Annotated in this window: 48 protein-coding genes and 1 tRNA gene (2 of these 49 cut by a window edge); 31 read left to right on the forward strand and 18 right to left on the reverse strand. The window is 65.7% G+C overall.

Features of this window, described 5'->3' with window-relative positions:
- Nucleotides 1–680, forward strand: partial view of a TonB-dependent receptor gene (locus WJU17_RS14245; RefSeq protein ID WP_346328064.1) — the final stretch only. Its footprint begins 1,996 nt before the window's first position; the window shows 680 of its 2,676 coding nt (coding positions 1,997–2,676); the start codon falls outside the window, past its left edge; the stop codon is at nucleotides 678–680.
- Nucleotides 681–880: 200 nt separating this feature from the next.
- Nucleotides 881–2,260 (forward strand): MFS transporter, encoded by a 1,380-nt coding sequence (locus tag WJU17_RS14250; protein ID WP_346328065.1) that lies wholly within the window; start codon nucleotides 881–883, stop codon nucleotides 2,258–2,260.
- A 3-nt stretch (nucleotides 2,261–2,263) separates the two neighbouring features.
- Here WJU17_RS14250 and WJU17_RS14255 read toward each other — a convergent pair whose 3' ends face one another.
- Nucleotides 2,264–3,736 carry a wax ester/triacylglycerol synthase family O-acyltransferase gene (locus WJU17_RS14255; RefSeq protein ID WP_346328066.1) on the reverse strand — a complete coding sequence of 491 codons (1,473 nt, stop codon included), beginning with the start codon at nucleotides 3,734–3,736 and terminating at the stop codon, nucleotides 2,264–2,266.
- Between the two features lie 24 nt (nucleotides 3,737–3,760).
- Nucleotides 3,761–4,213 (reverse strand): TIGR01841 family phasin, encoded by a 453-nt coding sequence (gene phaP, locus WJU17_RS14260; protein WP_346328067.1) that lies wholly within the window; start codon nucleotides 4,211–4,213, stop codon nucleotides 3,761–3,763.
- Between the two features lie 241 nt (nucleotides 4,214–4,454).
- On the opposite strand from phaP, the gene WJU17_RS14265 reads away from it, so the two are divergent.
- The 5 genes from WJU17_RS14265 to shc all read left to right on the forward strand — a co-directional run bounded on the left by WJU17_RS14265 (nucleotide 4,455) and on the right by shc (nucleotide 10,306).
- Nucleotides 4,455–5,243, forward strand: a complete 789-nt coding sequence (locus WJU17_RS14265; protein WP_346328068.1) for an alpha/beta hydrolase — start codon at nucleotides 4,455–4,457, stop codon at nucleotides 5,241–5,243.
- A 71-nt stretch (nucleotides 5,244–5,314) separates the two neighbouring features.
- Nucleotides 5,315–6,334 carry an NADP-dependent oxidoreductase gene (locus WJU17_RS14270; RefSeq protein WP_346328069.1) on the forward strand — a complete coding sequence of 340 codons (1,020 nt, stop codon included), beginning with the start codon at nucleotides 5,315–5,317 and terminating at the stop codon, nucleotides 6,332–6,334.
- 32 nt (nucleotides 6,335–6,366) lie between these two features.
- Nucleotides 6,367–7,401 (forward strand): ferrochelatase, encoded by a 1,035-nt coding sequence (gene hemH, locus WJU17_RS14275; RefSeq protein ID WP_346328070.1) that lies wholly within the window; start codon nucleotides 6,367–6,369, stop codon nucleotides 7,399–7,401.
- Nucleotides 7,402–7,492: 91 nt separating this feature from the next.
- The gene (locus WJU17_RS14280; protein ID WP_346328071.1) at nucleotides 7,493–8,215 is read left to right on the forward strand and encodes a hypothetical protein; all 723 of its coding nucleotides are present in this window, start codon (nucleotides 7,493–7,495) and stop codon (nucleotides 8,213–8,215) included.
- Nucleotides 8,216–8,269: 54 nt separating this feature from the next.
- Entirely contained in the window at nucleotides 8,270–10,306 is a 2,037-nt protein-coding gene (shc, locus tag WJU17_RS14285) for a squalene--hopene cyclase (protein WP_346328072.1), read from the forward strand.
- Nucleotides 10,307–10,453: 147 nt separating this feature from the next.
- On the opposite strand, the gene WJU17_RS14290 is transcribed toward shc, so the two are convergent.
- Nucleotides 10,454–10,663: a cold-shock protein gene (locus WJU17_RS14290; RefSeq protein ID WP_346328073.1), complete on the reverse strand. Its 210-nt coding sequence runs from the start codon at nucleotides 10,661–10,663 to the stop codon at nucleotides 10,454–10,456.
- Between the two features lie 237 nt (nucleotides 10,664–10,900).
- Complete coding sequence (locus WJU17_RS14295; RefSeq protein ID WP_346328074.1) at nucleotides 10,901–12,241, reverse strand: DEAD/DEAH box helicase; 1,341 nt, start codon at nucleotides 12,239–12,241, stop codon at nucleotides 10,901–10,903.
- 498 nt (nucleotides 12,242–12,739) lie between these two features.
- Here WJU17_RS14295 and WJU17_RS14300 point away from each other — a divergent pair, with 498 nt between their 5' ends.
- Nucleotides 12,740–15,880 carry an autotransporter domain-containing protein gene (locus tag WJU17_RS14300; protein WP_346328075.1) on the forward strand — a complete coding sequence of 1,047 codons (3,141 nt, stop codon included), beginning with the start codon at nucleotides 12,740–12,742 and terminating at the stop codon, nucleotides 15,878–15,880.
- Nucleotides 15,881–15,944: 64 nt separating this feature from the next.
- Here the strand turns inward: WJU17_RS14300 and WJU17_RS14305 are convergent, their stop codons facing one another.
- From WJU17_RS14305 to ybaL, 3 genes are all read right to left on the reverse strand, one after another.
- Nucleotides 15,945–16,628: a PRC-barrel domain-containing protein gene (locus WJU17_RS14305; protein WP_346328076.1), complete on the reverse strand. Its 684-nt coding sequence runs from the start codon at nucleotides 16,626–16,628 to the stop codon at nucleotides 15,945–15,947.
- A gap of 94 nt (nucleotides 16,629–16,722) precedes the next feature.
- The gene (locus tag WJU17_RS14310) at nucleotides 16,723–17,772 is read right to left on the reverse strand and encodes a sensor domain-containing diguanylate cyclase (RefSeq protein WP_346328077.1); all 1,050 of its coding nucleotides are present in this window, start codon (nucleotides 17,770–17,772) and stop codon (nucleotides 16,723–16,725) included.
- Between the two features lie 78 nt (nucleotides 17,773–17,850).
- On the reverse strand, nucleotides 17,851–19,527 hold the full coding sequence (gene ybaL, locus WJU17_RS14315; protein WP_346328078.1) for a YbaL family putative K(+) efflux transporter: 1,677 nt from the start codon (nucleotides 19,525–19,527) through the stop codon (nucleotides 17,851–17,853).
- A gap of 118 nt (nucleotides 19,528–19,645) precedes the next feature.
- On the opposite strand from ybaL, the gene WJU17_RS14320 reads away from it, so the two are divergent.
- The 3 genes from WJU17_RS14320 (at nucleotide 19,646) to WJU17_RS14330 (ending at nucleotide 21,532) form a co-directional block, all read left to right on the forward strand.
- Nucleotides 19,646–19,885, forward strand: a complete 240-nt coding sequence (locus WJU17_RS14320; RefSeq protein ID WP_346328079.1) for a helix-turn-helix domain-containing protein — start codon at nucleotides 19,646–19,648, stop codon at nucleotides 19,883–19,885.
- A gap of 124 nt (nucleotides 19,886–20,009) precedes the next feature.
- The gene (locus WJU17_RS14325) at nucleotides 20,010–21,308 is read left to right on the forward strand and encodes an MFS transporter (protein ID WP_346328080.1); all 1,299 of its coding nucleotides are present in this window, start codon (nucleotides 20,010–20,012) and stop codon (nucleotides 21,306–21,308) included.
- Nucleotides 21,309–21,361: 53 nt separating this feature from the next.
- On the forward strand, nucleotides 21,362–21,532 hold the full coding sequence (locus WJU17_RS14330; RefSeq protein WP_346328081.1) for a hypothetical protein: 171 nt from the start codon (nucleotides 21,362–21,364) through the stop codon (nucleotides 21,530–21,532).
- Nucleotides 21,533–21,557: 25 nt separating this feature from the next.
- Here the strand turns inward: WJU17_RS14330 and WJU17_RS14335 are convergent, their stop codons facing one another.
- Entirely contained in the window at nucleotides 21,558–22,418 is an 861-nt protein-coding gene (locus WJU17_RS14335) for an LLM class F420-dependent oxidoreductase (RefSeq protein WP_346328082.1), read from the reverse strand.
- 15 nt (nucleotides 22,419–22,433) lie between these two features.
- Entirely contained in the window at nucleotides 22,434–23,654 is a 1,221-nt protein-coding gene (locus tag WJU17_RS14340) for an MFS transporter (protein WP_346328083.1), read from the reverse strand.
- A 223-nt stretch (nucleotides 23,655–23,877) separates the two neighbouring features.
- Between WJU17_RS14340 and mprF the strand changes: the two genes are divergently transcribed.
- A complete protein-coding gene (mprF, locus tag WJU17_RS14345; protein ID WP_346328084.1) occupies nucleotides 23,878–26,460 on the forward strand; it encodes a bifunctional lysylphosphatidylglycerol flippase/synthetase MprF in 2,583 nt (860 codons plus the stop codon).
- Nucleotides 26,457–27,680, forward strand: coding sequence for an AcvB/VirJ family lysyl-phosphatidylglycerol hydrolase (locus WJU17_RS14350; RefSeq protein ID WP_346328085.1), 1,224 nt, complete (start codon nucleotides 26,457–26,459; stop codon nucleotides 27,678–27,680). The genes mprF and WJU17_RS14350 overlap by 4 nt, the downstream gene beginning before the upstream one ends.
- A 2-nt stretch (nucleotides 27,681–27,682) precedes the next feature.
- Here the strand turns inward: WJU17_RS14350 and WJU17_RS14355 are convergent, their stop codons facing one another.
- Nucleotides 27,683–28,258, reverse strand: a complete 576-nt coding sequence (locus WJU17_RS14355) for a carboxymuconolactone decarboxylase family protein (RefSeq protein ID WP_346328086.1) — start codon at nucleotides 28,256–28,258, stop codon at nucleotides 27,683–27,685.
- A gap of 142 nt (nucleotides 28,259–28,400) precedes the next feature.
- A complete protein-coding gene (locus WJU17_RS14360) occupies nucleotides 28,401–29,657 on the reverse strand; it encodes a cytochrome P450 (protein WP_346328087.1) in 1,257 nt (418 codons plus the stop codon).
- Between the two features lie 128 nt (nucleotides 29,658–29,785).
- Here WJU17_RS14360 and WJU17_RS14365 point away from each other — a divergent pair, with 128 nt between their 5' ends.
- From WJU17_RS14365 to WJU17_RS14415, 11 genes are all read left to right on the forward strand, one after another.
- Nucleotides 29,786–30,424 (forward strand): nitroreductase family protein, encoded by a 639-nt coding sequence (locus WJU17_RS14365; protein ID WP_346328088.1) that lies wholly within the window; start codon nucleotides 29,786–29,788, stop codon nucleotides 30,422–30,424.
- A gap of 216 nt (nucleotides 30,425–30,640) precedes the next feature.
- Complete coding sequence (locus WJU17_RS14370) at nucleotides 30,641–31,717, forward strand: choice-of-anchor A family protein (protein WP_346328089.1); 1,077 nt, start codon at nucleotides 30,641–30,643, stop codon at nucleotides 31,715–31,717.
- 84 nt (nucleotides 31,718–31,801) lie between these two features.
- Nucleotides 31,802–31,877: transfer RNA gene (locus WJU17_RS14375), tRNA-Thr, on the forward strand.
- Nucleotides 31,878–32,137: 260 nt separating this feature from the next.
- Complete coding sequence (locus WJU17_RS14380; RefSeq protein WP_346328090.1) at nucleotides 32,138–33,061, forward strand: MBL fold metallo-hydrolase; 924 nt, start codon at nucleotides 32,138–32,140, stop codon at nucleotides 33,059–33,061.
- A 15-nt stretch (nucleotides 33,062–33,076) separates the two neighbouring features.
- The gene (locus tag WJU17_RS14385; protein WP_346328091.1) at nucleotides 33,077–33,418 is read left to right on the forward strand and encodes a TIGR01244 family sulfur transferase; all 342 of its coding nucleotides are present in this window, start codon (nucleotides 33,077–33,079) and stop codon (nucleotides 33,416–33,418) included.
- Entirely contained in the window at nucleotides 33,415–34,662 is a 1,248-nt protein-coding gene (locus tag WJU17_RS14390; protein WP_346328092.1) for an FAD/NAD(P)-binding oxidoreductase, read from the forward strand. Before WJU17_RS14385 ends, WJU17_RS14390 begins: the two co-directional genes overlap by 4 nt.
- Before the next feature lie 282 nt (nucleotides 34,663–34,944).
- On the forward strand, nucleotides 34,945–35,178 hold the full coding sequence (locus WJU17_RS14395) for a hypothetical protein (RefSeq protein ID WP_346328093.1): 234 nt from the start codon (nucleotides 34,945–34,947) through the stop codon (nucleotides 35,176–35,178).
- A gap of 84 nt (nucleotides 35,179–35,262) precedes the next feature.
- Nucleotides 35,263–35,946 carry an RNA polymerase sigma factor gene (locus WJU17_RS14400; RefSeq protein WP_346328094.1) on the forward strand — a complete coding sequence of 228 codons (684 nt, stop codon included), beginning with the start codon at nucleotides 35,263–35,265 and terminating at the stop codon, nucleotides 35,944–35,946.
- Complete coding sequence (locus WJU17_RS14405; RefSeq protein ID WP_346328095.1) at nucleotides 35,939–36,589, forward strand: NrsF family protein; 651 nt, start codon at nucleotides 35,939–35,941, stop codon at nucleotides 36,587–36,589. Before WJU17_RS14400 ends, WJU17_RS14405 begins: the two co-directional genes overlap by 8 nt.
- A gap of 141 nt (nucleotides 36,590–36,730) precedes the next feature.
- Nucleotides 36,731–37,267: a nuclear transport factor 2 family protein gene (locus tag WJU17_RS14410; RefSeq protein ID WP_346328096.1), complete on the forward strand. Its 537-nt coding sequence runs from the start codon at nucleotides 36,731–36,733 to the stop codon at nucleotides 37,265–37,267.
- 2 nt (nucleotides 37,268–37,269) lie between these two features.
- Nucleotides 37,270–38,151, forward strand: coding sequence for an LLM class F420-dependent oxidoreductase (locus WJU17_RS14415; RefSeq protein ID WP_346328097.1), 882 nt, complete (start codon nucleotides 37,270–37,272; stop codon nucleotides 38,149–38,151).
- Here WJU17_RS14415 and WJU17_RS14420 read toward each other — a convergent pair.
- On the reverse strand, nucleotides 38,138–39,403 hold the full coding sequence (locus WJU17_RS14420; RefSeq protein WP_346328098.1) for an arylsulfotransferase family protein: 1,266 nt from the start codon (nucleotides 39,401–39,403) through the stop codon (nucleotides 38,138–38,140). The two genes, WJU17_RS14415 and WJU17_RS14420, sit on opposite strands and share 14 nt — an antisense overlap.
- Nucleotides 39,404–39,691: 288 nt before the next feature.
- Here WJU17_RS14420 and WJU17_RS14425 point away from each other — a divergent pair, with 288 nt between their 5' ends.
- Nucleotides 39,692–39,973, forward strand: a complete 282-nt coding sequence (locus tag WJU17_RS14425; protein ID WP_346328099.1) for a hypothetical protein — start codon at nucleotides 39,692–39,694, stop codon at nucleotides 39,971–39,973.
- 54 nt (nucleotides 39,974–40,027) lie between these two features.
- Here WJU17_RS14425 and WJU17_RS14430 read toward each other — a convergent pair whose 3' ends face one another.
- A complete protein-coding gene (locus WJU17_RS14430) occupies nucleotides 40,028–43,039 on the reverse strand; it encodes an ATP-binding protein (RefSeq protein ID WP_346328100.1) in 3,012 nt (1,003 codons plus the stop codon).
- Between the two features lie 202 nt (nucleotides 43,040–43,241).
- Here WJU17_RS14430 and WJU17_RS14435 point away from each other — a divergent pair, with 202 nt between their 5' ends.
- The 6 genes from WJU17_RS14435 (at nucleotide 43,242) to WJU17_RS14460 (ending at nucleotide 51,897) form a co-directional block, all read left to right on the forward strand.
- A complete protein-coding gene (locus tag WJU17_RS14435; RefSeq protein WP_346328101.1) occupies nucleotides 43,242–45,917 on the forward strand; it encodes a tetratricopeptide repeat protein in 2,676 nt (891 codons plus the stop codon).
- Between the two features lie 118 nt (nucleotides 45,918–46,035).
- The gene (locus tag WJU17_RS14440) at nucleotides 46,036–46,512 is read left to right on the forward strand and encodes an NAD(P)H-dependent oxidoreductase subunit E (RefSeq protein WP_346328102.1); all 477 of its coding nucleotides are present in this window, start codon (nucleotides 46,036–46,038) and stop codon (nucleotides 46,510–46,512) included.
- Nucleotides 46,509–48,062, forward strand: a complete 1,554-nt coding sequence (locus tag WJU17_RS14445) for an NADH-ubiquinone oxidoreductase-F iron-sulfur binding region domain-containing protein (protein WP_346328103.1) — start codon at nucleotides 46,509–46,511, stop codon at nucleotides 48,060–48,062. Before WJU17_RS14440 ends, WJU17_RS14445 begins: the two co-directional genes overlap by 4 nt.
- A gap of 5 nt (nucleotides 48,063–48,067) precedes the next feature.
- Nucleotides 48,068–50,866 carry a formate dehydrogenase subunit alpha gene (gene fdhF / locus WJU17_RS14450; protein ID WP_346328104.1) on the forward strand — a complete coding sequence of 933 codons (2,799 nt, stop codon included), beginning with the start codon at nucleotides 48,068–48,070 and terminating at the stop codon, nucleotides 50,864–50,866.
- Between the two features lie 3 nt (nucleotides 50,867–50,869).
- Complete coding sequence (gene fdhD, locus WJU17_RS14455) at nucleotides 50,870–51,667, forward strand: formate dehydrogenase accessory sulfurtransferase FdhD (protein ID WP_346328105.1); 798 nt, start codon at nucleotides 50,870–50,872, stop codon at nucleotides 51,665–51,667.
- On the forward strand, nucleotides 51,667–51,897 hold the full coding sequence (locus tag WJU17_RS14460) for a formate dehydrogenase subunit delta (RefSeq protein WP_346328106.1): 231 nt from the start codon (nucleotides 51,667–51,669) through the stop codon (nucleotides 51,895–51,897). The genes fdhD and WJU17_RS14460 overlap by 1 nt, the downstream gene beginning before the upstream one ends.
- 22 nt (nucleotides 51,898–51,919) lie before the next feature.
- Here WJU17_RS14460 and WJU17_RS14465 read toward each other — a convergent pair whose 3' ends face one another.
- The 5 genes in view from WJU17_RS14465 to hemC are tightly spaced (at most 3 nt apart) and all read right to left on the reverse strand, a layout consistent with a single transcriptional unit that may run on beyond the window.
- The gene (locus WJU17_RS14465) at nucleotides 51,920–53,215 is read right to left on the reverse strand and encodes a heme biosynthesis HemY N-terminal domain-containing protein (RefSeq protein WP_346328107.1); all 1,296 of its coding nucleotides are present in this window, start codon (nucleotides 53,213–53,215) and stop codon (nucleotides 51,920–51,922) included.
- A complete protein-coding gene (locus WJU17_RS14470; RefSeq protein ID WP_346328108.1) occupies nucleotides 53,212–55,125 on the reverse strand; it encodes a propionyl-CoA synthetase in 1,914 nt (637 codons plus the stop codon). The genes WJU17_RS14465 and WJU17_RS14470 overlap by 4 nt, the downstream gene beginning before the upstream one ends.
- Entirely contained in the window at nucleotides 55,122–56,186 is a 1,065-nt protein-coding gene (locus WJU17_RS14475; RefSeq protein ID WP_346328109.1) for a mitofilin family membrane protein, read from the reverse strand. Before WJU17_RS14475 ends, WJU17_RS14470 begins: the two co-directional genes overlap by 4 nt.
- Nucleotides 56,183–56,884: a uroporphyrinogen-III synthase gene (locus WJU17_RS14480; RefSeq protein WP_346328110.1), complete on the reverse strand. Its 702-nt coding sequence runs from the start codon at nucleotides 56,882–56,884 to the stop codon at nucleotides 56,183–56,185. The genes WJU17_RS14475 and WJU17_RS14480 overlap by 4 nt, the downstream gene beginning before the upstream one ends.
- Before the next feature lie 3 nt (nucleotides 56,885–56,887).
- Nucleotides 56,888–57,671: the 3' portion of a hydroxymethylbilane synthase gene (gene hemC / locus WJU17_RS14485; RefSeq protein WP_346328111.1), read on the reverse strand. 155 nt of this gene lie beyond the right edge of the window; only the last 784 of its 939 coding nucleotides appear in the window; the start codon falls outside the window, past its right edge — the gene reads right to left on this strand; the stop codon is at nucleotides 56,888–56,890.

A 57,671-nucleotide genomic window follows, 5' to 3' on the forward strand; every position in this document is an offset into this window, starting at 1 on the left:
AAAACAACTGGAGCGCCGAACTGGGTCTGAAATCGCGTTGGTTCGACAACACGGTGCAGGCCAATTTGACCGCGTTCTACACCGTCTACTCCGACCTGATCCGTTCCCAGGTGGTGCCGTTCACCGACTTCGCCGGCAACACCACCCAGGAAACCATCAACGTCAACGCCGGCAAGTCGCGCAATCTGGGCGTCGAGGCGGAACTGCAGTTCCAGCCCACCGACCAGCTGCGCATCGATCTGTCCATCGCCTACCAGGACCATAAGTACAAGGAGTTCTTCCTGGACCGTAATGGCGATGGCGACACGCTCGACGGTAACGAGAACCTGACCGACTACACGGTGCCCTATTCGCCGAAGTGGAAGATCGGCGGCTCGGTCACCTATGACGTCGTTCTCGGCAATGCGGGCGTCCTGACCCTGAACACCACCGGCAACTATCAGTCGGAAGCCGAAATGGCGGTGTTCAACTCGCTGAACACCCAGATGACCGAACGCTTCCTGTGGGATGCCTCGGCCAGCTGGCAGGATGTGAACGAGCGCTACCGCGTCACCCTGTTCGCCAAGAACATCCTGAACGAAAAGTACCGGCTCGGCTCCAACTCGGTGGCCGGTCTCTGGAACATGACCATCTATGGCAAGCCGCGCACCTACGGTATCGAGCTCGGCTTCAACTTCTAGTCGACGGGTACAACCCAAGAACCTGGCGGGCGCTGCGGCGCCCGCTTTTTTTTGTGAAGATGCCGGGGCCGGAACAACATTCACGTACAACTTTTCAGCACGGGAAAAGTCGCGTACAAGGTGGGGCGGGTCGGTCCGGGGGCCGCCTGTTCCACTTTTTCGCCCTGTCCTTGGCAGGGCCGTGTTGTAGGCGGGGTTCCATGCAAGACTCTGAGAGCGTGCGGCCGGGAGAGCCGCCATGGCCGAATCCGGCCTATGCGTGGTACGTGGTCATCGTCCTGTTCATCGGTGCGATCGTGTCGTTCCTGGACCGGCAGATCATCGCGATCATGGTCAGCGACATCAAACTGGACCTCGGCCTGTCGGATTTTGAGATCGGCCTCTTGCAGGGTCCGCCCTTCGGCATCTTCTATGCCCTGATGTCCATCCCGATCGCCCTGGCGGCGGACCAGTTCAACCGGCGCAACATCATCGCGATCGGCGTGACCTTCTGGAGCCTGGCCACCGCCGCGTGCGGCTTCGCGGGCCATTTCTGGCATCTGTTCCTGGCCCGCATCAGCGTCGGCGTCGGCGAAGCGACCCTCAGCCCGTCGGCCTATTCCATCATCAGCGACTATTTTCCCAAGTCCAAGCTGGCCATGGCGATGAGCGTGTTCACCATGGGCAATCTGACCGGCGTCGGTCTTGCCATGGTGCTCGGCAGCGCGTTGCTCGCCGCGCTGAATGCCATCGGCCCGACCGACCTTCCGCTGCTGGGCACCATGCGTCCCTGGCAACTGGCGTTCGTCGCGGTCGGTCTGCCGGGACTGCTGCTGGCCCTTCTCGTGTTGACCATCCGCGAGCCTTATCGTCGTGGCCGGACGGTCAGTGATGAAACACAGGGCGGAAAAGCGCAACTCGCGGATTTCATCGCCTTCCTGCGAAGCCATTCGGCGACCTTCGGTCATCTGCTGGTCAGCTTCACCATCCTGGTGCTGATCGCCTACGCCAACTTCGCCTGGGTCGTGCAGTTCTTCGTGCGCTCCTTCGGGACGACCCAGACGGAAGCCGGCATGTGGTATGGCACCATCGTGCTGATCTTCGGCACCATGGGCGCCTTCTTCGGCGGCTGGCTGTCGAACCGGCTGATGCGCGCGGGCTATGTTGACGCGCCTTTCCGCGCCTCGCTCATCTGCACGCTGCCGCTCGCCGTATGTGCCTTCTTCGCGTTCGTGGTCGCGCCGGATTCCTGGTGGGCGCTGGTCGCGCTGGCGCCCTGCCAGTTTCTCGGCGCCGTGCCAGCCGGTCTGGCGGGCACCGCGATGATGTCGATCACGCCGAACCAGATGCGCGCCAAGGCGGCGTCGGTCTATCTGTTCTTCAGCAATATCGTCGGCATCAGCCTGGGATCGACCATGGTCGGCTTCCTGACGACGCATGTCTTCCGGGACGACAGCCGGCTGGGACACGCGCTCGCCATCATCAATTGCGGCGGCGCGCCCATCGCGGCGCTGATCATCTTCCTCGGGATGAAGCACTATCGCGCCAGCCTGCTGCATGTGGAGGAACTGACGGCCCGGCAGATGCAGGCGGCCGGCTGATGCCTACTCGGCGGCGGACGTGGCGGGCTTGCGGACGCGCGGCCTTGGCGGGGAAGGTGGGACCATGGCGGCCTTGAGCTCGTCGAAGGCATCGCGGAAGCAGCTCATGTAGAATTCCGGATCGGGCATCATGTCCCGGTCCGAGATGGCCGTGATGGTCAGCTTGCCGTCATAGCTCAGGATGGTGTGGAACAGGCCCAAGCCGTCCTGCACGATACCCAGCCCGTACTGATTCACCAGCCGCGCGCCGGCGAAGTATAGCGGATGCTGTGGGCCAGGGACGTTGGTCATGACGGTGTTGAACAGCGGCCGCCCGCCATTCGCCAGGCGCATCTGGGCGAGAAACTGGGCCGCGACGCCGTTGGTGGTGGCCGGCAGCAATTGCTGGAAATCGGTCAGCAGGCGCGCGCCGATCGCATTGGTCAGCGCCTTGGAATTGGACGTCGAGGCGCGGACAGCCTCCAGCCGTTGACGCGGATCGGCGATATGGGTGCCGAGCGACGCCAGCATCGCTGTGACTTCATTGCCGGTGGTCATCGCCGTGGCCGCCCGCGTCCGAACCGAAATGGGCGCCATGGTGATCAGCGGTTCGTCCGGGAGCTCGTTCTTGGCCAGCAGGTAACGGCGCAGCGCACCGCCGCCGAGCGCCAGAACCACGTCGTTGATGGTCGCGCCGGGAAGCGCATCCTTGATGGCGCGGAGATCCGCCAGGTCGAAGCTGATGCCATTGAAGACACGTCGACCGGAAATCTCCCGGTTGAACCGGGTCGATGGCACTTGGCCGGCGGGCAAATCCATCCGCAGGTTTTCCTCGCCAAGGGTGAGGAAGTAGCGCGCCGAGGCGGGCACGGACTCGGCCATCAGCTTGAGGAGGCGCATGGGCTGCGCCAGATTGTTCATATGCGCCCGGCCGAGCAATTCCATGGGCGTGGGCTCCGTCTCGGGAGTCCAAGGCTCGGGCGTGCCGAGGCGCAGGCCCGGCTCGGTCTCGTGGATCGCCGTATTCATGGAGACGGACGAGACGCCGTCGATCGCCGCATGATGCAGCTTGGTGACGATGGCGAAGCTGCCGGGCGGCAGTCCCTCCACATTGTCGAGTCCCTCGATCACGTCCATGGTCCAGAGCGGCCGGCTCAAATCGAGCGGGCGGTCATGCAAACGCGAGACGAGAATGCATAATTGCCGCCAGTCGCCCGGCTTTGGCAGGGCGAGATGACGGACGTGATATTCGATATCGAACCGGGAATCGTCGACCCAGTAAGGGTGGTCCAGATTCAGCGGTACGTTGGCCAGCTTCTGCCGATATCTGGGCCCCTTGTGAATATGGGATTCCAGATATCGCAGGATTTGCCGGAACCGCAGCATCCCGCCCGGCACGGTGGACTGATCGTAGATGTACAGTCCACCGATGTGGTTGGCGACGCGCTCGTTCTCGGTATACAGGAACGAGGCGTCGAGCGGGCTGAGCTGTTCCATGGCTGGAGGACAGTCGGCCGAAAGTTACTTCTTCGCGACGGCCTGCAGTTCGGACATGCTGTCCTGGAAGCGGCGGCCGATGACGCCCCAAGCTTCGGTCTGCGACTTGCCGGCCAGCTCGGCCAGTTCCTTCATATTGGACACCGACTTCTCGAACGCGCCGCGGGCCATTTCGACCGGCTTGGCGAACACATCGGCGCCGCCGCCGGCGGTGATGGTCTTGGCGGTTTCCTGGAAGTCGCTCATGGCTTCGGCGGCCAGCTCCTGCTGACGCTTGGCGACGGCCTGCATGCCTTCGAGCGCGATGCGGTTGGCTTCGGTGAGAGCCGCGAAGTTCGCCTGGCCCGTCTTCATGACACTATCCATGTCGAACTTGGGCATGGCGCCCATGTTGAACGACGGCATGCCACCCGCGAACTGGGTGAAGCTCTTGGTCATGTTCTCGAAGGCTTCGGTGAACGGGTTGGTCTGGGACATCAGTGCTCTCCTCGGGAAACGTGCTGGTCAGCGGCATTTTCGTAACGGGCCCGCTTTGTTGCAGTGCAATATAACGATGAAGGCGGATTTTGCAACCGCAAAAAGCATGCCTGTCCGCGGACACCAGCGGGGGCACTAATCGCGTGCTTGATTGTTAGTGACGTGACGACCCGTAAATACCGTCTATAGTGACTGACACAGGACAACCGTCCATTCGGCAAGGACGGGACGAGGACAACGAATGAACGCCAACGCGCACAAGATGCCTCATGCCGGCCACTACGATCCTCCGGCAGCGGTCTGGTCCATGCTCGAGCCGGCCCGGGCCCTCATGGAATTCGGAATGTTGCCGTTCGCCGCGGCCTGCCTGGGGCAGGCACCGCGCGGTGACGGCCATCCGGTCATGGTGATCCCCGGTTTCATGGGCACGGACAACTCGACGGCCGTGCTCCGGACCTATCTCTCGACGCTGGGTTACGAGGTCTATCCCTGGGCGCTGGGCCGGAACTTCGGCCCGCGAGGCGACACGGAACAGCGGATGGTGGAACGCGCCAATCATCTGGCCGCGACCCACGGCCGGAAGGTCAGCCTTGTCGGCTGGAGCCTGGGAGGCATCTTTGCCCGGCAGATCGCGCGGGACATTCCCGACGCGGTCCGTCAGGTCATCACCATGGGCAGCCCTTTCGGCAGCGCCGGAATGGGCGGCACCAACAAGGAAATCGCCGAGCTTTACGAGATGTTGTCGGGCGACATGGTCGCTCACGCGGACGAGCACGTGAAGCAGCGCCACAGCGCGCGTCCTCCCGTTCCGTGTACCGCGATCTACTCGAAGACGGACGGCGTCGCGGTGTGGCAGGTCTGTTCGGAGGAGGATGGTCCCGACACGGATAATATCGAGGTGTTCGGCAGCCATACCGGTCTCGGCTTCAATGCCTTCGTGCTCTATGCGGTGGCCGACCGCCTGGCCCAGGCGGAAGGTCACTGGGCGGCGTTCGACCGCAGCGGTCCCAAGGCGCTCTTCTACCGTTAGCCCAAGAACCGCTGTCTCCCGTTCCTCGCTCTGTTATGGTGCCTGCCGTAACGTCGAGGGGAGGGAAAGACATGAGCAATCCAGCGAACCGCCAATGGGTACTGGCACGGCGTCCTGAGGGGATGATCTCCGTTGATGATTTCGCGCCCGCGACGAGCGATATCGCCGAGCCGCTGGATGGCCAGCTCGTCGTAAAGGTCACCCATATCGCCTATGAGCCCGCCATGCGCGGCTGGGTGCGCGAAATTCCTGGGCACGGGGCCAACCTGCCGATCGGCGGGGTCATGAAGGCCTCGGGTGTGGGCGAGGTCGTCGCTTCCCGTCATCCCGAGTTTCAGCCCGGCGACAAGGTATCCGGCATGTTCGGCTGGCAGCAATATGCCGTGGTCGATGCGGTGGGCCAGTTGTTGCCCGTGCAGAAGATGCCTGCGGGGGTGACCGAGGAAATGGCGCTCAGCGTCCTAGGCATCACCGGCCTGACCGCCTATTTCGGCATGCTCGACGTCGGCAAGCCGCGCGCCGGCGACACGGTGGTGGTCTCCGGCGCGGCGGGCGCGACCGGCTCCATCGCCGGGCAGATCGCGCGGATCGCCGGGTGTCGGGTGATTGGCATCGCCGGCGGCGCCGAGAAATGCGCCTGGCTGACCGACGAGGCGGGCTTCGATGCCGCCATCGACTACAAGAACGAGGATGTCTCCGCTCGGCTGCAGGCACTGGCGCCCAAGGGCATCAACGTCTTCTACGACAATGTGGGCGGTGCGATTCTCGAAGCGGCGCTGGACAACATCGCGATCGGCAGCCGCATCGTCATCTGTGGCGGCATTTCGGGCTACAACGTCGCCGACGACGCCGCTGTCGGCCCGCGCAACTACATGCGCATCGTCAACAGCCCCTCGACCATGAGCGGCTTCCTACTGGGCCAGTTTTCGGCCCGCTTCGACGAGGCGCGCGAGCAGCTCGGCGCCTGGGCGCGCGAGGGCAAGATCCGCTTCTCGGTGGATGTGCAGGAAGGATTCGACAACGTGCCCGCCACCTTGCTGCGGCTGTTCCATGGCCAGAATCTCGGCAAGCAGCTCTGCCGCATCGCGTGAACCGCGCCAAACCCGCCGACGTATAGAGCGCCATGACCGATACCGCCCACAAACCATCCGGCCATCCGCCCGTCGCCTCCGGGCGCATCGGCGTTCTTCTCGTCAATCTGGGAACACCGGATGCACCCACGCCTTCGGCGGTGCGGCGCTATCTGCGGGAGTTTCTCAGCGACCGGCGCATCATCGAAACCCATCCGGCGATCTGGCAGCCGATCCTCAATCTCTTCATCCTGCCGTTCCGGCCGCAGAAAACCGCCAAGGCCTACCAGCTTGTCTGGCGTGACGATGATGATGGCTCGCCCCTGCGGCATTTCACGCGCACCCAGACCGAAGCCTTGGGCCACCTGATCGGCCAGCGTCGAGGCGACGTGATCGTCGATTGGGCCATGCGCTACGGCACGCCGTCGGTGGCGGACAGGCTCAAGGCCTTGCGTGACCAGGGCTGCGACCGCATTCTCGCGCTGGCGCTCTATCCGCAGTATAGCGGCACGACGACAGCCTCGGCCTATGATGCGGTGTTCTCGGCGCTGCAGGGCATGCGCTGGCAGCCGGCGCTGCGCACCGCGCCGCCCTTCCATGACGATCCGGCCTATATCGACGCGCTGGCGTGCGGCATCGAGGCCCATCTGACGGCGCTGCCCTGGACGCCCGATGCGGTGATCGCGTCCTATCACGGTATTCCGAAGAAGTATTTCGACGCGGGCGATCCCTATTACTGCCACTGCGCCAAGACCACGCGGCTTCTGCGCGAGCGGCTCGGCTGGAGCGAGGATCGGCTGCTCATGACGTTCCAGTCCCGCTTCGGCCCCATGGAATGGCTCCAGCCCTACACCGACGAAACCCTGGCCGCCCTGCCGGGCCAGGGCGTCAAGCGCATCGCCATCGTCTCGCCGGCCTTCCTCGCCGACTGTCTGGAAACGCTCGAGGAGATGGCCGAGCGCGGCCGCCACATCTTTCTCGAGGCCGGCGGCGAGGCGTTCAGCTACATCCCCTGCCTCAACGACACGCCGCCAGCCATCGACGTGCTGAATGGACTCGTCGAGCGCGAACTGGGCGGGTGGCTTTAGCGGCAGATACCGCCCCACTCTGATGCCGGATGCGCCCCTCCGCCACTTCCGCTAGGATCAGGGAACAAGGTAGCGCGTTTGAGGGGGCTCGATGGCGCAGGAGCAGGCCGGCGAAGGCCGGTGGTTCTATTTTTCCATGGCCGTTCTGTCGGCGGCGATCATCTTCGCCGGCTTCGCGCCGTCCTATTACCTCAAGAATGTCTTCCAGGCCCCGCCGCCGCTGTCACCGCTGACATCCCTGCATGGTATCGTGTTCACGGCGTGGACGCTGCTGTCCGTGCTCCAGACGGGGCTGATCGCCGTCAATCGCCCCGGTCTCCACCGAAATCTCGGCATTCTTGGCGCGGTCCTGTTCGGCGTGGTCATTGCCGTCGGGGTGACCACGGCCATCGTCGCCGGACAATTGGGGCACGTGCCGCCGGGCGCGCCGCCGCCGCTGGTCTTCATGGCCCTGCCGCTCGTGGCCATGACGGGCGTTACGATTCTGGTGCTCATCGCGCTCGCGAACCGGTCGCGGCCCGGCGTGCACAAGCGCCTGATGCTGGCCGGCTTCTTCCTGATGACCGCGCCGGCTCTGCACCGGCTCAGCCTCGGCGCGGGTTACGTGGAGGCCGGAACGTGGGTGTCGCTGATCGGGCCGGACCTGCTGCTGCTCGGCGCCGCTTTGTATGATCTCGTTTCCCGCCGCCGCATCCACCCAGCCTATCTGTGCAGTGCACTGATCTACGCGGCCCTGAACGTGGCGGTGATCTGGGCATTTTCGAGCCCGTCCTGGCTCGCGTTCGCGACGCGTCTGGTGGGCGGCTCCTCTTGACACACCCCGGCACCTGACCCAAAACCGTCGCAACGGAAACACGCCGGGGCGATCATGAACGTCGAAAATCCGCTCGCTGGCCAGACCATGGACGAGACGCTGCGCGCCGCCATCGAGAGCGGATTCGGCTGGTCCGTGGCGCGTCAGCACCCCGAGGGCTACTGGGTCGGCAAGCTGCAGACCAATTCCTGCATGGAAGCCGAGTGGATTCTGGCGCTGCATTTCCTCGGCCTGCACGATCATCCGCGCCGGGCCGGACTGGTGCGCTCGCTGCTGCGCGAGCAGCGGGCGGATGGGTCATGGGGCATCTATCACGGCGCATCCGCCGGCGACATCAATGCCACGGTGGAGAGTTACGCCGCGCTGCGATCCGTCGGCATGGCGGCGGACGATCCGGTTCTCGCCACGGCACGCGCGTGGATTTTCCAGCGCGGCGGTCTGCGCAACGTACGCGTGTTCACCCGCTACTGGCTGGCCCTGATCGGCGAATGGCCGTGGGAGAGCACGCCCAACATCCCGCCGGAAGTCATCCGCTTTCCCCTGTGGTTTCCCTTCAACATCTATAATTTCGCGTCATGGGCGCGCGCCACCCTGATGCCCATCGCCGTGCTGTCGGCGCGCCGCCCGGTGCGTCCACTCGCCGATGGTAATCGCCTGGACGAGTTGTTTCCCGAAGGGCGTGAAGGCTTCGACTATTCCCTCCCCAAGGTGATCAGGCCCTTCACCTGGGAACAGTTCTTCATGACCACGGACAGGATCCTGCACTGGGCCCAGTCGCGCCGTGCGGTGCCGGGGCGCGAGGCGGCCATTGCCCGCGTGATGGAATGGATCGTCAAGCATCAGGACGCGGATGGCGCCTGGGGCGGCATCCAGCCGCCGTGGATCTACAGCCTGATGGCGCTGCAGATCGAGGGCTATCCCATGGGCCATCCGGTCATCGCCAAGGGACTGGACGCGTTGCACGATCCGCGGTGGTCTTATGAGGTGGATGGTGCCGTTTACATCCAGGCGTCCGTTTCACCCGTGTGGGACACGGTGCTGACCTTGCTCGCCATGGACGATTGCGAGGTTCAGGAGGAGCACGCCGAGGCGGTCGACAAGGCGATCGGCTGGCTGCTGGACAATGAGGTGCGCCACTACGGCGACTGGGCGCGAAAGGTCAGGGGCGTGGCGCCGGGCGGCTGGGCGTTCGAATACGCCAACCAGTTCTATCCCGACGTGGACGACACGGCCGTGGCACTGATCGTGCTGGCCAAGCATCGGCAAGACCCCAAATGGCGGGCGCGGGGCATCGACGGCGTCATCGAACGGGCCGTGAACTGGGTGCTCGCCATGCAATGCTCGGCGGGGGGCTGGGCCGCGTTCGACCGCGACAATGACGCCCAGATCCTCACCCGCATCCCGTTCAGCGATTTCGGCGAGGCGCTCGATCCGCCCAGCGTCGACGTCACCGCCCATGTGCTCGAGGCGCTCGGCGCGCTGGGCTATGACAGGCATCATCCGGCAATAGCGCGCGGCGTCGCCTTCCTGCGCAAGGAGCAGGAAAGGGACGGCAGCTGGTGGGGGCGCTGGGGCGTCAACTACATCTACGGCACGTCGGCCGCGCTGCCGGCGCTCAAGGCCGTGGGCGAGGACATGCGCGACGATCACGTGCTGCGAGCGGCCGATTGGATCGCCGCGCACCAGAACGCCGATGGCGGCTGGGGCGAAACCTGCGGGTCCTACATGGACCGTTCGCTGGCGGGCAAGGGCGACAGCACGGCGTCGCAGACCGCCTGGGCGCTCATGTCGCTATTGGCGGTGGGACGGCCGCAGGATCGCGCCGTGGTATGGAAGGGGCTCGGCTTCCTCACGTCGCGTCAGCAGGATGGCACCTGGGACGAGGCGGAATATACCGGCACTGGGTTTCCGGGTTATGGCCTGGGGCGGCCCATCGATCTCGCCGACGGTGCCGAGGAGGCCCTGGGGCAATCCGTCGAACTCAGCCGCGGCTTCATGATCAATTACAACCTGTACCGCCACTATTTCCCGCTCATGGCCATGGGCCGGGCGCGGAACTATCTGGCCCGGCTGGGAAACGAGCCGGAATAACATCCAGCGGACAAAAAAACGGCCTCGGAATCGAGGCAGTTTGGTAGTCGAACTTCTCAAATGACGCGCTAATGCCGGCTGTCCGGCCCGAGGCCTGCGGTCGGAGGGCTCATCACGATGAGACCCTCCTTGCAGGTCTTCGGCGAATTAGCCGAGGATCTTCAGTTCTTCAGCTGAGCTCTTGCCGTTGCGGCCACGCGTCAGTTCGTAAGAGACCTTCTGGCCCTCATTCAGGCCAGAAAGGCCGGCCCGCTCGACGGCGGAGATATGGACGAAGGCGTCGGCCGAACCATCGTCCGGCTGGATGAAGCCATAGCCCTTGGTCGCATTGAACCACTTCACGGTTCCGTTGGTCATAGATAGTGCTTCCTTAATGATGACGTAACGACCGGGCGCGCCAACGGCACGCTCGGCTTTTCAGCTCGCTGAAGTCCTGGGAGTCGATAGCTATGTCGGCGACGAAGCATACGCCGGGCCTTAGGTCACTGATCTTGCGGATATAATCCCGGACACGCAAGAATACAACCCAAAACGAGCCGTTTCCAATGCCGTGCTCCGGACCACAAATGGCCCGGAGCCTCGGTTTATCGGGTATCAGGCCGCCTGCTGCATCGGGGAGCGGCGCGGGCGGCGACGACGACGCGCGGCACCGGATTTGGCGTCGCCCGTGCGTCCGTCGGCCTGCTGGCCCTCTGCTGGCCGGCCTTCGCCGTGACGGCTTTCCTGCGGCCGGCCACCGCGACCGCGCGGCGCCTGCGTGCGCGGACGGTTGCGGCCATTCTCCGGCGGGCTCTCGCCCGTGTCGCGGGGCGTTTCGCCGACGACGCTGAGCGTCACGCGGGTCAGTTTCTCGATGCCGCGCAGATAGGCGCGCTCGGTCGGGTCGCAGAACGCGATGGCGATGCCCTCGGCGCCGGCGCGCGCGGTGCGGCCGATGCGGTGGACGTAGCTCTCGGGCTCGTTCGGCAGCTCGAAATTGATCACGTGGGTGATGCCGTCGACGTCAATGCCGCGCGCGGCGATGTCGGTCGCGACAAGCACGCGCGCCGCGCCGGTCTTGAAACGGTCCAGGGCGTTCTGGCGCGCGCTCTGGGACTTGTTGCCGTGGATGGCGTCGGCGGGCAGGCCGCTCTTGCTCAGCTGCTCGGCGACGCGGTTGGCGCGGTGCTTGGTGCGCGTGAACACGATCACCTTGCTCATCGCCTTGTCCTGCAGCAGGCGGGTGAGCAAGGCCTGCTTGCCGCCAGCGTCGATGAAATACACGCTCTGGTCGATCCGTTCGACCGTGGTGGCGGCGGGGGTCACCTCGACGCGTACCGGATCGATCAGCATGTCCGACGCCAGCTTGGCCACGTCGGTCGGCATGGTGGCCGAGAACAGCAGCGACTGGCGCTTGCGCGGCATGACCGACACGATTTTGCGCACGTCGCGGATGAAGCCCATGTCGAGCATCCGGTCGGCCTCGTCGAGCACAAGGATACCCGTGCCCGAGAGGTTGACGTGCTTCTGGTTGACCAGATCGAGCAGGCGGCCGGGCGTGGCGACGAGAACGTCGACGCCGCGCGACATCGCCTTGATCTGCGGGTTCTGGCCGACACCGCCCAGGATGACGGCTTGGCGCAAGCCAAGATTGCGGCCATAGTTGCGGATGCTGTCGGCGATCTGCACCGCCAGTTCGCGGGTCGGCGCCAGGATCAGCGCCCGCGCGGTCTTCGGCGCGGCCTGGATCTTTTCGGCGGCCAGACGCTGCAGCATGGGAAGGGTGAACGCGGCGGTCTTGCCGGTACCCGTCTGGGCGATGCCCAGCAGATCCTTACCCTGCAGCAGCAGCGGGATCGCCTGCGCCTGAATCGGGGTCGGAATGGTGTAGTTCTCGGTGGTCAGGGCACGCAGAAGCGGCTCGATGAGACCGAGGTCGTTGAAAGTCGTCGTCACTTAAACAGAATCCTTCCGCGCCGGGCGCTCGCGCTTTGTCGCGAACGCTCACAGCGTGTTGCCTTTTCCACGCGCACCTGGAAATGAAGCAGGGTTTTTGAGAATTGACCCGGGAGGAAACGCCACCATAAGGGGCGCATCGCGCGATCACGGGAAACCGAGACGGTAAGTGCGCTTGCGGGGTGCCCATGTCAAGCGGTATCACCCAACCGGCCGGAAAAGTGGTGCCATTTCGCAACACCCACGGATTTTTTCCCGGCGCGAGCGTGAATGGGTTTCGTCTTCCTACGTCTTATGCAACCTCTGCGCCCGTGACACGGCGATCGGCGGACCTGACACGAAAAGTTCAAGGGAGACAGCGACGTGCGGCGCGCACCGTTCTTTCCGGAAGGCCCTATCGGCAGGTGGTGCCCAGCTTTGCAGTTGGGCGCTTGCAATTTATGGTATGAACAGTTGAGATTGCGCTCGCGCACTCAGGATCAGTAACGAGGCTTCTGCATGTATCAAGTCCAAACCCGCCGCCGACTGCGCGCCGGCAGCGTCATCGCCAGAAGTCTTCTGATCGCGGGTACCGTCGCGACGCCGGGCTATGCCCTGGCCGCCGATCTGACGCTCGACAACAGCCGGAATGAGACGGTTCGGACCTCGAACGCCAGCAGCGGCGCGGGCAACATCACCATCAATTCGGGCGGCTCGGTGTCCGTCGACGAAGGCGACGCGGTGATCGTCGACAGCAGCCACAAGGTCACCAATGGTGGCCGCATTGAGTCCAAATCGGGTTCGGACGGGGTCGGGATTCTTATCGATGGCGCCGGCACCATCACCAGCGTCATCACCAACAATGGTACCATCTCGCTCGTCGCCGACACGGACACGGACACGGTCGACCAGAAGAATTATGGCATCCTGCTCGAGGGTGACACCAATCTGGCGGGCGACATCATCAATGGCGCGGCGGGGACCATCACCGTCGATGGCCAGGATTCCGTCGGCATCTACACCAAGGGCAGCGTCACCGGGAATATCAAGAACCAGGGCACGATCAACGCCAGTGGTCTCAGCGGCAACGGCATGCTCATCGACGGACCGGTGACCGGGTCGGTCAGCAACAGCGGTACCATCAACACGGGCAAGGCATCCTTCACCACCGGCTTCGGTGATCAGGCCAAGACCACGCCCGAGACGCGCGGCGGCGAAGGCATCGCGGTCAGTGGCAGCGTAACGGCGGGCGTGATCAATGACGGCGACGCGCTGACCCAGCAGGAGGAGGCCGATCTCACCTCGGGAAAGGCCGAGGAAATCCGGGGCAAGAAGAAAGACGACGTCGGCACCGACGGCACCATCGCGGTCCTTGGCGGCGCCAATGCCCTGTGGGTGGGCGCGGGCGGCGGCACGGCCGGCGACATCACCATTGGCGCGGTCGGCACCGAAGGCAACGCCTATGGCGTGATCAATCGCGGTGATCTCGCCAGTTCCTCGACCACGGAAGGTCAGGCGGTGGAAACCGTGCGGATCGGCGGCCTGACGGGCAGCGCCGGGAGCACCACGGTCGTCGGCGGATTCTTCAATGATGGCGGTGAGATCACGTCGAAAGCCGTCGGCACGGGCACATCGACCGCGGTCGCGATCGGGGCATTCGCCAATGTGCCGGAAATCAGGAATACCGGCCTGATCGAGGCCACGGCCGCTGGCGGCATCGCCAACGGCATCGTCATCGAACAGAGCGCCGAAGTCGGCAAGATCGAAAATTCCGGGACGATCGTCGCCACATCCGCGACCGCCGCCGCGAACGGCATCGTCGACCGCTCGGGGTCGGTCACCAGCTTCAACAATACGGGCACCGTCGAGGCTACCGGCTCGACGGCGACGGCCATCGACTTTTCGGCCTCGTCCCAGGACATCACCTTCACGAATACGGGCGACATCACCGGCGCGGTAAAGTTGGGCGGCGGGGGCGATACGGTGACCATCACCGGCGGCACGCTGACCGGCGACCTCGAACTGGGCGCGGGCAGCAATACACTTACCCTGGCGGATGAGGCGGTCTTCACCGGCGATCTCACCGCGACACAGGGTCAGGTCGACCTGGTGGTCACCAATGCGACCTTCGCCATCGCGAGCAGCAAGGGCGCGCAGGTCAACAACGCCAGCTTCGACAAGGATTCGACCTTGTCGATCCCGATCTTCGGCAGCGATTCGACGGCCGGCACGCTCAAGGCCAGTGGCACCGTTTCGTTCGCGGACGGCGCGACCCTTGTCACCGATTTCAAGACGCTGTCGTCGGAGGACATCACCTTCACCCTGGTCGATTCCACGGCGCTGGCTTTCGAGAGCGATCTGAACGGTCTCAACATCAATGACACGTCCGCCTTCTTCGACACCATCGTGTCCCTGGACGAGGCCGATCCGACCAACATCATCGTCACCGTCAAGCGGGCGACGGCGGAAGATCTCGGGCTGAATCCGAACCAGACGGCGATCTTCAATGCGTCGGGCTCGGTACTGGAAGCCGATACGGAACTGGGCGGCGCCATGGCGCGGCTACAGACGGACGAGCAGGTGCAGGACGCCTTCAACCAGCTGATGCCGGACAACAGCGGTGCGACCCAGCAAGGCATCTTCAAGAGTCAGGCCGCTATTTTCGGCGCGATCAACAAGCGTATGGACGGCATCTACAAACTGGATCAGCGCTACAAGGAGCGGGTCGACCGTCTGGCGGGCAAGGATCCAAAGCGGGCCGAAAAGCTGCGCAAGCGTAATGACTTCACCATCTGGGCCGAACAACTGGTCTATGTCGCCAAGCAGAGCCCGTATGGCAATCAGCTCGGTTTCGGCGGTTACAGCTATGGCATCGCGGCGGGCGTTGATTACCCGCTCTTCGGTCTCGATGCGGTTGGTGTCAGCATCTCCCAGGTCTGGTCGGAGTACCGGGAAAAGACGTCGTTCGACAAACCGACCTCCGTCCAGACGACACAGTTCAACATTTATGCCGGCTATGAGACCAACGGCTTCTTTATCGATGCGACGGGCGGCTATGGCATCAGTTCATACGACCAGGAACGCCGTCTGGTGATCGGCACGGTTGACCGGCGCATGTTCAGCGACTGGAGCGGACATCACTTCGCCGCCAATGTGCGTGCCGGTTATGGCGCCAAGATCGGACGATTCTCGCTCTCGGCCGCGGCCAGCCTCAGCTACATGAAGCTTCATGAAAGCGGCTATGTGGAACGAAGCATCCAGGCCACCAACGAGGAAGCCACCAAGACGGAAGCCACCACGCCCGACGGTGTGAAGCTGGTGGTCTCGTCACAGGATGTGGAGTTCCTGCGCGGCAATATCGGCGTCCAGCTCGGCATGCGGATCGAGGACGGCACCGGCATCATCGAACCGCAGCTGCGCGCCGGCATGACACGCGAGTTCAGCTACAAGGGGCCCGTCAACGTCGCTCACTTCCTGCAGGGCGGGCCGGCCACCGCGTTCACAACCCTTGGCGAACTGGGCTCGGCCAGCACGTTCTATGCGGGTACGGGTGTCGACCTCAGCGCTTATTTCGGCACGTTGTCCTTCGACTACGATGTGGAATTCGGCGGCGGCAAGCTGAACCATGTCGGTTCCGCCACGGTCCGCGTCAGCTTCTGAAGGCACGAAGCCCGGCCGGCGATGCCGACCGGGCTCCGTCCTGCGGTAGCCGGTTGAGGGACGACTACAGCGTTGAGACCGCCTTGGTGGACTTGATCCGGGGCAGGGCCTCCAGTTCGGATTTGCTCAGAGACAGACTCATGGGCTTGCCCTCCGGCGCCGTGGCGAGCTTGTCCGGCGCGACGACAAAGCGTGTTTGGCCCACCCCCAGCACACCGCCGAATTCGACGATCAGATGCTCGACGGTGCCGTCCTCGTTCAGGATCAGGTCGTGAATTTTGCCGCTCTCGGACATGGCGGCCAAGGTCACGGTCCTGTCGATGAAGGAACTCGCGAGGCGATCGCCGTCGCTGGCCAGCGTCGATGGATCGAATGACGGCGCGTTGTCCATTTCCTCCGGCGTGACCTGCATCTGGATTATCGGCGCCTTTTCCTGGTCTCGCCGGATCACGGTCGCCTTGAATTCCACCTGTACGTTTTTGCCGCCCACGCCAAGAACGGTGCCGCTGGAGACGACGACTTTCTGAATTCTGTTGGCGCTATCCAGGACGAGATTTGCGACGCTGCCGAGGCGCTCACCTGCAGCCGAGAACACTGGCGCGCCGATGGTGTGACGGGCCGAGACAGCGTGAGCGCCCAAAATGGCGCGGCCCTGTTCGACCATCATGATGTCCGTAGCGCTCGCTTCCTGCGCCGTCGCGGGCAGTGTCGGCGCGAGGCAGGCAACGACTCCGGCGGCGAAAGCCAATCGGCGCATAGTCTCGACTCCCATGCTGCACGGCGCTCGCCGCCGTCGCGCACGGGTTTTCAACGTCAGCCGTAATCCGATTGTTCCGCTGGCGTCAGGTCACGCCCGACCAGACGGCGGCGGTGCCCCTGCCATTCTCTTTCGCGGCATAAAGCGCCTGATCGGCGGCTTTCAGCAGGCGCGCGGCAAAATCCGTTCCGGTGTCGACGGGTGCCTGAGCCAGGCCTGCCGTGATGCTGAAGGGAATTTCAAGGGCGCCGAACGACAGCGGGCCGCGCGCGACGACCGAACGGCACAGCTTGGCGCCGAACTCTTCCAGGTCGCCGCGCGGAACGCCCGGGGCGATGACGATGAGTTCGTCGCCGCCCCAGCGCCCGAGAATATCGTACGGACGTAGCTGTTCGCGCAGGCGGCTTGTCGCCTCCTTCAACACGGCATCGCCGGCGGGGTGGCCGAAGCGATCGTTGATTCCCTTGAAGTGGTCCAGATCGATCGCCACGACGGTCACCGGCTCGCGGCTGCGGGCCGCCCGCTTGATCTCCCGCTGCATCAGGTCCTCGACACCACGCCGGTTCCAGATCCAGAGCAGCGGATCGATCAGCATCTCGCGACGGGTCGCCTCCAGTTCCCGGATCAGCTCGGACTGCGCCTCGCCCAGGTCGCGGTTCAGCAGCATGGCTTCGAGCCAGGCACCCAGATCGTCGAGGGATTGCCGGTCGGCCTCCGAGAATGCTCTCGGCGTGCGGTCTATGATGCAGAGCGTGCCGATGCAGTGACCTTCGCTGTTATGGATCGGCCTGCCGGCATAGAAGCGGATGTTCGGATCGCCGGTCACCAGTGGATTATCGGCGAAGCGTGGGTCGTCCAGCGCGTTCGGAACGATCATGGTATGGCCGCTGGCGACCACATGACCGCAAAACGAGATGTCCCGTCCCGTTTCCCTGACGTCCAGGCCGACCGGAGACTTGAACCATTGCCGGTCACCGTCGACAAGGGTGAATGAGGTCATGGGCGTGCCGAACAGCCGCTGCGCCGTGCGGGTGACACGGTCGAATTGCGCTTCCGCCGGCGTCGACAGCAGCAACATGCGGTCAAGGGATTGCTGACGGGCTTCCTCATTGTCTGGATGGGGGGGAGTCAGCATGTCACATCGTGCCTCGTAACAGGTTCGGGCGGGTGATCAAATCACCTGGTCCAGCGGCGATCAACCCCCAGAACGTCGTCAAATCGCCGCCTGCCCCAGCGCTTGGGCGATCATGGATCGCGCGGTTTCCCGCTCCGCCATCACCACGGTCGTCGCGCCATGGCCGGCCAGATAATCCAGCTCGGCGTCGGAATGCGCGCGGGCGATGATGTTGAGCGACGGATTGATCGCTCTCGCCTGCGAGACGACCTGGCCGGCCTCGAACGATTCCGGAATGGCGACGAACAGCCAGCGCGCCTCGGCGAGATTGGCGGCGGCGAGAACCTCGGCCGAGGCGGCGTTGCCAGCAATGGCCTCGATGCCGCGTCCGTGGAGATGTTCCAGGCGACCCTTGTTGTCCTCGATGACGACGACAGGCTGGCCACGATCCTGGAACGTCTGTCCAATCAGGCTTCCCACCCGGCCAAACCCGATGATCACCGCGTGATCCACCTTCGAGGTCGTGGTCAAGGGTTCGGCCTCGGGCGTTTCGACCGCCACGCCTGCCGGCGCCTTGCGCTTTTTCTCCCAGTGGTCGAGCAGGGTGAAAAAGAACGGATTGGCGAAGATGGAAATGATCGCGCCGGCCAGGATCAGGTCCTGTCCTTCCTGCGGCAACAGCCCGAGACCGACACCGAGCGCCGCCAGGATGAATGAGAATTCACCAATCTGGGCCAGGCTGGCCGAAATGGTGAGGGCGGTTCCCTTGGCGTGGCCGAAGGCGCGGACGATGAAGTACGCGGCCATCGACTTGCCGATCAGGATGATGAAGACGGTTGCCAGCAGCGGCAGCGGATGCTCGATGATGATCTTTGGATCGAACAGCATGCCGACCGACACGAAGAACAGGACGGCGAAGGCGTCGCGCAGCGGCAGGGTCTCTTCCGCGGCGCGGTGGCTGAGATGGGACTCGCTCAGGATCATGCCGGCGAAGAACGCGCCGAGCGCGAAGGAGACGCCGAACAATTCGGCGGCGCCATAGGCCACGCCCAGAGCGATCGCCAGCACGGCGAGCCGGAACAGCTCGCGTGATCCGGTGTGCGCCATGTAGTGCAGCGCCCAGGGGATGACCCGGCGGCCGACCACGAGCATGAAAGCGATGAACGCCGCCACCTTGCCCAAGGTAATCGCCAAGGTCACGGCGATGTCGCCGAAGCCCAGCGACGGGGCTGCGCCGCCATCGGCGGCATTGAGCAGACTGGCCAGCGCGGGCATCAGTACCAGCGCGAGCACCATGGCCAGATCCTCGACGATCAGCCAGCCGACGGCGATGCGTCCGCGTTCGGTCTCGATCAGCCGCCTCTCCTGTAGCGCGCGCAGCAGCACCACGGTACTGGCGACCGATAGCGCCAGGCCGAAGACCAGTCCCGCGCCGATCGGCCATCCCATGGCCCAGCCAAGCGCCACGCCAAGGACCGTCGCCAGCGAGATTTGTCCGATAGCGCCGGGGATGGCGATGGCCTTGACCGTGAGCAGATCGCGCAGGGAAAAGTGCAGGCCGACACCGAACATGAGCAGGATGACGCCGATCTCCGCCAGTTCCGTCGCCAAGGCTGCGTCCGCCACGAAGCCGGGGGTGCCGGGTCCGACCAGCACGCCCGCGAGTAGATATCCCACGAGAGGCGAGATGCGCAGGCGATTGGCGATGGCGCCGAAGATGAAAGCCAGGCCGATGCCGGCTACGATCATGGTGATAAGCGGTGTCTCGTGGGGCATCCTGCTACCAACTCTCCTGTGATCGTCCTATGGCGAGTAGAATGAACGGTCCGCCTTGACAAATCAACCAATTTGGTTGATTTAATTCAAAATAACTGAAACGCAAAGGTCGCAGGACGTGTCCAAGATCGAGCCAGCGCAGTGCCGTGCCGCCCGTGGTCTGCTCAACTGGAACCAGGAGGACCTGGCGCGGCATGCCGGTGTCTCGCGCAGCACCGTCCGGGAGTTCGAAGCGGGCCACCATGAGTTGCACCGGGCAACCGAGGCGCAGCTCGTCCGCGCGCTGGAGGATGCGGGGGTGTGTCTGATCGTCGCGGATGACCAAGGGGTGGGGGTGCGGATGGCGCGCCCGGCCTAGCAGCGGATGCCGGCGCCGCTGCCGACGCGAAAATCCGTGGTAGCGTTCGCGGCGATGGATTATTGAATAGACGCTTCCGGACGAGGAAACCGGCGGCGTTTCTCAGTCCGCGAGCACCCAGCCCATGATACCTGCCGCCGCCGATGCACGGACCACGCGTCCGCTGTCCCGCAAGGATATGAAGACCCTGACGCTGTCCGCCCTGGGCGGCGCGCTGGAATTCTACGACTTCATCATCTTCGTGTTCTTCACGGCGGTCATCAGCCAGCTGTTCTTCTCGCCCGAGCAATCGTCCTGGGCCAAGGAGGCGCAGACCTACGGCCTGTTCGCGGCGGCCTATCTGGCGCGGCCGCTGGGCGGCATCGTCATGGCGCATTTCGGCGATCTGGTCGGCCGCAAGCGCATGTTCACCTTCAGCATCTTCCTGATGGCCGTGCCGACCTTCGCCATGGGCGTTTTGCCGACCTACGCCGATATCGGCATCTGGGCGCCCATCCTGATGCTGCTGCTGCGCATCGTGCAGGGCGCGGCGATCGGCGGCGAGGTGCCCGGCGCCTGGGTCTTCGTGTCCGAGCATGTGCCGGACCGGCATATCGGCTTCGCCTGTGGCACGCTGACCGCCGGTTTGACCTTCGGAATCCTGCTCGGCTCGATCACGGCGACCGTCATCAACCAGGTGCTGCCGCCCGCCGAGGTGATGGAGTATGGCTGGAGGATCGCCTTCATTCTCGGCGGCGTCTTCGGACTGTTCGGCGTCTACCTGCGACGTTATCTCAGCGAAACCCCGGTCTTCGAGGAGATGCGCCAGCACAAGGCGCTGGCCCGCGAGCTTCCGGTCAAGACCGTGATCGTCGGCCACCCCGGCTCGGTCGTGCTGTCCATGCTGCTGACCTGGATGCTGACGGCGGCCATCGTGGTCGTGATCCTGATGACGCCCGGCATCCTGCAAAATCAGTACGGCTTCACCCCGGTCATGGCGCTCGAGGCGAATATCGCGGCGGTGGTGTCGCTGACTTTCGGCTGTCTCATCGCCGGCTGGGCGGTGGACCGCTACGGCCCGGGCCTGACGTTCATGGTCGGCAGTGTTCTGCTCGCCGTTACCGTGCATTCCTTCTACACCACGATCGGCGAGCAGCCGTCACTGCTGCTGCCGCTCTATGCGGTGACCGGCTTGACCGTCGGGATCGTCGGCGCGGTGCCGTTCGTCATGGTTCGCGCGTTTCCCGCCGCCGTGCGTTTTTCCGGCCTGTCGTTCTCCTACAACATCGCCTACGCGATCTTCGGCGGCCTGACGCCAGTCGCGGTCGCGGCGCTGCTCAAGGAAAGCACCCTCGCGCCGGCCTACTACGTGATGGGAACCTGCGTGATGGGCTTCGTCATCGGCATTTATCTCAAGGTGACGGGCTTCGCCCGCCGCGGTTGACAGGGTGTTAGCAGACACTACCTCAGGTTCAGGGAACAGTGAGGAGAGGTGTCATGCAAGCGACCCAGATCATCGACTATGCCCAGCGGCTTTATCGCGCGCACGGCGACCACGCCGAATACGAAGCGGCGACGAAAGCCGAGGAATGTAGCGCGCGCGGCAACAAGGACGAGGCCGCCGTTTGGGAGAAGGTCAGGCTGGCCATCCGCGAGATGCGGCCCTGACCAGCCTGTGGCCTGATCCGCGGCGTCAGAGCGCCGAGATGATCTCGTCGCCCAGCTTCTTGATCATGTCGGCGCCCTCGTCGGGCCAGATCGCGAAGATCGGTACCGTCAAGCGGTGAACGCCGATGTCCTGCAGCCGCTTGATGCTGTCCAGACCGCCGCGCATGATCCATACGCCCGTGATCTCGATCTCGGAGAAGTCACGGCCGACGTCGTCGCAGGCCTGACGAAGCAGCGCCAGATGCTCGCTCAGTTCGGCGACGCTGCCGCTGGGTGAATACCAGCCATTGCCATAACGGGCGACACGCTCGAACGCCTTGCCCTTGTTGCCGCCGATATGCACGGGCAGGGGCGTCTGCACTGGAACCGGATAGGACTTGAAGTTGTGCCAGCTCAGGAATTCGCTCTCGTGCTCGACGACCTCGCCCGACCAGACCTTGCGCATGGCCTGGATGTAATCGTCGAAGCGGGCGCCGCGCTTCTCGAACGGGGTTCCCATGGCGGCGAATTCTTCCTGCAGCCAGCCAATTCCGGCGCCCAGCATGAACCGGCCTTTTGAGATGAAATCCAGGCTTGCGACCTGCTTGGCCATCAGCAGCGGATTGGCCTGTGACAGGATGTTGACGCCGGTTCCCAGCCGCAGTGTTGCCGTCTCGGCGGCGATAGCGGTCAGCGCGAGTAGCGGGTCCACATAATTCGTTTCGGGCTCGGAGGCCATCCGGCCGCTGGCGTTGTAGGGATAGCGGCTCTCGTAATCGAGCGGGATGATGACGTGCTCGAAGGTCCATACGGACTCGACGCCGGCGGATTCCGCAAGCTTGGCGTGGGCGATCATGTCGTCGGGCGACGCGACGCCCTTGTTGATCGGGGCGATACCGAATTTCATCGCTGTCTCCTTGGGTCAGGTCCGTTTTTTGGCGGTCGGCAGGAAATACACACCCGCCGCCGCGATCAGGGCAAGGCCGATATAGACTTCATGCGCCAGGTCATAGGATCCGGTGCTGTCCCGGATCCAGGCCGAGATGACGGCGCCGGTCGCGCTCAGGGTCAGAAAGGGCAACAGCAGGCCGATGACCTTGCCGAAGGAAGCCGGCCCGAAGCGCGCGCCGACGATGGCGCCCATCAGCGCCATGTGCGAGCCGCCGGTGAAGCCGATCATGGTGGCCATCACCAGCATCAGGGGGTAGCTCGGCGTGCCCAGCATCAACGCCATGGCCGCGATCATGGGCAATGCGGCGGCCCAGTACAGAAAGCGCAGATCGACCCGGTCGGCGAGTGCGCCGATGCCGAATTTCGACGCGAACATGGAAATGGCGATAGCGGACATCAACGTCGCCGATTGCTGCGGCGTGATCCCGATATCCGCCGTATAGGGGCGAAGATTCGCCATGATGCCGGCGAAGGCGAGGGCCGGCGGCAGGATGGCGACGATCAGCAGCCAGAACGTGCGCTCGCGCGCGATCTGGGGATAGGTCCAGCTACGGTGCAGCCCGTCGGCCACGGCCTGGCGCGAGATATCGCTTTCCGGATCGGGGTCGATGCCCGCCGCCTCGGGACTGTTGCGGATGATCAGCCAGGCCAGCGGAATGATGGCGGCCGCCGTGAAGACCGCGAGAATACGCTGCGCCGTGCGCCAGTCATACTCACCGATCAGGAAGGCGACCATGGGCGGCAGCAGGAAGCCACCGATGGAACTGCCGATCGACACGATGCCGATGGCGAAGCCGCGCTTGCCGCGAAACCATTTGGCCGCCAGCGTCTGGCCCGCCAGCGAGCCAGCCAGAGTAAAGCCCATGCCGAGCAGCACGGCATAAATCGCGATAATCTGCCACAGGGCTGTGGAGACCGAGATCAGCGCCAGGCCCAGGGCATAGACGAGGCCGCCGCAGCAGATCAGCAGACGCATGGACACCCGGTCGAAGGCCCAGCCGGCCGCGGGGCCCATCACCCCCAGCGCGACGGTGAACAGCGTGGTCGCGACCATGACGTCGGCACGGTCGGCGCTGAATTCGCTGGTCCAGGACTCGACCCAGAAGGTGAAGGAGTAGCTGCCCAGCCCGAAGGTGACGGCCTGAAACAGCATGGCCACCGCCACCACGTACCAACCATAGTAGATTTTCATTCAGGCGCTCTCCCCAGGGCGGCGATCTTAGGGATTTTGCACGCGTGCGGAACCCGTATTCGTGATCCCGCCGAGACAGGGGCCACGCCCTGCTCCGTAACGCCGGCCTCGGCGGTTTTCAACATCGCGCCCAAATCTTCAAGAGCACCCGATACGGCAACTGGCTGTGTCGTGGCCATTCAGGTATGGAATGGCGAACGCGACCGAAATGAATGGCTGCTGATTGGACGACCTGACCAACGTCAAAGCGGATGGGGCGCTCGGCAGGGTGCTGCAATGGCGCCCGCTGCTTGCGTCGGCCGCGGTCGTGCTCGTGGCTGTCCTGATGGCGGTTGCGATCTCGCATCTCGTGCGGGAGGTGTCCTATGGCGAGGTCGTCGATGCGCTCCGCGCGACCTCTGCCGGACAGCTGGCCGCCGCCGTTCTGTTCACGGCGGCCAGCTTCATGTTGCTCAGTCTCTACGATGTCTCCGCGCTGGCCTATGTGGGACGCAAGCTACCGTACCGGGTGGTCGGCCTCGCGGCGTTCTGTGCCTACGCGGTCTCCAACACGGCCGGTTTCGGCCCGTTGACGGGCGGTGCCATCCGTTACCGCTTTTTCGCTCCACTGGGCTTCGAGCCGGAGGATATCGGCCGCATCGTTGCGTTCGTCACCGCGTCCTTCGGCATCGGTCTTGTCGCTGTCACCGGTCTTGGCCTTGTCGCCGCGGCCGGCGATGTCGCTGGCTACCTGGGCGTGCCCGATTCTCTGCTCCGTATTGCCGGGGCGCTGGTGCTTGCGATGATCGCGGGGGCTGTCGCCGTCGCGGCCCGGCGCAGGGGTGCCGTCACGGTCGGGCGCACCACCCTGCAACTGCCGCGCCCCGGGCTCATGCTTCGGCAGCTCATGGTCACACTGCTGGATGTCTCGGCCTCGGCGGCGGTCCTCTGGGTGTTGCTGCCCGGTTCGGCTATCGACCTGCCCGGCTTCATCGCCATATACGCGATCGCTGTCGGGCTGGGGGTGCTCAGCCATGTGCCGGGCGGGCTCGGCGTATTCGAGACGGTCATCGTGGCGGCTGTCGGCGGCAATATTCCAGTCCATGAAGTCCTCGGTGCGCTCGTCCTTTACCGCGCCGTCTATCACGGGTTGCCGCTGCTGTTGGCGGGGTTGATCGTCGCCGCTGTCGAGCTCCGCCGCATTGCCATGGGCGCGGCGGTGACGCGGGCGGCGGCTGCCGTGGCGCCGCTCGCGCCGCCAGTGCTTGGAGCATTGACGTTGCTGCTCGGCGTCATGCTGATCTTCTCGGGGGTTACGCCGGCGCTGAATTCACGTCTCGACGTGCTGGCGCAGCATGTGCCGCTGCCCTTTATCGAAGGCGCCCATTTTCTGGCCAGTGTACTGGGGCTCGGCTTGATGGTGGCCTCGCGCGGCCTCGCCTACCGCCTGGACGGCGCATGGTGGGCCGCGTGCATGATGACCGGTCTCGCGATTGTCCTGTCGCTCGTGAAGGCCATCGCCGCGACGGAAGCCGGGTTGCTGATCTTGCTGCTCGCGGCGTTGTTGGCGAGCCGTCGTCAATTCGACCGTCCGGCCTCGCTGTTGCATCAGGCGCTGAGGCCCGGCTGGCTTGCGGCAGTGGCGGTGGTGTTGATCACCGCGACTGCGATCCTGTTCTTCGTCTATCGCGATGTGGAATACGGCCACGACCTCTGGTGGCAGTTCGAGTTTTCCGCCGAGGCGCCGCGCAGTCTCAGAGCGCTGGTGGGCGCAGCGCTGGTCTCCGGTGTGCTGGCCGGCGCGGCCCTGCTGCGTCCCGCGAGGAGTGCCAACGAGCGACCCTCGCAGCAAGACCTGGATCGGGCTGTCGCGATCACCGCACGTCAGTCCAGCGTTGATGCCGATCTCGTCCGCATGGGCGACAAGAGCATCATGTTCTCGGATGTTGGCGATGCCTTCATCATGTATGCGCGTCAGGGGCGCTCGTGGATCGCGCTTTTCGATCCGGTTGGGGCGCCCGCCGCGTGGCCTGAATTGGTCTGGCGCTTCGTCGAGGCTGCCCAGAGGGAGGGAGGCAGGGCAGTGTTCTATCAGGTGGGCCCTGACGCACTGTCGCTTTACGTGGACGCCGGCCTGCGCGCGTTCAAGCTGGGCGAGGACGCCCAAGTCGCCTTGCCCGGTTTCGATCTGAAGGGCGCGTCGAAAGCCAGTCTGCGGCACGCCCTGAACCGGGGCATCCGGGAGGGGCTTGAGTTCGCGATCCTCTCACCGGACGAGGTCGGCGGGCAGATGGATCGGCTGCAGGAAATTTCCGACAGTTGGCTGGCGCATCACAAGGCGCGGGAGAAGCGTTTCTCGCTGGGAGCATTCGACCGGAATTATGTGGGCGCTCAACCGGTGGCGGTGCTGAGGCGCGACGGCGCGATCGTCGCATTCGCGACCATCCTGATGACGGAGCTGCGAGAGGAAGTCTCTATCGACCTGATGCGCTTCGGGCCAGCCGCGCCGGGCGGCGCCATGGAATACCTCTTCATCCGCCTGATGGAGCACTATCGGGATGCAGGCTACCAATGGTTCAATCTGGGGATGGCGCCGTTGTCGGGCTTTTCAGAAAGTCCCGCCGCGCCTGCCTGGCACCGGATCGGCGCCGCCATCTTCGAGCATGGCGAGCGCTTCTATAATTTTCGGGGTCTTCGGGCTTTCAAGGCCAAGTATCAGCCGGTCTGGCGACCTCGTTACATGGCGGTCTCCGGCAGCCCGACGCTGGCCCTCGCCGATGCGACCATCCTCATCGGCGGTGGACTGAAAGGCGTGGTCGGGAAATGATCCGCCTCCTACTGGTGTGCCTGGTGCTGGGGTGGTGGTCGAGCGCCGCCTCGGCATTCGACGCGGGCGCGCTGGGCAAGCCCGACATCCGCCTGCCGGATGGTCCTGTTTCGTCAACCGTGTTCCTCATCTCGGATGCCGATGGCTGGGGATGGGCCGAACGGCGCCTCGCGTTCGGGCTGCGAGCCCAAGGTGTCGCCGTGGTGGGTATTGACCTGCCCGACTGGATCGCCCGCATCGACGCTGGCGGTGACCGGTGCGCTTATGTCGTGTGGGATATCGAAGCGCTCAGCCACCAGATCCAGCGGGCGGCGGGAGCCGCCCACTACCGATCGCCCATCGTCGCTGGGATCGGCGCCGGCGGCGTCCTCGCCATGGCGATCAGGGATCAGGCGCCGGCCGCGACCCTTGGACAGATCCTCGCGGTCGATCCTGCTCCCGCGTTACCGTTGACCAAGCCCCTGTGTCCTCCCGATCCGGCACAGGCCTCCATGGCAGGCAGCGGCTCGTTTGAGGTGCTGCGCAGTGGCAGGGTGGCGGCGACCAGAACGCTCGATGCGCGGCTGCTCGGCATCGCTGCACGGGCCGCGGCGGATGACAGCGATGCCCCCTCCGTCATCGAGCTTCCGGCAAGACCGGTCTTCGACACTCTCGCCATTGTCTACTCGGGCGACGGCGGCTGGCGGGATCTGGACCGGACCATCGCCGGTATCCTGCAGCGGCGCGGCGTGCCTACCATCGGGATCGATACGCTCAGATACTTTTGGGCGCGCAAGACGCCGGTCCAGACGGCCGAAGATCTGTCCCGGCTGATCGCGACATATGGTGAGCGCTGGGGAACCCGGCATGTATTGCTCGTCGGCTATTCCTTCGGCGCCGACCTGCTGCCGGCCACGATCGCCGCGCTGCCGCCGATGGACCGGGAAAAAATCGCACAGGTCTCGCTGCTCGGACTAGGGCGAACCGCCAGTTTCGAAATATCCGTCGCGGGCTGGGTCGGCAGCGACAATGACGGTGCGCCAACCTTGCCTGACGTGCGGCGCATGAAGATGGCGCGGGTCCAGTGCATCTTCGGGGCGGAGGATGAATCGGCCTGCGCCGACCTTCGCAAGGACGGCGCCGAAGTCATCAAGACGTCCGGCGGACACCATTTCGACGGCGATTACGAGGCGCTCGCCGAGGTGATCCTGTCGGGTCTCAAGCGCCGGCTTGGTCCCTGAAATCAGTCTGTCCAGACGGGCGCGGTGCCTTCGGGCAATGTCACGTCGAACGCGTTGAGCGTGAAGGACACCAGGGAATAGAAGCCCACCAGAGCCACCAGTTCGACCAGCGCCGGGCGCCCGAGCGCCGTCGTGATGGCCTCCGCCAGATCGTCAGGCAGGCGGCCGGTGCGCAGGATGGCGCAGGCCGCCTCATGCACCATCCGCTGCTCCGTCGTTTCATAGGGAGGCGGCGCGCCGGTCCGGACCGCCTCGATGATCGCCTCGGGCAATCCCGCGGCGCGGGCGACGCGGGCGTGAGCCCAGAATTCATATTCCGCCTTCCAATGCGCGCCGGTTGCCAGGATCGCCAGCTCGCGCAGCTTGCCGTCGAGAACCGACTCGAACCGCAGGCGTTCGCCCATCCGCGCACCGATCTGGCCGAACGACGGGATCTGCAACCAGGCATTGTAGGGACCGGGCAGCGGATCGTCCGCGCTCTCGATCATGCTCTTGCGCGGTCCGCCGGCGACGTGGTCCCACAAGGCGCGCTGCTCCTCCGTCAACATGTCCGGGGTCAGTTTCGGAAAAGGCGCCATCGGGTGTCTCCCTGCGGATTCGGCGGATCATGTCAGGCTTGCGGTGCCGGTCGAAGCGGTTTTCCACTGTTCCGGTATCAGCGACAGCGCAAACCCGTTCCCCGCGGCGATCCGTTTCATGGATGCCGCTGCTACGCCAAGCTCAGCGCTTGCGGAAGCGGATCGGCAACTCCTTCATGGGCATGAAATAGAGGCTGGGATTATGCACCGGCTGTGGCAACTCGCGGGCCAGTTCGATGTCGTCCAGCCGGGTGAGAAGGGCGGTGAACGAACTGACCATTTCCTGCCGCGCCAGGCTGGCGCCGACGCAGAAATGGACGCCCGCGCCGAACGCGATCTGGGCGCCGGCATTCTTGCGGTCGATGTCGAACAGGTGCGGACACGCGAACTTTTCGGGATCACGATTGGCGGCGCCATAGCGCGTCAGCACCATGGACCCGGCCGGGATCGTCGTGCCGTTCAGTTCCACCTCGCGGGTCGTCTTGCGCGCCAGCCCTTGGACAGGGCTCTCGATGCGCATGGCCTCCTCGCAGAACGGCTTGATCAGGCTCATGTCGTCGCGCATGCGCTGCATGGTCTCGGGATGGCGCAGCAGTAGCCACATGCCGTGGGCGATGGCGCTCTGCGTCGTCTCGAAGCCGCCGCTGATCAGCTGGTGCATCAGGTTCTGCAACTCGTGCATGCTCAGCGCCTCCTCGTCGTCGCCATGGGCGTGCACGAGGGCCGAGATCAGGTCGCCCGTGGGTTTTTCACGCCGCTTCTCGAACTCGTGGAACAGATAATGCTGCATCTCCAGTTCGGTCTCGGCGATCTGGCGGATTTCCGCCTCGGTCCATTTGCGGATCGACAGGGCGATCAGCGCGTCGGCCCAGCGCTTGAAGGTCGCGACCTGGCTCCGGTCCAGCCCGAGCTGCTCGGCGATGATGATGCCCGGCATGGGCATGGCGAACCGCATGTTGAATTCGCATTCGCCGTCATCGATCCATGAGTCGATCAGATCGTTGGCGACTTGGTCCACATAGGGCTGCATCTCGCGCACCCGCTTGGCCGTGAACACCCGGTCCAGCAGCTTGCGGTAGCGCGAATGGAGGGGCGGGTCGGTCCGCTGAAGGGTCTGGACATGGGCCCATCCTCGCTCGGCGATGATCTCCTCGTACAGCACGCCCAGTTCGCCCTGCAGCCCTTTGCCATCCTTGGCGCTGACATCGTTGGAGAAGGTCTCGGTATCCTTCAGCACCTGTCGCAAATCGTCATATCTGGTGACCACGTAGAAGCCGGTCTCCGGCATGCGGTATACGGGGCACTGGGAATGGGCCGCGGCGTAGAACGCGAACGGATCGCTCTGCGTGGCGTGATCCATGAGGCTGAAGTCTTCGACACGTCTCGTGGCATCATCCATGGTTCGTCTCCCCAACGTCCGCGTGGCTGCTGGTCGTCATAGTGATGGCCAATTGGGGAGCGTGCAACGGCACGCTTGCGGCGCGGCCGGTACCGCACGATCATGCCGACGACCAGGGGAGATGCTCCATGACCGATCCAGGGCTGTTCGAGATCATCCACTCCACGCGGGCCATGCGCCGGCTGAAACCGGATCCGGTGCCGCGCGAGGCGATCGAGCGTATCCTGCGCGCGGGTCAGGCGGCGCCCAGCGGCGGCAACGCACAGAACTGGGGTTTCATCGTGGTCGAAAGTCCCGACATCAAGCGCCAGGTGCAGCACTACTATCAGCGCGCCTATGACGAGGGTGTCGGTCGGCATTACGCCGAGCGTCTGGGAGCCATGCCCGCTGGCGAGGCACGCGACAAGCTGGCGCGACAGGTCGCGGCGGTAAGCCACCTGACCGAGCGGTTCCACGAGGCACCGGTCTGGATCGTCGCCTGCCTTGATGTGGGGCCAAAAGGCGGCATGCCGGGCAGCGGCGCGTCTATCTATCCGGCGGTTCAGAACATGCTTTTGGCGGCTCGGGCGCTTGGCCTGGGCGCGACCCTGACCATGCGCCACATGATGTTCGGCGCCGAGGTTGACGCCATATTCGGCCTTCCAGAGGGAATCCGCTCTTTCGCGATCCTGCCGATCGGCTATCCCGAAGGCCGTTTCGGCCCCGTCCAACGGGGACCCTTGTCCGAGGTGACGCACCACGACCGGTGGGGCAACAGCTACTTCTGAGCGCACGCGACTCGGGTGCGGAGCCGATGATTCCGATCTGGCGTCGCGATCTGATCAGATTCCAGCGGCGCTGTTGGGACCATTTCCCGTGTATCAGGGCGGCCTTGCGCCCGCTGGCGTTGCGTTCAGGCCGCACTGTGGTAGAAATTCGGAGTGGGCGGATGCCCATGCGTTTCCCGCTTTGACTTGTCCTCTCTCGATAAATACGGTCGCCCCATGAAAAAAGCATTGCTGACAGCTCTAGTTGTTTTCGCGGCGACTGTGTCTCCCGCGCTCTCCGCGGTCGTGGGCACCGATGCGCTGCGCGAGTGGAACCTCATCGTGCTGGGCGATCTGACATCCAGCTCCGAGGTCGAGGGCCGCACTTTCGTCGGCGGCAATTTGAACGGCAATTCGTCCAACTATCAGATCAGGACGCCGGCCGCGTCCCCGACCGGCCAGCCCGGTCTGACCGTGGTGGGCGATGTCAACGGCAGCCACAAGAATCTGAACAACGGCTCCGGCGCCATCGTCGGTGGCAACGTGAACAGCGGCTTCAATCTGAACGGCAACCCCCAGACGGTCAAGGTGGGCGGTACCATCAGCAATACCAACGTGAACCAGAATACCGTGGTGTCGGGACTGGCCAAGTCGGACGCCTACTTCACGTCCAACCTGACCCAGCAGAAGGAATTGCTGACCAGCAGCCTCACCGATCTGTCGAGCACCCTGTCGAAACTCGAGGCGACCGCCACGGTTACCATCGATCAGAACCGGGCGACGTTCGTGTCCAAGCCGGATTCCGCCGGGGTCGCGGTGTTCAACATGACGGCGGCGGATCTGTCCAAGTTCAGTGAAATCGCGTTGAACGTTAACGGCGCCGACACGGTGGTCATCAACGTCAGCGGCGCCAATATCGCTCTCTCGCAGAACTTCCTGGGCGGCACAACCGGTCTTGGCGAGCACGTGATCTGGAATTTCTATGAGGCGCAGACATTCGCCTCCTCCACGGCATGGGGCGGCTCGGTCCTGGCGCCCAAGGCGGCCGCCTCGACCAGCAATTATATCGAGGGATCGGCCGTTTTCGGCAGCTTGCAGCAGAATGGCGAGTTCCACCTGGGCACCTATACCGGCAAATATTATCCGCCCACCTTCCCGCCGGGCAACCCGGGTGGCGACAATGGTGGCGGTAATACCGGCGGGGGCAACACCGGTGGCGGCACCACGGTGCCCGAGCCGGAAACCTGGCTGATGCTGATCGGCGCCCTCGCGCTGCTATGGTTCGGCCGCCGCCGGTTACTCCGCCGCGCCTGAAGCCGCGTCGATTTATCGTAGGCCGGCGCCATCCCGATCTTGATTTAGCCCGGCGCATCGTCTATCCGTTGCGTCGTTTCCGGGGCCGCTTTAGCTCAGCCGGTAGAGCATCGCATTCGTAATGCGAGGGTCAGGTGTTCGAGTCACCTAAGCGGCACCACTCCCAACCCGTCGAGCATGCGACGGGTTGATGCAGTCAAACCTTCCCCATCCTCTGCGCTTGCGCGCCCGGTTACCGGCGCACGCGTCCCTTCGTGACGTCCGTCCCGCGTGGCGCGTGGGCCGGCGCAAATACCGGCATTGCCTGGGCTCTTGCGCTCCTCAATATATTCATATATTCAAATATACGGATTAATTGTTTGAGCGAATGCCGCCGCCGTGTCCGTCCGGGCGCGCGGGGCGAGATGACGGGAGATTGCCATGCAGGACCTGCCCCTCGAAACAGCCACCGATCTTGTCGGGCGCGCGCGCCGGTCCGGCGCCGCGGCGGAGGTCGTGAGCTTCTTCGACAAGGCGACCTTCACGGCCACTCATCTGGTGATCGACCCGGCCACGCGGCGCGCGGCCATCGTCGATTCGGTGCTGGATTACGACCCGAATTCGGGCAGGACCAGCACGGATTCGGCCGACGCGGTGATCCGCGCCGTGCGCGAGCGGGGGCTGACCATCGACTGGCTGCTCGAGACCCATGCCCATGCCGACCATCTGTCGGCCGCGCCCTATCTGCAGGAAAAGCTGGGCGGCACGCTGGCGATCGGCCGGCACATCCTGACCGTGCAGAACACATTCGGTAAAATCTTCAACGCCGGCACCGATTTCGCCCGCGACGGCTCGCAGTTCGACCGTCTGTTCGACGATGGCGAGACGTTCCGCATCGGCGAGATCGACGCCATCGCCCTGCATGTCCCGGGTCATACGCCGGCCGACATGGCCTATGTGGTGGGCGAGGCGGCATTCATCGGCGACACCCTGTTCATGCCAGATTATGGCACCGCGCGGGCCGATTTCCCCGGCGGCGACGCACGTGAGCTGTTTCGCTCGACCCGCCGCCTCCTGTCGCTGCCCGACGAGACCCGCTTGTTCCTGTGCCACGACTACAAGGCGCCCAACCGCGAGGAATTCGTCTGGGAAACCACGGTGCGCGCGGAACGAGTCGGCAACGTGCACGTGCATGAAGGCGTGAGCGAGGACGATTTCGTCGCCATGCGCACGGCCCGCGATGCCACGCTCGACATGCCCCGGCTGATCCTGCCCTCGGTGCAGGTCAACATGCGCGGCGGCCATCTGCCCGAGGCCGAGGACAATGGCGTGCGCTATCTCAAGATACCGCTCAACGTGATCTGAAACAGGAGCCGCTCAATGAACCTGAAGCCACTCTCGGCCGACTTCTCGGTCTCGCCCCAGCTCCGGCCCGAGGACCTGACAATCCTGGCGGGTCAGGGCGTTCGCGCCATCATCAACAATCGCCCCGATGGCGAGGAAGCCGGACAGCCCGGCGATGCCGTGATGCGCGCGGCGGCGGAACAGGCCGGTCTCGCCTACGCCCATCTGCCCGTGACGCCGGGCCAACAGCCCGCGCCCGATCTGGTGGGGCGCTTTTCGGAAGTGCTGGGCACGCTGCCCGGCCCGGTGGTCGCCTATTGCCGCAGCGGCGCGCGTTCGGCGTCGCTCTGGACCCTGTCCCAAGCGGCGCGTTCATGAACGGCACGGAGCGGACCAGCCACGACATCGTCATCGTCGGCGGCGGCGCGGCCGGTATTTCGGTGGCGGCCAGCATTCTGCGCCGGCGCCCCCGCGCCGACATCGCCATCATCGAACCCTGCCAGACTCACTACTATCAGCCCGGCTGGACCCTAGTGGGCGGCGGCGTCTTCGATCTCGCGCAGACCAGCCGTCCCATGGCGGAGGTGATCCCGAAGGGTGCCCGTTGGCTGTGGCAGGCGGCGTCGAGCTTTCAGCCCAACCAGAATCTGGTGGTGCTCAATGACGGCAGGCGGATCGCCTACAAGGTGCTGATCGCCGCGCCGGGCATCGCCCTTGATTGGGATGCGATTCCGGGGCTGGCCGAAACCCTCGGCCGTAATGGCGTGACGTCCAACTATCACCGCGACCATGCGCCCTATACCTGGCAGCTGGTGCGACAGCTGGGCGACGGCGCGACCGCGCTGTTCACCCAGCCGCCCATGCCGATCAAATGCGCCGGCGCGCCTCAGAAAGCCATGTACCTGTCCTGCGATCACTGGCGCCGCTCTGGCGTGCTGGACGGCATGACCGTCGCGTTTCATACGGCGGGCGCGGTGCTGTTCGGGGTGAAGGACTACGTTCTGGCGCTCGAGGACTACATCGCGCGCTATGGCGTGCACCTGTGTCTCGAATCCCGTCTGATCGCGGTCGATGGGCCCGCGAGACAGGCAACATTCCTGGACAAGATGGCCGATGGCACGGCGGTCGAGCGCACCGTCGCCTTCGACATGCTGCATGTCTGCCCGCCCCAGGTGGCACCGTCGTTCATTGCCCGCAGTCCGTTGGCGGATGCCGCCGGTTTCGTCGATGTGGATCAGGAAACCCTGCGGCATCGCCGCTTCGCCAACGTGTTCGGGCTGGGCGACGGCTGCAGCGCGCCCAACGCCAAGACGGCCGCGGCCGCGCGCAAGCAGGCGCCGGTCGTCGCGCTCAACGCTCTCGCCGTTCTCGACGGCCACGATCCGGACGCGATCTATGACGGCTATGGCTCGTGCCCGCTCACGGTCGAGCGGGGCCGGATCGTGCTGGCGGAATTCGGGTATGGCGGCAAGCTGATGCCGTCCTTCCCCCGCTGGTTCATCGACGGCACGCGCCCCAGCCGGCTGTCCTGGTTCCTCAAGGAAAAGCTGCTGCCGCCCATCTACTGGCACGCCATGCTGAAGGGCCGTGAATGGCTCGTGGCACCGGCGCGGCGGCGGTAGGGCGCGGGTCTCCCGCCATGCAGAATGCCGGTGATTTCCACACGCTCAGCGTGTAATCATGGGGACGAGGCGGTGGTGGGGGCTACCGGCGGTGGTTGTTGCCGCATTTCCGTGCCGCGCGTGATCGCGCGGCATCGGAGCGGCCACGGTCCTGCCCGTTCAAATCACTGGCATCGAGGGGCGTGTGCTTTGCAGCGGCACGGCGCGCTCGTCGTGCCATATGGCGCCGAACGGCCTGCAAGGCGCCCGGATCGACCAGCTAACGAGGATCATATGGCCGACATGATGAAAGACGACTTGCAGGAGATCGCCCGCGAAGTGTGCCGGGCGGCCTATCGTGAAATGAAGGCGCGCGGCATTTCGGAAGTCGCGACCGCTGGCGCCTTCCTGCAGTACAGCGCCAGTGGCCTCGCCCAGCTCGGCATGGATCGGGAAGATATCCACGACATCGTCGACGGTGTGATCGACCGCACCATCGAGATGTCGCCCATTTCGGTTCCAGCCGGCCGGGCCTAGCAGAAAAAACTCCCCTCTCTGTAACCTCGGGCCATTCCCGGGCGAATGGAGATGACAGCGGAAGCGCCGCTGGAGGAATGGGGAATGAGCTTGACCTTTGCCGTCGCAGGCGTTGACCTGAACGTCCCGGAACGAGGCGAAACCGCCTCTCGGGCGACAGGGGCGCCGCGGGTGGATGAGGCGAGACAGGAAGTGGCGCGCGCCGCCGACGCGCGGCGCGCGGGTCTGATGGCCGCGGCGCAGGCTGGTGATCGCGGCGCTTATGAGGCCCTGCTGCGCGAGTGCCTGCCCGTGGTGGCCATGATCGCGCGCGGGCGCGGTGTGCCGCCCGACAGCATCGACGACGTGGTGCAGGAAACCCTGGTCACCCTGCACCGCGCCCGGCATACCTATGATCCCTCGCGGTCCTTCATGGCCTGGTTGCGGACCATCGCCGACCGGCGGGCGATCGACGCGCTGCGCGGCCAGGGCCGGCGCCGCGCGCGCGAGGTCCACGATCCTGTCGCCTATGACGCCCACGTCGATCCCACGCCAGATGCCGTCCAAACCGTTGATCGGCATGACGAGGACCGGCGCCTGCGCGCGGCGATCGTCACGCTGCCGGAGGGCCAGCGCGAGGCGGTGGAACAACTGTCGCTGCACGGGCGGTCGCTGACGGAAGCGTCGGCGGTGACCGGGCGGACCACGGGCGCGCTGAAGGTAAATCTGCACCGTGCCTTGCGCAGCTTGCAGGCCCGGCTGAAGGGCGAGGAACAGCGGCATGACTGACCCGTCCGAACATGATCGGCTGCTGCGTGAGCTGGGCGCCGACCTGACGCCGGTCAGGCGGCTGCGCGCGCCTGGCCTGCGTGCCCTGGGCTGGTTCTCGGTTGTGCTCGCCATCGCCGCCGTTCTCGCGATGGTCGCCGACGGGGCGGCCACGCTGGCGCGGCTGGCCGCCGTTCCGGATTTGTGGCTGAGTGCCTTGGGCTCGGCGTCCACCGCCGTGCTGGCGGGCTGGGCCGCGTTCGAGCTTTCGACGCCGGGAAGCCGCCGCCGCTGGGCGCTGCTGCCCGTGCCGGCATTTGTGCTCTGGATCGGGGCCAGCGGGCTGGGATGCCTGCGCGTGTGGCCTGCGCCGGGGACCGGTCCGATGGCGCACGGTGAATCCGGCGAGTGCCTGATGTTCATTGTCGGCCTGTCGCTGCCGCTGGCGATCCTGATCACCATTATGCTGCGCCGCGCCTGGCCGCTGCATCCCGCGCTGACAGCAGGCGTCGCCGGCCTTGCCTGCGCCGCCGCCGCGGCCACCCTGCTGAACTTCGTCCATCCGTTCGACGCGGCGGCCACCGATCTCGCCCTGCATGCGCTCGGCGTGGCGATCGTCGTCGCGGCCACGGCCCTTTGGGGCAGGCGACCCCTGACCCGTTGACGGACAGGCAACGCCATCGGTAGTGCGGGAGCCTTTTGGTATTGCCGGGGCATGGTTCGTCCGGTCAATATTGAAACACGCTTCAAGGATGCCCGGCAGAAATCCATGCAGGATCGCGGGCGTGCACCAGGGGAGAACCAGATGGCCGGCCGCGCCGATGACACGCTCGAAATTCACGAGACCCTCTACCGCTATTGCCGTTCCATGGACCGGATGGATGCGCCGCTGTCGCTGGACTGTTTCTGGCCCGACGCCCATCTGGAATACAGCAGCCTGTTCAACGGCTCGGCCGCCGGGTTCGTCGAATGGCTCTGGCCGGTGCATGCGTCCATGGTGTGCCACACGCACCGGGTGACCAATATCCTTGTCGATTTCAAGGGCGCGGACGATGCCGCCAGCGAGGCCATGGTTCACGTGACGCTGCGCATGAACGACAAGGGCGAGCTGGTCGACCTCGTCGGCCATGGCCGCTATCTTGACCGCTGGCAACGCCGTGACGGGCGCTGGCGTATTTCAGGCCGGACCTACGTCACCGACCTCGGCACCGTGGTCCCGGTCGCCAGTCGCGATCTTAGCGGCATCCTCTATCCGGGCACGCCCGGCCAGCGCCCACTGCAGGGTACGCGGGACACCAGTGACCTGTCCTATGCCCTTTTGCCACCCATCGGGAGTGAGTGACCATGAAGATCGGCGTCGTTTATCCGCAAACCGAATTGCAGGGCGATCCCGACGCGGTGCGCGAGATCGGCCTGGCGACCGAGGCGCTGGGCTACAATCATCTGCTGGTGTTCGATCATGTGGTCGGTGCGTCCCACGACCGCGAACCCAAGCTGTGGGGACCTTATACCGAGCTTCATCCCTTTCATGATCCGTTCGTGATGTTCGGGTTTTTGGCCGGCATCACCAAGCGCATCGAGTTAGCGACGGGGGTCCTGATCCTGCCGCAGCGCCAGACCGTGCTGGTTGCCCAGCAGGCCGCCGACGTGGACCTGCTGTCCCACCAGCGGCTGCGCCTGGGGATCGGGACCGGCTGGAACTATGTGGAATATCACGCGCTGGGGCAGGATTTCGAGACCCGCGGCGCCCGCGCCGACGAGCAGATTCCCTTCCTGCGCCGGCTCTGGAGCGAGCCTCTCGTTACGTTCGAGGGGCGCTTCGACCGTATCGACAAGGGCAATATCCTGCCGCGTCCCAAGCGCCAGATCCCGATCTGGGTCGGCGGCTTCACCGAACCGGCATTCCGGCGCGGCGGGCGGCTGGGCGACGGTTACATCTTCGCCGGCGATATCGATCATGCGCGGGAAGGACTGGCACGGGTCCGGCATCATCTGGCTGAGTCCGGTCGCAGCGAGGAAGGGTTCGGTCTCGATCTGGTGCTGATCCGCGCCAGGGATGTGGACGAGACCATCGACACGCTGAATCGCTGGCGCGATCTGGGGGGCACCCACGCGACCGTCCACACCATGGGCAAGGGCTTCACCACCGCGCAGGCGCATATCGACTTCATGGCCGAGGTGCGCCATCGGATCGATGCCGGTCAGACAACGCCTATGGTCGTGTGAACCCTCGGAAGTCGGCGTCCAGCCAGTAAAGCTCGATCCGCTGGCCCGAGGTGACGACGGGAATCCGGGCATCTCCCTGCGCGCCGCGCACCGGGTTGGTGAACTCCCATACCACCGTACCGGATCTGTCCACCTCGAAAAGCCGGCCGCCATCGGCTTCGGTGATCAGCGTGTTGCCGCCGGGCAGCCGCTCGGCCGAGCCGCGCGTGGCGCTGGCGAACGGCGTCTGTCCGGGCCGCGCGGTGTAACTCCACACGGTCGTCATGGTCACCGGATCGATCTCGAGGACGCGCGACGCCTTGCCGTCCCCCGCCTCGCCCCGATTGTCGAAGATCAGAATGTGCCCATCGGCGACGATGCTGGCGTCATACTGGCCGTTCCAGGCGCCTCTCGCGGCCCAGGTGATCTGGCCGCTGGCCGGGTCGATCACCGCCAGAACGCCGAGATCGGGAAAGGACAACAGCGCCTGACCGGCTCGGCCTTCGAAAAGCCCCGTGGCCTCGGCGTCGTCGATCACGTCGATGCTGGTGGCGCGCGGCGCGGCGCTCCGCGACGGCGCGAGCAAACCGCTGAATGGTGAGGCCTCGAAGGCGTCGGACAAAGACAGTTTCGCCGCTTCCCGGCCGTCCGGTGTCAGGATGGTCAGGTAACTCTCCAGGATGACAGGCTTGTCGTCTTCCTTGAGGAAGTCCTCGGCGAGCACGAAGACGCGGCCATCGGGCGCCAGGTCGAAGTCGCTGTGCACGCGCTGGAGATAGGCCCAGATTATCCCGGAGTTTTTGTCGACCTTCACCAGACCATAGCCCGGCGGTGTATGTCCCGCCGCTTCGTACAGGCCGATCAGGTCGCCATTGGGGAACATCCGCGCCTTGCGCAGGAACACGAGTGAGTCCGGCTGGGGCTGAGCGACAGCGGCGTTTCCGCCCGCCGCCGCGGCGCTGTAGGGCAAGGTCCATTCGTGCATGGGGTGGCCGATCATGGTGACCAGCTGCGCCGTCGCCGCATGGCCCGACGTATAAAGGGTAAAGCCCCGCTCGGCATTGCGCGGGTCCCAGACGGTGACCAGCCTTTCGGCGCGGGTGGCATCGCGCCAGTGGTCGCTTGTCACGGGATCGGCGATGTCGGTGCGCTGCTCGGTGGCATCGGGGACCCGATTCAGGAGCCCATCCATGGGGAGGATCCAGACAAACGCGGCAAGCCCGGCCGCGATGATGGCGGCGACTCCTCCTGCGATCAGGATTTTCTTGGGCACGGCGATATCCTTTCGGTGCGGCTGGGCAGCCAGCGTCTTCTAGACTTACTGTGCCGCAACGGCCTTATCCACCGTATTGGGCCCGCTTTCTCGTTCAGGCGACATTCACGGTCCGTCAAATATTCTCAAGTATCTCTCGTCCGTTGCATGCGACAGAGGAAATCCCTTGGTGTGAACCATGCGTGATTCAAGCTGACCGATCGCTTGTGCGGGAACCCCTGACAATAAATCTCGTTTCGAGATCAGGTCTTGTCTCGACGCATACGGAGAAAACTGAAAGGAAGAATCATGAATTCATCGGAAAATGATGACAAATCAATTCCAGTGAGCTCGAGTCCCTGGGCACGGCGTGCCTTGATAGGTGTGGTGGCGGCCGGTGTTCTGGGGCTGGCCGCATGCAGCGGGCATGGCGGCTATGGCCACGGCCATGGGTATTACCGCGATGGCTATCATCATGGCGGCTATCACAAGGATCGGCATGATCGGTACGACCGCCATGACCGGTATGACCGCAGTGGCTACCGTGACCGCGATCGCCGCGACGGGCGCGGTTACTGGCGCCGCGATTGACGAGGCGGGCAGGTTTGACGCAACCGTGAGCCCATCGGCAATGCCGGTCGGGCGCTAAAGGTCCCGTCCGTCAAGTACGGCGCGGACCTTCTGCGCCATCTCGGTCTTGCGGAACGGCTTGTTCAGCAGGTTGACGCCATCATCCAGCCGTCCGTGATGGACGATCGCGTTATCGGTGTACCCTGACGAATAGAGGACACGCGTTCCCGGCGCACGGCGCAACACTTCTTCGGCGATCTGGCGGCCGTTCATGCCGCCCGGCAACACGATGTCGGTGAACAGAAGATCGAAGGCCAGGCCCTGATCCATGGCTGCCAGCAGGTCGGGGCCCGTTGCGAAAGCGGTCACCTCATAGCCCAGATGGCGAAGGTTCATCTCGGCGAACTGACGCACCAGCGCCTCGTCCTCGACCAGCGCGATCCGCTCCTGCCCATGTGGTGACAGCTCGGCGTCCGGTCGGGCGGCTTCGACCGCGATATGCCGGTCGAGCGCGCGCGGGAGATAGAGTTTCACGGTGGTGCCGTAGCCGGGCTCGCTGTAGAGCTTCACATGACCGCCCGACTGTTTGGCAAATCCGTAGACCATGCTCAGGCCAAGGCCGCTCCCCTTGCCAACGGGCTTGGTCGTGAAGAAGGGGTCGAAGGCCCGCTCCAGCACCTTGGCCTCCATGCCTTCGCCCGTGTCTGACAGCGCGACCATCACATACTGGCCGGGTTTGACCTCGTCATTGTCGAGCGCATAGGAATTGTCCAGCCGCGCATTGGCGGTTTCGATGGTGAGCTTGCCACCCTCTCCCATCGCATCGCGGGCGTTGATGGCGATATTGAGCAGCGCGCTTTCCAGTTGCGAGCCATCGACCACCGCGCGCCACAGGCCGGCGCCGCGGACGATCTCCAGGTCGATACTTTCGTTCAACGTCCGCCGCAACAGGGCTTCGAGGCCCGTGATCAGCTGGTTGACGTCGATGATTTTCGGCGCGAGCGGTTGCCGGCGCGAGAATGCCAGCAGTCGGTGGGTCAGGTCCGCGCCGCGTTCGGCGGCCGTCTGGATCATCTCCGCCACCATGCGCAGGCGGTCGTTTTCGCGCACTTCCTCGACAAGCAGGTCGGCGTTGCCCATGATCACGGTCAGCAGATTGTTGAAATCATGGGCGACACCGCCGGTCAACTGGCCGACCGCTTCCATCTTCTGGGCCTGGCGCAGCTGCTGTTCGGCCTTCATGCGCTGGGTGATATCGCTGGTATAGACCGTCAGTCCCGAGGAACCGGGAAAGAGCCGGATCATGTGAAACCGGTCGAGCGGCGCATAATAATTCTCGAACGTCACCTGTTCGCGGCGCTCGACGGCCTGATGGAAACGCGTCCAGACATCGGACCCGTAAAGGTCGGGGAAGACTTCCCACATGGATTTGCCGAGCACCTCGGCTTCGCTCACGCCGAACATCTCTTCGGCCGCGCGATTCACGTGGGTATACCGCCAGTTCGCGTCGAGATGATAAACGCCGTCCGACATGGCCTCGAAGATGCGGGAAATCTCGTCCCGCGCCGCTTCCGTCGCCGCCAGCGCATCCGTGCGCGCGCCCAGCAGCTTCACGTTCTCCACCGCGATGGACACGGTGCGGGCCAGTTGCGCCAGCAGGGCCTCGTCCTGGGCGTCGAACTCGCCGGTATCGCGGTCGGAAAGACCGATCAGGCCGAGATTCTCGCCCGTCTGGGCCATCAGCGGAACCGCGAGCCATCCGCGCATGGGCGGGTGACGGTCACGCGCGTCGCCAAATCCCTTCCAGTCGGGATGCGCGAGCAACTCCTCCTGGGTCAGCCGGGTCGGCGCGTTATCGCGGCAAACCAGCCGGTAGATGCCCGAGCCATCCGATTGCTCGTCATAGGTGCGCCACGCCGCGTATTTTTCCGAGAGGGAGACGGTGTGGATGGCCTGCGCGAAACTGTCCCCGATGGTGAGGCTGACCACGCTCTGATGGCACGGCACCAGTTCGCGGGCTGCTGCCGCGGCACGGTTCAGCACGTGGTCGATGCTACGGGCGGCGGCCAGTTCGGCCGAGATACTCGCCAGCCGGTTCAGGCGATCCGTGGTGTCGACCTGCGCCTGCTGCCGCAGCGACAGGGCGCGGACGGCCAGGGCCGTGGCACCGGCCATCAGGGACAGGAGAATCAGATCGACGATGAAACTGGTCAGCGCCCTGTAGGTCCAGTTCGCCAGCACCTCGCTCTCCGGCAGACCCGCCGCCACGACCATGGGAAGCCCGGGCACGCGCGCGAACACCATCATGTGCCGCGTCTGGTTTTCGTCCGACTCCGTCCAGAACCATCCGGAGTCGCGGCCCTTTACATGCTCCTTGAACAAGGATTCCCGCATGTCGGGATTGATAAGGCTGGAGGCGCCTCCGACGCGTTCCGCCAACAGTATGCCGTCATCGCGGAACAGCATGATGGCGGTTCGGGGCGTCAGGCTGAGGGACTCGAACAACGAGGCGAAATGATCGACGGCGATGGTACCCACGGCCCAGCCCTGCAACTGTCCGTCGGCGGTCATCCCGGGACGGGCGACCCTGATGATCGGCTCGCCAACGGCCTCGCCCAATTTCCCGACGAGAGGCGGGCTGACACGGATGCGGCGGTCACCGCTCGCAGGAGGCGGCGCGAAGGGTGGCTCCTGAGCGAGGTTTAACCGGTCGGGTACCGGGCTGTAGGAGGCCTGCGCGATCCGGCCCGTGGCATCCACGATGAAGAACTCCAGCACGCTCGGCGCGGCGTTCCGCGCCGCCCCTAGTGTCTCGTGGATCGCGCCGGGCGGTGAGTCGGCGCCGATTGTGCCGGTGCTCAATTCGTCGGCAAAGCGGATCAGACCGCGATCGGTGGTCCCCAGGGTCTGCTCGGTGTGTTTGGCGATGCCTTGAACGATGTTGCGCAGGCTGTCACGGGCCTTGTCAGCTTCCCAGCCCCGGTCCAGATAGAGCTGGATCGCGTGGGTCGCGAGCAGGACTGCGGAGATGGTCGCGACAATCGCGACCAGCAGCCTTACAGATGCTTTCAGATGCCCCCTCGGCAACCCTCAATCCTCGTGAGACCCGGCGTCAATGCGCCGTGCCCTTCGCCCGTCGGCGTTCCCGCGCCCGATCCATCATTATACTACACCCTTTTTGGCGTGATGCGGCGATCATCTTGGTCGCTCGCGTTCTTATTGAGTCGCCGGATTGTGCCCAAGGGGCCACTTCGTGCATTGATAAGGCGACAAGGCGAAGGAGATTGACGTGCGATTGGGGTTTATGGGGCTTGGGGCGGCGATGCTGATGGTCGTGGCGTCTTCCGCGGCGCATGGCGCGGTCGGCGAAGCGCCCCGCATCGACATGACCCTGATCGAGCCGGGCGCGGCGCGCGGTGCCGAACCCTTGGCCGGTGGCGGCGTCGATGGCGACTACCTGCTGACCCTCAAGACCTTCTCCGATCTGCTGGACCAGGCGCAGCGCGGCGATGCCGATGCACAGTGGCGCGTCGCCCTCAGCTATTACCGCGGAATCGGCGTCACCGCCGATCCGGAAGCCGGCTTCGGCTGGCTCCTCAAGGCCGCGGAGCAGGGCGACAGCACGGCCGCCGCCTTTCTCGGCAGTGTCTATCAGCGCGGCCTGGGCACCGGCGTCGATCATGCCCAGGCGGTGCGCTGGTTCGAGAAGGCGGCCGAAGGTCAGATTCCCATGGCGCTCTACCAGCTCGGACTGCATTCCCTGAATGGCTGGGGCGTGCCCGCCAACCTGGATGAGGCGCGGACGTATTTCCGGCTCTCGCACGAACGCGGCATGCCCGATGGCCTGTGCGTGCTGGCCCAGATCGACTACGATCAGGAAGCCGTCAAGGACGAGGCCGCCATCCGCCGCATGACCGACGCTTTCGCCCTCGCCGCCGAGGAAGGCTCGGAGCTTTGCATGGTCTCGCTCGCCCAGCTTCGCCTGCAGGGAGATCTCATCCCGCGCGACGAGGCCGGTGCGCGCACCCTGCTGCTCAAGGCGGCGGATGCGGGCAATCCGCAGGCGCAATATCTGGGCGGCCTGATGCTGTTCCGCGGCGATGGCGGTGACAGGGATCCGGCACGCGCCATCGAACTGTTCGGCAAGGCGTCCGACCGCGGCTTTCCGGACGCCCAGGCCTTCATGTCGGTGGCCTACAGCCAGGGCGAGGGCGTCGAGAAGGACGAAACCAGGGCCCTCGATCTCGCGCGGAAAGCTGGTGAAAAAGGCTCGGGCTACGCCCAGATGCTGCTTTTCAGCTATTACCTCGAGGGCGTCGGAACGCCGGCCGATCCGGCCACCGCCCTGAAATGGCTGGAGAAATGCGCCGAATCGGGGCTGCTCGACTGCCTCTACAACGCGGGGGTCGTGTATCTGCGAGGCGATGGGGTGGAGGCCGACGCGCCGCGTGCCGCTGGCTATTTCAGCAAGGCGGCGGGAAGCGGACACCACGACGCCCAATACGCGCTCGGTACCCTCTATCTCAAAGGCGATGGCGTGCCGCGCGATATCGTCAAGGCTCGGGCGCTATTCGAACAGGCGGCGGCGGGCGGTGTCGATTCAGCCCGATCGGCGCTCGATTACGTCTCGGCCATCGAAGCGGCCGGACGGACCGGGCGCATCCTGCCGATGACATCGCCGGGCGAAGCCCTGCAGGCAGCGGCCATGAACGGCGCCGCGCCGCTGGGCGAAGCGGAGGCCAGGATCGCCGAGGCGCGCGACCTGCTCTCCCGGGCGCGCAAGGCGGGGGATGGCGAGATGGCGGCCTTGGTGACGAAGGCAATTGAACTGCTGGAGTCGGCGACGGCCCTCGGATCGGCGGAAGCGGGCTATCTGCAGGCACGGGTGCTCGGCGACCCTGCCTATGGCCGTCCTGATGCCGAAGCCTCGTTCGCGGCCGCCCTCAAGGCGGCGCAGCGGGGCAACGCGGACGCGCAGCGGCTCGCCGGCGTCGCCTATTACGCGGGCAAGGGCGTGGCCGTGGACGCGGTCGAGGCCAGGCGCTGGTTCACGGCGGCGGCCGAGCAGGACAATTGGGAGGCGCTGGCTAATCTCGCCTATATGCGGCTGACCGGCGCCGGCGGCCCACGTGACGAGGCGCAGGCCCGGGAAGATTACCGGCGGGCCGCCGAGAACGGCGTCGCCGTGGCGCAGTACTGGACGGGCCGGTTCCTCGGCCAGCCCGGCGAGGGACAAGACCAGGAAGCGGCGCGGCGCTGGTTCGAGCGTTCGGCCGACCAAGGTTGGCGCAGCGCGCGCGTCTGGCTCGCCAGATATGCCCGCGAAGGTCTCGGCGGACCGGTCGATCCGGCATTGGCACGCCGCCTGTTCGCCGCCGCGTCCGCCGACGGCGATGGCGAGGCCAGCCGGAATCTCGCTCTCATGTACGAACTGGGCGAGGGGGGGGCGAAGGATTTGGCCGAGTCCCTTCGGTATCTGCGGCTGGCCGGTGAACAGGGAAACGGGACGGCGCTCACCGCGCTGGGCGAGGCCTATTACTACGGCCGCGGCGTGGAGCGGGATCTTGCCGAGGCACGCGACTGGTTCCGCAGGGCGGCGGAGCGGGGCAATGCGGCGGGACAATATGCGCTGGGCATGCTGCATGCGCGCGGCGAAGGGACTCCGGCTGATCCCGACAAGGCGCTCGAATGGTTCCGCAAGGCCGCCGCCAACCGTCATCTCGACGCGCAGGTGAAGGCCGGACTCACGCTCGCCTCACGCCAGGCCGATGCCGAAGAGGCTCTGTTCTGGTTGCTATCGGCGCTGGAACGGCTGAAGGCCGGCGCTGTCCGGACGCAGGCGGAAGCGGCGGTCGAGGCTCTTGAAAAGCGCCTCGATGCGGAGCAGGTCCTGGCGGTGCGCCAGAGGATCGCCGATTCCCATGCGGTGACGTCTGGGTCATCCGCCTCCGGAATGGCCGAATAGCTGCGCCCTCTTTGTCTTGCGGCCGACTTCTGCGATGATTTGGGGGCAGAATGACTTATGTGCCGTGCGACGGAGCCGATTGTAAGGTCGGCGCTCCATGCAACGACAAGGCGAGCGAATGACTGCCGCGACACCGCCACATGATCTTGCCGACCGGATCGACCGCATTCTGGCGGCGCACGCGGATATGGAAGGGGCCTGCCTTTCCGTGTTGCAGGCCGTCCAGCGGGAAGTTGGCTACGTGCCGGGCGACGCGCTCGCACCCATCGCCCGCGCGCTTCATCTGTCCCACGCCGAGGTCTATGGCGTGCTGACCTTCTACCATGACCTACGGCAGACGCCGGCGGGACGCCATGTGGTCCGGGTCTGCCAGGCCGAGGCGTGCCAGTCCATGGGCGCGCGCGGTCTGACCGACGCTCTCGTCCGGCACTTCGGTGTGGCCCTGGGCGAAACCGCGGCCAGCGGCGAAGTCACGCTTGAGGCGGTGTACTGCCTCGGAAACTGTGCCCTGTCGCCGGCGGTCAGCGTGGATGGCACGCTTCTCGGCCGGGCGACGCCGCATAGGGTGACAGCGCGCCTGGGAGCGGCGACGTGAGCGGCTACACCATCTATATTTCGGCCGATTCCGCCTCCGTGTCGGTCGGCGCGGACGATCTTCGCGATGCGCTCATGGCCGAGGCGCAGACCCGTGGCATTTCCCTGCGGATCGTGCGCACGGGCAGCCGAGGCGCCTATTTCCTCGAGCCCATGCTGGAGGTGGCGACGCCGGACGGCCGGCTCGGCTTCAACGGCTTCGAAGATATGCGCGCTGGGGTGGCGACACTGTTCGACAGCGGTTTTTCCCCGCAAAGCCCACATTGCCTGGGGCTGGTCGACGCGCTTCCGTGGCTTGCCCGTCAGGAGCGGCTGACCTTTGTCCGTTGCGGCATCACCGATCCGCTCTCCATCGAGGACTACCGCGCTCATGAGGGCTTCGACGGGCTCGAGAAAGCGCTCGCGCTGTCACCGCAAGCCATCATCGACGCCGTCGCCGAATCCGGCCTGCGTGGGCGCGGCGGCGCGGGGTTCCCGGCCGCGATCAAATGGGGGACGGTCCAAGGCGCGCCAGGCGATGTGAAGTACATCTGCTGCAATGCCGACGAGGGTGACAGCGGCACCTTCGCCGACCGCATGCTGATGGAAGGCGATCCGCTGCTGCTGATCGAGGGCATGACCATCGCGGGTCTGGCCGTCGGCGCCGCTCAGGGCTTCGTCTATATCCGCTCGGAGTATCCCGCCGCCATCGCGGTGATGCGGCAGGCGATCGGTCTGGCGCAGGCCGCCGGCTGGCTGGGCAGTGACATTCGCGGCACGGGCCATGCTTTCCATATCGAGGTGCGGGAAGGCGCAGGTGCCTATATCTGCGGCGAGGAAACCGCCATGCTGGAAAGCCTCGAAGGCAAGCGCGGCATGGTCCGTGCCAAGCCGCCGCTGCCCGCGCTCGAGGGCCTGTTCGGCAAGCCGACCGTGGTCAACAATGTTCTCACCCTGGCGGCGGTGCCGACCATCCTGGCGCGGGGCGGCGCCTTTTACCGGGATTACGGGATCGGCCGCTCGCGCGGCACGCAGCCGTTCCAGCTTGCTGGGTGCATCCGGCGCGGCGGACTGGTCGAAAAGGCGTTCGGCGTCACGCTGCGCGACCTGATCGAGGATTTCGGCGGCGGCACCGCCACGGGCCGACCTTTCAAGGCGGTGCAGGTCGGCGGACCGCTGGGCGGCTATATCCCCGAGGCGCTGCTCGATCTGCCGGCGGATTACGAAAGCCTGGCCGGCGCCGGATTCATGCTGGGGCATGGCGGTCTGGTGGTGTTTGACGAAAGCGCCGACATGCTGCGGCAGGCCCGCTTCGCCATGGCGTTCTGCGCCGAGGAATCCTGCGGCAAGTGCACGCCATGCCGGATCGGCGCGGTGCGCGGTGTCGAGGTGATCGACCGGATCAATGCCGGTCTCGATCAGGCCAGGCAACTGGCGCTGCTTGAGGATCTGTGCACGCTGATGACCGACGGGTCGCTGTGCGCAATGGGCGGGCTGACGCCCATGCCTGTCCTGAGCGCGCTGCATCATTTTCCCGAAGATTTCCGGCGGCCCGCCGCCGCTGCCGAGTAAAAGCCATGGGACTGCTCAAGGAAACCGACTACGGCACGCCGGCCCGCGCCGCCGCCGCGCATGCCGTCACGCTCGAGATCGACGGGATCGCCGTCACCGTCCCCGGCGGCACCTCGGTGATGCGCGCGGCGATGGACGCGGGGGTGAAGGTCCCCAAGCTGTGCGCCACCGACAGTCTGGAAGCGTTCGGCTCGTGCCGGCTCTGTCTGGTGGAGATCGAGGGCCGCAAGGGTACGCCGGCCTCCTGCACCACGCCGGTCGCGCCGGGCATGAAGGTTCGCACCCATACGCCGCGTCTTGCCGATCTGCGGCGCGGCGTGATGGAGCTTTATATTTCCGATCACCCGCTCGATTGCCTGACCTGCGCCGCCAATGGCGACTGCGAGCTGCAGGATATGGCGGGCGCGGTCGGGCTGCGCGAGGTGCGCTATGGTTATAGCGGCCAGAACCATTTCGACGCGGTGAAGGATGACAGCAATCCGTATTTCGCCTTCGACCCGGCCAAATGCATCCTGTGCTCGCGCTGCGTACGGGCGTGCGAGGAGGTTCAGGGCACCTTCGCGCTGACGCTGGACGGGCGCGGCTTCGAGTCCCAGATCGCCGCCGGCGGTTTCGACAGTTTCCTGGAGTCGGAATGCGTCTCATGCGGCGCCTGCGTGCAGGCCTGTCCGACCGCGACGCTGATCGAGAAGTCGGTCATCGACAAGGGCCAACCCGAGCACAGCGTGCTGACCACCTGCGCCTATTGCGGCGTCGGCTGCTCGTTCAAGGCCGAGATGCAGGGCAACGAGGTCGTGCGCATGGTGCCGCAGAAGGATGGCGGGGCCAATGAGGGGCATTCCTGCGTCAAGGGCCGCTTCGCGTGGGGCTATGCGACCCATGACGACCGTATCCTCAACCCCATGATCCGCGACCGGATCGAGGATCCCTGGCGCGAGGTGTCCTGGGACGAGGCCATCGCCTTTACCGCCGACCGTATGCGCGCGATCCAGCAGCAGCATGGCCGCGGCGCCATCGGCGGGATCACCTCCTCGCGCTGCACCAACGAGGAAGTCTACGTGGTGCAGAAGATGATCCGCGCCGCGTTCGGCAACAACAATGTGGATACCTGTGCCCGCGTCTGCCATTCGCCCACGGGCTATGGCCTGAAGCAGACCTTCGGCACCTCGGCCGGCACGCAGGATTTCCGCAGCGTGGAGAAGGCCGATGTCATCATGGTCATCGGCGCCAATCCCACCGATGGTCATCCGGTCTTTGCCTCGCGCATGAAGAAGCGCCTGCGCCAGGGCGCCAAACTGATCGTGATGGACCCGCGCCGGATCGATCTGGTCGACAGCCCGCACGTGGCCGCGACCTGTCATCTGCCGCTGCGGCCCGGCGCCAACGTGGCCATGATCAACGCGTTGGCCCATGTTGTGGTGACCGAAGGCCTGGCGGACACCGCCTTTGTCGCCGAGCGCTGCGAGGATGACAGCTTCGCCCACTGGGCCGCCTTCATCGCCGATCCACGCCATGCGCCCGAGGCCGTCGCCGACATTACCGGCGTCGCCGCGCCGCTGGTGCGCGAGGCGGCGCGGCTCTACGCCAACGGCGGCAACGCGGCGATCTATTACGGCCTCGGTGTCACGGAGCATTCGCAGGGGTCGACCATGGTGATGGGCCTCGCCAACCTCGCCATGGCCACGGGCAATATCGGCCGGGAAGGCGTCGGGGTGAATCCGCTGCGCGGCCAGAACAATGTCCAGGGCTCCTGCGACATGGGCTCGTTCCCGCACGAGCTGCCCGGCTATCGCCATGTCAGCGACGACGTCACGCGCGGCCTGTTCGAAGCGGCATGGGGTGCCGCGCTCGACCCCGAGCCGGGCCTGCGCATTCCGAACATGCTCGACGCGGCGCTCGACGGCAGTTTCCGCGCGATCTTCGTACAAGGCGAAGACATCGCCCAGTCGGACCCCAACACCCAGCATGTCACCGCCGCGCTCAGGGCCATGGACTGCGTCGTGGTCCAGGACCTGTTCCTCAACGAGACGGCGGCGTTCGCCCACGTTTTCCTTCCGGGCACTTCGTTTCTGGAAAAGGATGGCACGTTCACCAACGCGGAGCGGCGCATCAACCGCGTGCGCCCGGTGATGCCGTCGAAGACGGGTCTGGCCGAATGGGAAGTGGCGTGCCGCCTGTCGTCGGCGCTCGGCTATCCCATGCACTATGCCAGCAGCGCCGAGATCATGGACGAGATTGCCCGCCTGACGCCCACCTTCGCCGGGGTCAGTTTCGAGACGCTGGACCGGCTGGGCAGCGTGCAATGGCCCTGCAACGAGGCCGCGCCCGAGGGCACGCCGATCATGCACATGGACGGGTTCGTGCGCGGCAAGGGCCACTTCGTCATCACCGAGTTCGTGGCGACGCAGGAGCGCAGCACGCGCATGTTCCCGCTGATTCTGACGACGGGCCGTATCCTCAGCCAGTACAATGTGGGGGCGCAGACCCGCCGTACCGACAACGTGGTGTGGCACCGCGAGGATGTGCTGGAGCTGCATCCGCACGACGCCGAGGAACGCGGCATTGCCGATGGCGACCGGGTGATGCTCGCCAGCCGCAAGGGCACGACGACACTGCACGCGGTGATCACCGACCGCATGCCGCAGGGCGTGGTTTATACGACCTTCCATTATCCGGTGACCGGGGCGAACATCGTTACCACCGAGTTTTCGGACTGGGCGACCAATTGTCCCGAATACAAGGTCACGGCTGTCCAGGTGACGCGGACCAACCTTCAGGCCGATGCGGCCGCGGCGGCGGAGTAGCCCGTGGCCCGTCCAGCTCTCCGCAGGCCGCCGCGCTTCAACGCCGAGCGTGCCATGGCCGAGGGGCGGCGCGGCGCGGAACGGGTTCGCTGGCATCTGGCCGAGGAAGTGCCGGCGGCGCTGACCTTCAATCAGCGGTCCTCGGTGGTGATGATGGTCACGCCTGCCGACCTCGAGGATTTCGCCGTCGGTTTTGCCGTGACGGAAGGCATGGTTCCCGCCGCGTCGGCGATCAGGGGCGTCCAGGCGCTGGCCACCGCCAACGGCTACGTCATCGATATCCGCGCCGATGCGTTGACGGAACGGGCGGGGCGCGAGCGCGTCATCGCCGGAAGGACGGGATGCGGCATGTGCGGTGTCGACTCCCTTGAGGACGCCGTCCGTCCCGCACGCCCGATCCGGACAGGGGATTTCCCGGATGCCGGCGCGATCGCCCGGGCTTTCCAGGCCTTGCCCGATCATCAACCGCTCAATGGCCTGAACCACTCGGTGCATGCGGCGGGCTGGTGCGCGCAGGACGGCGCGGTGCGCCGGGTACGCGAGGATGTCGGGCGGCATAACGCCCTCGACAAGCTGATCGGCGCTCTTTTGCGCGATGGGCTCGATCCGGCAGACGGCTTCGTGGTCCTGTCCAGCCGGTGCAGCTTCGAGCTGGTTCAGAAAGCGGCCTCGGTGGGTGTCGCGTGCCTTGCGAGTATCTCGGCGCCGACCACGCTGGCGCTGTCCATGGCCCATGACGCAGGCATGATGCTTGCCTGCCGCTCGCCCGAGGGCGTCGTCGTTTTCGAAAGGGACGCCTGATGGACGAAGTGGCGATTGTCAGGATGGCCAACCAGATCGCCGCCTTTTTCGCGGCGGCTGGTCATGATGCCGCCATCGACGGTATCGCCGGGCATATCCGCAGCTTCTGGGATCCGCGCATGCGCCGGGCGCTTTTTGCGCTGGTGGACAAGGGCGGTGAAGGGTTAGAGCCGCTCGTTCTGGAAGCGGCTGCCCGGCTCCGCCAGACGGAACGCGCGCCCTCCTCCTGACCGTGCCGGTCTGGGCAGCCTGCTATCCGGCCGTCAGGAGCGCGCCGCGATCGTCCGGGGTCCAGTCCAGCGTGCCGAAGGCGCCGCAACCGCCGCACAATTCCGACCATACGCTCTGGCGATGCCCGCACTGGCCGCAGTGCCATGTGGGATCGCGCGGCGCGCTCTCGGCCTTTGCCGCGGCGATGCGGGCGCTGCCCTCATTGCCCTGCGCCTGCTCCAGGGCTTCCAGCGCGCGGTACACGCGTCGCTGGGGCGCCAGGGCCGCGGCGGCCGCCAGATGGTCCCGAGCCGGGCCGGGAAGATCGGCGATCATCGCCTGCCGCGACAGCGCCAGATGCCCGTCGACGCTCTCGCGCTCGTCCACCAGGGTCTGCACGTATTTGTAGAGGGCCGCAGGCTGCGACGGTTCGGCCAGCGTCAGCCACGCGGCGGCAAGATCGGGGTGAGGCGCCGCGCGCCAGCCCTCGCGGATCACGGCCCGGGCACGGCGGATGGCGGATTTTGCCTTGTAGCCCTCGGCGGTCAGCAGCCTTGCCGGCACCAGCGCCGGATCGAGCTTGCTGGCTTCGCGCGACAGTTTCAGAGCGGCCTCGGGATGGCCCTCCGCCCTGGCCTTTCGGGCCTCGGCGAGGCGGATCACCGCCCGGCGTCGGCGGAACACCACCTCCGTGATCCGTCCGGACTTCAGGGACGCCAGCAGCGCCGTGTCCGCCGCCGTCCAGTCGCCGAGCGCCACCGCGTTGTCGAACAGTCCTGCCTGTGCCCAATCCGCCCTGGGGTTCTGTTCGATGGCGCGCTTGGCGGTGGCCAGCATGGCCGGCCTATCGCCTTCGGTGGTATCCACGGCGAACAGGCCGTGCAGCGCGAGCGCCCTGGTGCGCCGGTCGCCTTCCAGCGCGCGGAAACGCTGCCGCGCCGTCGCCACGTCGCCCTGCGCCAGCGCGGCCTGCCCGGCCAGCACGTCCGACAGGGCGGTTTCGCCCACCAGACTCTCGAACTTCTTGGCATGACGCTCGGCGCGCTTGCCGTCGCCCTCCATCAGAGCCGACAGGCCCCACGCCAGTTCGTTGTAGCCGCGCCGGTGGCGGGCCAGTTTCCGTTCTTCCCAGATGCCCTGCGTCGCCCACCGCCAGACCAGCATCAGCACGGCCGACAGCACCATCAGCCCGGCGCCGACCATGGCCAGTGCCGCGACCGAGGTGTCCAGCCGGTGGTTGTCGAACTCGATGGCGACGCTGCCCGGGCGATCCGCGACCCAGGCAATGCCCGCGCTGAGCACGACGACGACGGCAAGGGCGAAGAGAAGTCTGATCACGCGGGTTCCGCCTTCTGGTCAGGGGCGTAACCCGCGCCACGCAGTGCGACACCCACGTCATCCAGGGTCGCTGGATCATCGATCGTCGCGGGCATGGCCCAGGGCGCGCCGTCGGCGATCTTCTGCATGGTGCCGCGCAGGATCTTGCCCGACCGCGTCTTGGGCAGGCGCGGCACGACGGCGGCCGTCTTGAACGCCGCCACCGGTCCGATCTGGTCCCGGACCAGGGCTACCAGTTCCCGGATGATCTCCGCATGGTGCCGGTTCGTGCCAGCCTTCAGCACCACGAGGCCCAGCGGCACCTGTCCCTTCAGCGGATCGGCGACGCCGAAGACGGCGCATTCGGCTACGTCCCCATGACCGCCCAGCACCTCTTCGATGGCGCCGGTCGATAGACGGTGTCCGGCCACGTTGATGACGTCATCCGTGCGGCTCATCACGAACAGGTAGCCGTCCTCGTCGATGAAGCCGGCATCGCCGGTCTTGTAGAAACCGGGGAAGTCGGTCAGGTATTTCTCGCGGAACGCCTCGTCATGGCCCCACAGGGTGGGAAAGCAGCCGGGTGGCAGCGGCAGCTTGATCACGATGGCGCCGGTTTCACCGGCCGCGACCGGACGCGCCGCCTCGTCCACCACCTGGACATCGAATCCCGGCGCGGGTTTGCCCGGCGAGCCGTGCTTGACCGGATAGAACCCGAGCCCGCGATGATTGGCGTTGATCGGCCAGCCGGTTTCGGTCTGCCACCAATGGTCGATGACCGGCACACCCAATGTCCGCTCCGCCCACCGGATCGTATCGGGGTCGCCGCGCTCGCCCGCGACAAACAGGGCAGCGAACCGGCTCAGGTCGAAATTCCCGGCCAGTTGGCCGTCCGGGTCCTGCTGCTTGATCGCGCGCAGGGCGGTCGGCGCGGTGAACATCACCTTGACCTGGTGGCGCTCGATCAGGCGCCAGTAGGTCGCCGCGTCTGGCGTGCCGACCGGCTTGCCCTCGAACAGGATACTGGTATTGCCGTTCAGCAAAGGCCCGTAGCAGATGTAGGAATGGCCGACCACCCAGCCCACGTCGCTGGCCGCCCAGAAGACCTCGCCGGGCTCGACGCCGTAGATGTTGCGCATGGACCAGGCCAGCGCCACCAGGTGTCCGCCATTGTCGCGCACGATTCCCTTGGGCTCGCCCGTGGTGCCGGACGTGTACAGGATGTACAGCGGATCGGTCGCGTCCACGGTGACGCACCCGGCGGGCGCCGCGGCGGCTTCCCACTCGGCCCAGTCGACGTCGCGGCCTTCGATCAGCGCGGCAGGGGCCTGTTCGCGCTGCAGGATGACGCAGGCGCCGACCTTGGCCGCGCTCAACGCGATGGCTTTGTCCAACAGCGGCTTGTACGGCACGACCCGGCCCGGCTCGATGCCGCAGGAGGCCGACAGGATCACCTTGGGCGTGGCATCGTCGATGCGCGTCGCCAGTTCATGCGCGGCGAACCCGCCGAACACCACCGAATGCACCGCGCCGATGCGGGCGCAGGCCAGCATGGCGATGATCGCCTCGGGCACCATTGGCATGTAGATGATGACCCGGTCGCCCTTGCCCACCCCGAGCGCCGCCAGACCGCCAGCCGCCTTGGCGACGCGCGCCAGCAGCTCGCGGTAGGTGAAATGACGGATCGTGCCGGTGATCGGGCTGTCATAGATCAGCGCGTCCTGCTCGCCGCGTCCGGCCTCCACGTGACGGTCGAGGCAATTGTAGCAGGTGTTGACCCGGGCGCCCGCGAACCAGCGATAAAAGGGCGCGCGGCTGTCGTCCAGTACGCGGTCCCAGGGCTTTTCCCAGTGAACATGCCGCGCCGCGTCGGCCCAGAAGGCATCAGGGTCGCGGCTTGCGCTGGCATAGGCTGTGTCATACTGGCTCATCGATCGGCTCCCCCCGCATCGGTCGCGGCCGTGTCGAGCACCGCGCTTTCGAGAACGCCGACCGCGCCGATCACGGATTGCCTTGTCTGCGCCTTGTGCAGCCAGTCGGCGGCGGCGAGGGCCGCCGTCGGCGGCAGCGCCTGCAACTCGCGAACTGCCGTGTCCACTTCGCCCCGAGCAAGCGCCGCTTCGGCCCGGGCCACGAGGGCGGGCGTGTCCTGCCCCTTGACCTCGCCGGTCGGGCGCACGGTGAAGATGCCTTCGATGCGGGCCATGGTCTTGTCCCACCAGGAGGCATTCGCCGGCATGGATTCCGCTTCGATGATCGCGGGAATATCCGCCGCGAAGGAGTCGCGCAATGCGGCCGTCGATGCCACGCCGGTGGTCTTGTGGGCATCCAGCGTCAGGAGCCCGGTCCGGCCTTCCTCGGGCAGCGCGGCAGCGTCGATCAAACGTTCCGTCCCGTCCAGCGCGCCGGCGTAGGGAACGCCCTGCTCCACGGCCTGACGCAGCCGCGACAGGGCCAGAACCGTCAGGGGCTGCAGCATCTTCTTGCCGGCGTTGTCCTCCAGCGTGGCGAGCCGTGCCTGCTGCTGGGTCACTTGCTGGAATAGCTGATTGATCTGGCTGCCCAGCGCGGCGACCTGGCCGGCCGAGACGTGGCCTTCTTGGGTCTCCTGACGCTCGATCTCGTCCTCCAGTGCGGCAAGCCGTTCCTGCACGGCGCCCAGCATGTCGCCCGCCGCCATGTAGGGCGACACGGCCGGTGTTTCGGCGGCAGTGGCCGGTTCGGTCGCCTCCGCTTCCGGTGCGGGTGCGGGCGCCGGGACAAGGGCAGGCGGCGGTGAGGCGAGGGTGCTGTCCACCGTTGTCGGGGCCACGGGCCCGTCCTCCTCGCCGCTCATCCACGCGGGAAGCGCGGCGATGATCCGGGGGGCGAGCGCGACGCCGGCGATGAAAACCCCGAACAGCAGGAACAGCAGCAACAGCGGCATGGTCATCCGGCGTTTGCGATGCGTTGCCTTGGGCGGGGTGGCGGCGGCTGGTGGTGTGTCTGTCATGCGATCAGTTCAATCAGGGCGTCCTGCGTCGGCTCGGCGGCGACGCGTCTGTGCCGATGTGGCAAGGTTCCGAGGGCATCGGCCACTGGCCGGCTCAGGCAGAGCATGTCTACCTTGGTGAGCATAGGCTCCACCCCCGCATCTCGCGCCAGTTTAGCAAAGGTTCGGGCCGTGCGCGGGGAAAACAGCGCCACCGCGTCGATGTGGCCGGCGCGAAGAGCGCCCAAGGTCGCCTCGGACAAAGCCGTCGCGGCCTCGGAATCATAGAGCACGGCCCGGCGAACGTTAAATCCGGCGGCGGTGAGCGTACCGGCCAGGTCGCCGGCCACCGCGCTTCCCGCCACATGCACCAGCGGCCCTTTCGCGGGATCGCCGAGGCGCCGGACCAGTGCCGCGAGCGCATGAACGTCCCCCGAGGCACTCGATACGGACTGGAAGCCGGCGTCGCGCGCGGCGCGCGCGCTGGCGTCTCCCACGCACCATGCGGCCAGACTTCGGTCCGGCGTCGCGCGGGCGGCGGCCCGGACGCCGTTGGCGCTGGTGAACAACACGGCCTGGACGTTGTCCAGCGACAGGGGCACGTCGCGAAACCGGATGCGCAGCAACGGCTCCAGCGTGACGTCGTGGCCCCGTGCCTGCAACAGCTGCGCCAGCGGCGCCGCGTCGTCCTCAGGCCGGGTGACGAGGATGCGCATCATGCCTCACGTGCGGAAAAAATCGGGCCCGCCGCGCCGCCGCAGTTCCTCGCCCGCATCCCAGCCCATGGCCGCCGCGTCGCTCACCGGCCCTTCGCGCTCGGTGGTGTGATGCAGGCGGCCGTCCGGCGTGAGGATTTCGCCGCGCAGCCTGATCCTGCCGTCGCGCAAGGTCGCCAGTCCGGCGATGGGCGTGCGGCACGAGCCGTCCAGCGCGGCCAGCAGCGCGCGTTCGGCATTGACGCAATGCCGCGTTCCGGCATGGTCCAGCGGCAGCAGCAACCGGCTCATTTCCGCGTCGCCGAGCCGTGCCTCGATGCCGAGGGCGCCCTGGGCGATGGCGGGGAGCATGGTGTCGCTGTCGATGATGGCCGTCGCCACGTCGGTCATGCCGAGCCGGTTCAGGCCGGCCAGCGCGAGCAGGGTGGCGTCGGCGACGCCTTCATGCAGCTTGCGCAATCGGGTCTGGACGTTGCCGCGAAAGGTCTCGACCCGCAGATCTGGACGCTGGCGCAGGACCTGTGCCTGACGGCGCAGCGAGGCCGTGCCCACCAGTGCGCCGGGCGCCAGGGCCGCGAGACTGGGCGCCTTGTCACTGATGAACGTGTCCCGCACGTCTTCGCGCTCCAGCATGCAGATGATGCCGAGCCCGTCGGGCAGCACGGTTGGCATGTCTTTCATGCTGTGCACGGCGATGTCGAGTGACCCATCCAGCAGGCCGTTCTCGATCTCCTCGGTGAACAGACCCTTGCCGCCCAGTTCGGACAGGGCGCGATTCTGGATGCGGTCG

The organism is Iodidimonas sp. SYSU 1G8, from assembly GCF_039655775.1.
Taxonomy (GTDB): Bacteria; Pseudomonadota; Alphaproteobacteria; order SMXS01; family SMXS01; genus RI-34.

Coding starts and splice junctions, on each gene's coding strand:
- WJU17_RS14290 (WP_346328073.1), bottom strand. CDS start 10,663: ATGACCAACGGAACCGTGAAGTGGTTCAATGCGACCAAGGGCTATGGC.
- WJU17_RS14415 (WP_346328097.1), top strand. CDS start 37,270: ATGAAGATCGGCGTCGTTTATCCGCAAACCGAATTGCAGGGCGATCCC.
- WJU17_RS14265 (WP_346328068.1), top strand. CDS start 4,455: ATGAACGCCAACGCGCACAAGATGCCTCATGCCGGCCACTACGATCCT.
- WJU17_RS14400 (WP_346328094.1), top strand. CDS start 35,263: ATGAGCTTGACCTTTGCCGTCGCAGGCGTTGACCTGAACGTCCCGGAA.
- shc (WP_346328072.1), top strand. CDS start 8,270: ATGAACGTCGAAAATCCGCTCGCTGGCCAGACCATGGACGAGACGCTG.
- WJU17_RS14310 (WP_346328077.1), bottom strand. CDS start 17,772: ATGCTGACTCCCCCCCATCCAGACAATGAGGAAGCCCGTCAGCAATCC.
- hemH (WP_346328070.1), top strand. CDS start 6,367: ATGACCGATACCGCCCACAAACCATCCGGCCATCCGCCCGTCGCCTCC.
- WJU17_RS14300 (WP_346328075.1), top strand. CDS start 12,740: ATGTATCAAGTCCAAACCCGCCGCCGACTGCGCGCCGGCAGCGTCATC.
- WJU17_RS14480 (WP_346328110.1), bottom strand. CDS start 56,884: ATGATGCGCATCCTCGTCACCCGGCCTGAGGACGACGCGGCGCCGCTG.
- WJU17_RS14405 (WP_346328095.1), top strand. CDS start 35,939: ATGACTGACCCGTCCGAACATGATCGGCTGCTGCGTGAGCTGGGCGCC.
- WJU17_RS14330 (WP_346328081.1), top strand. CDS start 21,362: ATGCAAGCGACCCAGATCATCGACTATGCCCAGCGGCTTTATCGCGCG.
- WJU17_RS14395 (WP_346328093.1), top strand. CDS start 34,945: ATGATGAAAGACGACTTGCAGGAGATCGCCCGCGAAGTGTGCCGGGCG.
- WJU17_RS14360 (WP_346328087.1), bottom strand. CDS start 29,657: ATGGATGATGCCACGAGACGTGTCGAAGACTTCAGCCTCATGGATCAC.
- WJU17_RS14250 (WP_346328065.1), top strand. CDS start 881: ATGCAAGACTCTGAGAGCGTGCGGCCGGGAGAGCCGCCATGGCCGAAT.
- WJU17_RS14385 (WP_346328091.1), top strand. CDS start 33,077: ATGAACCTGAAGCCACTCTCGGCCGACTTCTCGGTCTCGCCCCAGCTC.
- WJU17_RS14475 (WP_346328109.1), bottom strand. CDS start 56,186: ATGACAGACACACCACCAGCCGCCGCCACCCCGCCCAAGGCAACGCAT.
- WJU17_RS14280 (WP_346328071.1), top strand. CDS start 7,493: ATGGCGCAGGAGCAGGCCGGCGAAGGCCGGTGGTTCTATTTTTCCATG.
- WJU17_RS14425 (WP_346328099.1), top strand. CDS start 39,692: ATGAATTCATCGGAAAATGATGACAAATCAATTCCAGTGAGCTCGAGT.
- WJU17_RS14365 (WP_346328088.1), top strand. CDS start 29,786: ATGACCGATCCAGGGCTGTTCGAGATCATCCACTCCACGCGGGCCATG.
- WJU17_RS14410 (WP_346328096.1), top strand. CDS start 36,731: ATGGCCGGCCGCGCCGATGACACGCTCGAAATTCACGAGACCCTCTAC.
- WJU17_RS14325 (WP_346328080.1), top strand. CDS start 20,010: ATGATACCTGCCGCCGCCGATGCACGGACCACGCGTCCGCTGTCCCGC.
- WJU17_RS14335 (WP_346328082.1), bottom strand. CDS start 22,418: ATGAAATTCGGTATCGCCCCGATCAACAAGGGCGTCGCGTCGCCCGAC.
- WJU17_RS14380 (WP_346328090.1), top strand. CDS start 32,138: ATGCAGGACCTGCCCCTCGAAACAGCCACCGATCTTGTCGGGCGCGCG.
- fdhF (WP_346328104.1), top strand. CDS start 48,068: ATGGGACTGCTCAAGGAAACCGACTACGGCACGCCGGCCCGCGCCGCC.
- WJU17_RS14355 (WP_346328086.1), bottom strand. CDS start 28,258: ATGGCGCCTTTTCCGAAACTGACCCCGGACATGTTGACGGAGGAGCAG.
- WJU17_RS14270 (WP_346328069.1), top strand. CDS start 5,315: ATGAGCAATCCAGCGAACCGCCAATGGGTACTGGCACGGCGTCCTGAG.
- WJU17_RS14350 (WP_346328085.1), top strand. CDS start 26,457: ATGATCCGCCTCCTACTGGTGTGCCTGGTGCTGGGGTGGTGGTCGAGC.
- WJU17_RS14370 (WP_346328089.1), top strand. CDS start 30,641: ATGAAAAAAGCATTGCTGACAGCTCTAGTTGTTTTCGCGGCGACTGTG.
- WJU17_RS14340 (WP_346328083.1), bottom strand. CDS start 23,654: ATGAAAATCTACTATGGTTGGTACGTGGTGGCGGTGGCCATGCTGTTT.
- ybaL (WP_346328078.1), bottom strand. CDS start 19,527: ATGCCCCACGAGACACCGCTTATCACCATGATCGTAGCCGGCATCGGC.
- phaP (WP_346328067.1), bottom strand. CDS start 4,213: ATGTCCCAGACCAACCCGTTCACCGAAGCCTTCGAGAACATGACCAAG.
- WJU17_RS14255 (WP_346328066.1), bottom strand. CDS start 3,736: ATGGAACAGCTCAGCCCGCTCGACGCCTCGTTCCTGTATACCGAGAAC.
- WJU17_RS14460 (WP_346328106.1), top strand. CDS start 51,667: ATGGACGAAGTGGCGATTGTCAGGATGGCCAACCAGATCGCCGCCTTT.
- WJU17_RS14440 (WP_346328102.1), top strand. CDS start 46,036: ATGACTGCCGCGACACCGCCACATGATCTTGCCGACCGGATCGACCGC.
- WJU17_RS14470 (WP_346328108.1), bottom strand. CDS start 55,125: ATGAGCCAGTATGACACAGCCTATGCCAGCGCAAGCCGCGACCCTGAT.
- WJU17_RS14390 (WP_346328092.1), top strand. CDS start 33,415: ATGAACGGCACGGAGCGGACCAGCCACGACATCGTCATCGTCGGCGGC.